Raw genomic sequence first — 56,310 nt, 5'->3', positions numbered from 1 at the left:
CGCCGACGTGCTGGCCGACCTCGCCAGGCTAGGCGGGGAGGCGGGCGGACCGGAGCCCGTGCGGCGCCAGCCAAGGCCGGAAACTCCGCCGGAACGCCGGCCGGCGCAGAGGCCGCCGGCTGAGGATGCCCCGTCGCTGGTGCGCATTCGGGCATCCGGTCTGGAGCGGCTGTTCACCACCGCCGCTGGGCTGCTGCCGGAAATCGAGAACCAGTCCGCGCTGGTCGAACAGCTGCACGAACTGCGCGGCGAATGGCGGGCGCTGGAGCGGAGTTGGCGGGCGGTGCGCCCCCGCGTCGGGCAGACCGACGAGACGGCGGCCCGCATGATGTCCTTCGAACGGCGCTTCCGCGCGCTGGGGGCGGCGCTGGACTCGGCGCACCGCGCGCACGACCGGCATCTGTGGTCGCTGCGCCGCTGGAGCGGCGGCCTTCAGGAGGAGGTGCGGCAGCTGCGCATGCTCCCGGCGGAGACCCAGTTCAGCGGGCTCGGCCGCATGATCCGCGAACTCAGCCGCACCCAGGGCAAGGAGGTCGAGGTCGATGTCCGCGGCCTGGAGACCGAGGCCGACCGCATCGTCCTGCAACGGCTGAAGGACCCCATCCTCCACATCGCCCGCAACGCGGTGAGCCACGGCGTCGAGACGCCGCGCGAGCGGGTGGTCGCCGGCAAGCGCGCGGCAGCGACCGTCCGGTTCGAAACGTCGGTGGTCGGCAGCCGCCTGATCCTGCGGCTGGAGGACGACGGGCGCGGCCTGAACGCCGAGGCCATCGCGCGGCGCGCCGTGGAGCGCGGCCTGCTGAGCGAGGAGGAGGCCGCCTCCGCCCCGCCCGACCGGTTGCTGAACCTGATCTTCGAGCCGGGCTTCTCCACCGCCGACACGACGACGGAGCTGGCCGGGCGCGGCATGGGGCTGGCCATCGCCCGCCAGGAGGTCGCCCGCCTGCAAGGCACGCTGACGGTGACCGAACGGCCGGGCGGCGGCACGGTGGTGACCATCGCGGTGCCGCTCAGCCTGCTCAGCCAGCGCCTCGTCTTCATCGCGGTCGAGGACGACATTCTGGCGCTGCCGAGCGCTGATGTGGCGCGCATGTTGCGGGTCCCGGCGGAGGAGCTGTTCACCGACCTCGCCACGCCGACCATTCGCCTGGACGAGGAGGACGTGCCCGTGGCGTCGCTGGCGGGCCTGCTGGGCTACGACCCGGCTCCGCCGGACGGGGCGCGGAAACTGGCGCTGGCCGTGGTCCGCGCGGGCGGGCGGCGGCTTGCCCTGCTGGTGGAGGATCTGCTGGGAACCCGCGACGGCGTGGTCGCGGCGGCGGACGAGGTCGGCATCGACCCGGCGCGCTTCCTCGGCACCGTGCTGTTGGACGACGGCTCGCCGGCCCTGGTCCTGAACGCCGCCGGGCTGACGCCGCAGGCCGGGCACGCGCTGCCACCGCTGGCCCGCGCCGAGGAGACGCCCAAGCGGCGCGCGCACATCCTGGTGGTCGATGATTCCATCACCACCCGCACGCTGGAAAAGAGTATCCTGGAAGCGCACGGATACCGGGTCACGCTCTGCGTGGACGGACGGGAGGCGGTGGAGCGTCTTGCCGAGGGTGGCGACGTGGATCTCATCATCAGCGACGTTGAAATGCCGAGGATGGACGGGTTCGCGCTGCTCCAGGCGGTGAAGGGCAACCCGCTGACGTCGGACCTGCCGGTGATCCTGGTCACCTCGCGCGCCAGCGACGAGGACCGGGAGCGCGGCCTGGATCTTGGCGCCGACGCCTACATCGTGAAGACGCGGTTCGACCAGAACGAGCTTCTGGCCGGAATCAGGCGGCTGCTATGACCGGCAAGCCCAGGAAGATCCGCGTGCTGGTCGTGGAGGACTCGCCGGTCGTCCAGCAGCTTCTGGCCCACGTCATCGGCGAGGATCCCCGGATGGAGGTCGCCGCCGTCGCCTCCTCCGGCGAGCAGGCCTTGCGGCTGGTGGCGTCGGCGAAGCCCGACGTGGTGTCGCTGGACATCCGTCTGCCGGGCATCGACGGTTTCGAGGTGACCAAGCGGCTGATGCGCGAGCATCCCGTGCCCATCGTGGTCGTCGCGTCCGACGTGCACGATCTGGACATTCCCATGCGGGCCTTGCAGGCCGGCGCGCTGGCCGTGGTGGAAAAGCCCGGCAGCATGGCGCGGGCCGACTATCAGACGGTCGCCAGCCATCTGTGCACCCAGCTCTACATCATGAGCCAGGTGAAGGTGATCCGGCAGCGCGGACGGCGCGTCGGCGAGCCGGCGGCAACGGCCCCGACAGCCCCAGCCGCCGCCTTCCCGGCCGCCCCGTTCCCAACCGCGCCGGCCGCGAACGCCCGCAAGTTCCGGGCGCTGGGCCTCGTTGCCTCCACCGGCGGGCCGGCGGCCCTGGTCAAAATCCTGAAGGACCTGCCGCCGAGCTTTCCCCTGCCGATCTTTGTGGTGCAGCACATCGGCGCGCCCTTCGTCGCCGGCTTCGCGTCCTGGCTGGAGTCGGTGGTTCCGATGCCGGTCAAGCTGGCCGAGCACAACGCGCCGCTCCGCCCCGGCACGGTCCATGTCGCGCCCGGCGAGGCGCATCTGGTCGCCGATCCCGGCGCCACGCGCCTCGTCCACGCCGAACCGGTCTGCGGGCAGCGCCCGTCCGGCGACGTGCTGTTCACCTCCATGGCCTCGGCCTTCGGGGCGACCGGCATCGGCGTGCTGCTGACCGGCATGGGCGAGGACGGCGCGCGCGGCCTCGTGGACATGCGCCGCGCGGGTGCCTACACCATCGCCGAACACGTCTCCACCGCCGTGATCCATGGCATGCCGGGAACCGCCATCAAGCTGGGCGGCGCGACGGCGGAGCTGCCCCTGGACAAGGTGGCAAGGCGGTTGCTGGAATTGGTTTCGAAGGGAGTTGAACCTTCATGAGCGGAGCTCGGGCACTGATCGTGGTCGCCTCGCAGACGCAGGGACTGCTGCTGAAGCTGCTGCTGGAAGAGCAGGGCATCGAGGCGGGCTGCGTCGATGGCGTCGAGGCAGCGGTCGCCGAACTGGCCAAGCACCCCGTCGATCTGCTGATGGTGGAGGGCGACGCCTCGGCACCCCGGACGGTGGCCGAACTGCGGCAGCACTGCCCGGCGCCGACCATCCTGCTGGGATCGGCGGAGCGGGCGGCGGTGGTCGCCCTTCCGGCCGACTCCCTGTGGGCCGACCCGGCGGACTCCCGCGCCGTCGTGCGCGAGGCGATGGCCGTGCTGGAGCGGCGCAACGCGCCCCCGACCGTGTCCGACATCCTGAAACGGGCGCGCATCCTGATCGTGGACGACAGCGCCACCTACCGCGAATTCCTGCGCGCCGAGCTGGAGGACGCCGGCTGCCACGTCGTCGCCGCGCGCAACGCGGACGAGGCGGTCGTGGCTTTGCAGGACGGCGGGCTCGACTGCGTGATCCTCGACCTCGTCATGCCGGAGACCAGCGGCACCCAGCTGTGCGAGCGGTTCGACCGCTTCCGACGGCGGCGGGGCCTGTTCTTCCAGATCGTCATTCTGACCAGCCAGGAGGGTGAGGACCGGCTGACGGCCAGCCTGACGGCGGGCGCCGACGACTTCGTCGGCAAGTCCCAGCCGATGGAAGTGCTGAAAATCCGGCTCATGGCCCTGCTGCGGCGCAAATACATGGTGGAGGACCATCTGCATCGGGTGTTGCACCCCGTGCCTTCCGCATAGGCGCATCTAGAGCTTTCGGGCGATTCCATCGTCTACACACGAAAGGCTAAGGTGCGCGACCCATATACCCGAGCGATTGAGTGATCAGAGCGTCAAGAGAGAGCAACGTGACGTTTCGACAGCCGGACCAAGTGACCGCCGACGCCGCCAGGGGCGAGGCCGAATGCGTCGCGAACGCGCGCCGCATTTGCCGCGCCTGCGCGGTTCCGGCCTTCGTCCTGGCGGGAACGCCCGATGCCGCGACGCTCCACGCCAACGACCTTCTGGCTGCTCTGCTGGGCAAGGGGCCGGCGGACGGTGTCTCCGCGAGCACTTTTCTGGCGGGTGACTGGCCCACGGTGGCCAAGGCCGTGGCGCCGCTGTTCGAGGCGGGGAGACAGGCGCCGCTTGCCGACAGCATCTCCATCGCGCTGGCGCCGGCCGCCTTCACGGGGGTTCCGCTGACCAGCGCCGGGCGGACGGTCGGCGTGCTGGCCGTGGCCGCGGAGGCGCCGGCAAATCAGTCGGCCACCGCCGAAGCGACCGCCGCCGCAACAGCCGCCGCGACCGCCGCGGCCACCGCCGATGTGGAGCGGGCCATGCGGGCCGAGATCGAACGGACGACCGCCGCCCGCTCGCGCTTTCTGGCCTCGGCCAGCCACGACCTGCGCCAGCCCTTCCAGGCCATGCGGCTGTTCCTGGACGCGCTGTGCTCGCAGATCGCCGACGAGAAGGCCCTGCACACGGCGGAGATGCTGGGCAACGCCATGACGGCGGGCGAGCGGCTGCTGAACGCGCTGCTGGACATCTCCACGCTGGATGCCGGAACCGTCAGCGCCGACGTGCAGACCTTCGCGCTCGACGAGATGCTGGGCCAACTGGTCGATGAATTCCGCCCGCAGTGCGAGGAGAAGGGGCTGCGCCTGCGCGCCCATCTGCGCCCCGGCACGGCGGTCACCGATCCAATCCTGCTCGGGCGCATCGTCCGCAACCTGCTGTCCAACGCCATCCGCTACACCCAGCGTGGCGGCCTGCTGCTGGCGATGCGCCAGCGGGGCAAGCAATGGCGGGTCGAGGTGTGGGACACCGGTTTCGGCATTCCTGAGGAGCAGCAAAGCGCTATCTTCGACGAGTTCCACCAGCTGGAAAACCCGAACCGCGATCCCACGCGGGGCCTCGGCCTGGGGCTCGCCATCGTGCGGCGCCTGTCGGAGCTGCTGCACACCCCGGTGGAGGTCCACTCGCGGGTCGGGCGCGGCACCATGTTCGCCGTCACCGTGGAAAGCGGCGCGCCGCAGGCGGAGCCCGAGCCGGCTCCCCCGGCCCAGACAGCGCCCGCCGGTGCCTCCCCCCTGGCCGGCATGAGCGTGCTGGCCGTGGACGACGATTCCATGGTGCTGACCGGGCTGACCATGATCCTGGAAAGCTGGGGCTGCAACGTCGCGGCGGCCGGCGACATGCGCGAGGTCTTCGCCGTGCTGGACGGCCTGCCCGAAGCGCCGGCCGTGATCCTGACCGATCTTCGTCTGCCCGGCACGGTGTCGGGCTTCGACGTCATCGACCGCGTCCGCCGCCTGTACGGCCACGACATCCCGGCTGTCGTCCTCAGCGGCGAAACGGCGCAGAGCGCGCTTCTGGAAGGCCAGCGGCGCGGCTGCTCCTTCCTTCACAAGCCGCTGCACCCCGGTGAGCTGCGGCAGGTTCTGGAACAGATCCGCCAGCGCTGACGGACCCAGCCGCCGAAGCAACCCGGCCGGTCCCCTCCCCATCGCGACGCGAACCAAATCCCGCATCCGCCAATATGCGCGGCGATTCGCTGCGCATAAAACCTACTTACCAGATTGACAAATTCCGTCATGAGTGTGTTTTAATGTCGCTAACGGAGAATTCAACTATGTTACATTGTTATTACTGGCAAGTGCCCGCCTTGGTGTGATGCCGGCAGCGCCGGCCCTGAGCGAGGAGAGGAGAAGCGCGCATGACGGCATTGGAACACACGGCAACGGACCCGCGCGGCGGCCCTCTGGTTGAGCCGCTGGACGACACGGCCGGGGATCGACTGGGTGAAACGGTGGCAACCAACATCCGGCGGCTGCGCCTGCAACAGGGCCTGTCGGTGGAACGCCTCGCCGCCCTGTCGGGCGTCGCCCGCGTCATCCTGTTGTCCATCGAGCAGGCCGGCGCTATCCCCACCATCGACGCGGTGTGGAAGGTCGCCAAGGTGCTGGGCGTTCCCTTTTCCAGCATCCTCAGCGAAAGCCAGAGCGCCGGGACCACCGTGCTGCGCCGCGCCGAGGCCACGCCGCTGACTTCTCCGGATGGGCGCTTCACCTCGCGTGCCCTGTTCCCCCTGCACGGCGAACGGCTGGTGGAGTTCTATGAACTGCGCCTCGCCCCTGGCACGGAGGAGGTCGCCGAAGCCCACGCCCCCGGCACCACCGAGAACATCGTCGTGGTCCGGGGCCGCGTCGAGATCGTCACCGCCGACGGCCCTCACGGGCTGGCGGAGGGCGACGCGATCCTGTTCGACGCCGACGCCCCCCACATCTACCGCAATCCGGGCGACGCGGACGCGGTCCTGCATCTGGTCATGGCTTACGTGGAGCCGGTGATCGCCTGAAGCACCGCCGCCTTGGCCTGGAACGTTGGGGCTTGGAACGCCGGGGGCCGGACCGCTGCGTCGGACCTCGGCGTTCTCCCTTTCGCCATGAGGGCGTCAGGCCGCCCGCACCTGCTGCAGGAAGCGGTCGACCTGCCGGGACAGGCGCGTCGTCTCCTCGGACACCATGCCGGCGGCGGACAGCACCTCCTGCGCTGACCCGCCGGTCTGGCCGGCGGCGTTGCGGACATGGCCGATGTTCTCCGACACCTGGGCGGTGCCGCCGGCGGCCTGCCGCATGTTGCGGGCGATCTCCGCCGTGGCGGCGCCCTGTTCCTCCACCGCCGCGGCGATGGTCGTGGAGATGCCGTTCAGCCGCGTGATGGTTGCCGCGATGCCGCGGATGGCCGACACCGCCTCGGCGGTCACCGTCTGCATCGCGCCGATCTGGTCGGCGATCTGCTCCGTCGCCCGCGCCGTCTGGCTGGCCAGCTGCTTGACCTCCTGCGCCACGACGGCGAAGCCCTTGCCGGCCTCACCGGCCCGCGCCGCCTCGATGGTCGCGTTCAGCGCCAGCAGGTTGGTCTGTCCGGCGATGTCGGTGATCAGGTTCAGCACCTCGCCGATCCTCGTGGCGGCGTCGCTCAGGCTGCTCATGGTGCTGTCGGTGCGCGTGGCGTCGGTGGCGGCCTGGGCGGCGATGGCGGCCGATTCCGTCGCCTGCCGGGCGATGTCGGTGACCGACTGGGCCAGCTGGTGCGCGGCGGCGGCGGCGCTGTCCACGTTATCGGAGGCCTGGGCCGCCGCCGTCGCGGCGCTGCCGGCCTGCTGCGAGGTGTCGTCGGCGGTCGCCACCATGCCGCTGGCGGTCTGGTGCATCTGGGTGGCCGCGGCGGAGACGGTCTCCACCACCATCTTGATGCTGCTCTCGAACTGGTCGGCGATGGCGAGCGTCGCCTGACGGCGCTCGGCGGCGGAGCGGGCGCGCTCGGCCTCGGCGCGGGCGCGGGCGGCCTCGACCTCGCGGGCGGTGTCTTGGAAGACGCGGAGCGTCGCGGCCATCTCGGTGATCTCGTCGCGCCCGGTCAGGCTGACGTCGGTGTCCAGCTTGCCCCCGGCGATGGCACGCATGCCGGTCTGCAGCCTCATCAGGCGTCCAACCACGCTGCGGCCGACGTAGAGCCAGACCACCAGGATGGAGACGATCACGCTGGCGACAGCAACCGCGATCTGCGTGACGGAGCTGGTGTCCAGCATGCGCATCGTCTCGCCGGTGGCGCTGGCAATGCCGGCCTTTTGGTCGCCGACCATCCGTTCGATGCCGGTGGCCATGCGCGCGGCCAGATCATGGTTGCTGTTCAGCAGGGTACGGGCGCGCTGTTCGGCAACCAGTTCCTGGCGCCGGGTCTCCAGCAGGCCGCCGTCGCCGAGCCCCAGTTCCCGCAGGACCCCGATCTGGGCGACGATGGGTTCGCCCAGCTTCTTGGGCAGTGCCGAAGCCGCATTTTCGATCATCGCGAAGGTCGTGGAAAGGCGCGTTTCCACGATGGTGATCCGGTCGTCGTCGCTGGTGGCGGCGCCTTGCAGAAGCATGTCGCGGGCCTTGGCCGTCTCCTCGATGACGGTGCGCAGCGGCCCGGTCTTCGCCAGCGCCTCGATGAGCGATGCGGCGGCGCGGCGCATCTCGTCCGGGGAAATGGTGGTGTCGGCCAGCGTCTCGTGGGCCTGGGCCTCCTCCGAGCCGAGCATGGTCTTCCAGGGAGCGGTCAGTTGCTGGATCTGGGCGTCGGCCTCAGTGATTTTGGGGAGGGTGTCCCGGCGGCGCGTGGCCTGGGCGATCCGCTCGGAGGTCACGGAGTCCAGTTCGGCGAGGTTGTCGAGCAGCTCCGTCGAAGCGCGCTCGATGGCGTCCAGCTGGCTGCCGCCGGCCCCGGTCGCCCGCAGGCGGTCGAGCCGGGCGGTGAACTCGCCCCGCGCCTGGCCGATGCGGGCGGAGACCGCCTCGCGCGCTTGCGAATCCTCGGCGGACGACAGCGCCGGGGCGAGGGCGACCAGCCGTTCGGCCTGCTGCGCGACGTTCATGCCCTCCGTCATGGCGGGCACCGCCCTGCCGACGATCACGTCGATGGTAGACCGGACGCTGGCGTACCCGCCCAGCGCTACGGCGGCGGCGATCAGCGTGCCCGACAGCACCACGCCGATGGCGCCGATCAGCTTGCCGCGCAGTCCCGCGTACCAGGGTGTGCCGCCCGGTGAGGACGGGGCGGTCGTGGTGTGAACAATGCTCGTCATAATCCCTACCCAGCGGCTTGAGAGCCGATCTTCTGCGTACTCGCAGCTTATTTGTTGTTACATTGCACCGCATCACCGGATGCCGGCCGACCTTTGGTGGTGGGGAAGGCCCGTGCGACATCCCGCGAGCCGTCCACCGACATGCGCCTGTCGTTCATTGGTGCACGAAGCGTATTTTGGCGTGCACCCGCGATCAAATGAATTAACGGGCCCGACCATTGCATTCAGGTCATGCCAACGCTGCAACGCAAGGGCAGGGGGCAAGGCCATGCCCCTTTCAGCGGGTTGTGTTATACCCGTTCCAGAAAGCCGGCGCGGTGCCGGGGATGCGGGGAATGACGACATGCGGAAGTTGGCGCGGTCCGCCGCCGTGGCGTTCGCCGTGCTTCTGACCGGAGCGACCATCCCTCGCCCCCTTCCGGCGGTCGTCATCCTGGACAGCACATGGCGCGAGGAGGGCGGGGCGCGCGGGCGCGAGGCGGACGGCTTTTCCGCGCACATCCGCCTCGCCAACCAGCCGCAGTTCCGCTCGCTCGTGGCCCTGGCCTACGAGGAGGACGGGGAGTGGGGCGCCGGCTCCGGCACATGGCTGGGCAACGATGACGCCCACGGCCACGCCTACGTGCTGACCTCGGCCCACAATTTCGACGAGGCCGAAGCGGGCGAGGTCTTGGTCCGCACCGACGGCGGCACCGTCCTGCGCGGCGACCGCGTCTGGATCCACCCCGGATACGACACGGAGGGCGACCACACCGGCGTCGATGTCGCCATCCTGCGGCTGAACGGCCCGATCACCGACGCCGGTCCGCCGCCGCTGCTCTACGCCGGCAACGCCGAGAAGGGGCAGACGATCACCTTCATGGGCTTCGGAACGCGCGGCATCGCCTCGGTCGGCGAGGATGAGCGCTACCACCGGGGAACCGACAAGGCCGCCGCCCAAGGCGTGGTGGACGAGGCGGTGCCGCTCCGCCGGGGCTCCGTCCGCATGGACGATCCCGGCAACTTCCTCAGCGTCTTTCTGCCGCGCGAGGACGGCGGCGTCGAAAACCCGATCAGCGGCGCCCGCCGCCCGGTGTCGCGTCTGGCGGGCCTGCTGGGGTCGGGGGACAGCGGCGGCTCGGCCTGGATGCAACGGGGCGACCGCTGGGTCGTGGTCGGCGTGAACACCTCGGGCGACGGCAAGGCGCAGTACGGCGACAGCTCATGGTTCGTTCGCGTCTCGGGCGTGCGGCCTTGGATCGCCTCCATCGTTCCCGGCGCCCGTTTCTCCGGCGACGATAACAGCCCGGCCGTCCCGTTGCCCGTGCCCGCTATCGTCGCGGCGCTGTCTCCATCGTCGGCAACGTCGGCCGGCTGTTCCGCGCGCCAGCGCTTCTTCGCCTTCTCCGACGGAGCATGGTATCCGGCGTCGGCGCTCGGTCCAGGCCGGCGGTCCGGTTCCTGTCTGGTCCACTACGACGATTACGCCGACGACCAGGACGAGGAGGTCGGGCCGAAGCACCTGATCCCCTGGACGCCCGGCGGTCCCGGCACCGCCCTGTCCGGCTGCGAGCCGCAGGCCGAGGTGCTCGCCGAGGAAGACGGCGTCTGGTACCCGGCGACGGTCGTGGGGGGAGGACGCCGGGGCTGCCGCGTCGGGTTCGAGGATTCCGACGACGAAACCCTGCCGCTCGACCGGCTGCGGACGCTGCGGTAAGGCCGCGCGCTTATCCAGGGAAGTTCCGCGCCCACACCGGGGCCAGCGTCGGCAACGCATCCACCTTGGCCGCGATGGCGGACAGCGTCGGGCAATGCTCGGCGAACCAGTCGCGGCGCGGCTGCCAGCGGGTCATGGCGCCGACATAGACGTCGAGGGCTGAAAAACGCTCGCCCAGCACCCAGGGGCCGGGGCCGAAAGGGTGGGAAGCGATGTCGGCCTCGAACTGCCGCCACAGGCGTTCGCGGTGGGCGTCGGTGCTTGTGCGCAGGCTGTCGGGGGCGTCGGTCCAGCGCTCGGGAAAGTCGCCGTAGGTGAAGGTCGGGTAGACGTTGGCGACCAGCCAGACGAGCCGGTGCAGGAAGGCGGGCCGGTCGGGGGCGTCGGGCGGCGGGGCGAGGCCGGCTTGTGGGTGCCGCTCCGACAGGTGCAGGGCGATGGCGGCGCTTTCGGTCAGGACGGCGCCGCTCGGCAGCCGCAGGGTGGGCAGCTGGGCCAGCGGATTCACCGCCAGCAGGCGGTCGCGCGCCGGGCCGGGCTGCTCAAAGCCGGTCACATCCTCGATCTGGATGGGCGCGCCGCACAAGGTCAGCATCGCTTCGGCCAGGACGGAGCCCCAGCCGGGAACCGCGTAGAGCACGTACGTGTCGGTCATGGTCCTTCCCCCGATTGCTCATCCTGTGCGGCGATGGTCCAGAACGCCTCCGCCGCCGGACTCTGGCGGGCGCGGGGGCGGAACAGGCGCACCTCCACCGCGATGTTCCAGCGCTCGTCCCCGGCCGGCATCAGGGTTCCCTGCGCGAGGTCATCGGCGACGAGACTTTCCGGCAACCATGCGACGCCGCGCCCGTCACGCGCCAAAGCGCGCAGCACGGCGGCAAGATGGGAGGTGAAGACGGTGTCGAGCGGCACCGGGGCGGGGAAGGTGGTGCTGGCGGCCGTGACGATGCGGCCCATGCCGGATTCCGGGCTGTAGGCGAGGTGGGGCAGGGGAGCGCCCGCCAACAGGGTTTCCGACGACAGGGCGTGCCCGCTTCCCGGCGCCGTCACCGGGACCAGCACGTCGCCACCGACGCGGGTGGAGCGGAAGGCGGCGCCCTCAAGCCGCGACGGGGCAGCGGGGTGATGGTGGCACAGCAGGAACTGCGCGTTCCCTTGCAGCATGACCTGCTCGCACGCCTGCATGCTGTCGGAGACGAGGTGGATGGCGCCCAGCCGCGCCCGCGCCTCCAGCGTGCGCAGCCAGTGGGGGAAGAAGGTCAGCGACAGCGCGTGCGTGGCGGCGAATCGCAGGGTGGAGGCGGCGGTCTCCCCGGCCATGCGCGCCTCGTCGCGGCCTTGCAGCAGGCGGCGCACCGTCTCATCGGCGAAGGGGCGGAAGCGGCGGCCGGCTTCGGTCAGGGCGACGGGCTGGGTCGCGCGGTCGAACAGCGGGGCGCCCACCCAATCCTCCAGCGCGCGGATGCGGCGGCTGAAGGCCGGCTGAGTCAGGTTGCGCCCTTCCGCCGCGCGGGAGAAGTTCCCGCAATCGACCAGGGCCAGAAAGTCTTCGAGCCAGTTCAGTTCCATCTCAATGCCAAACCCGCCCCAATGTCGAACCCGCATGACGCGATCCGAAACTGGCATTGGCCGCGCGCCGCCGTCCATCCCTATGTTCGCCCTCGCCAGTTCAGGGAGGAACCGCCATGCGCATCGTTGAAGTTCGCGAGAAGACCTTCGGGATCAAGTCCGACATCGCCAACGCCTACATCGACTTCAGCCAGATGACGTGCAGCGTCGTGGCGGTGGTCACCGACGTGGTGCGCGACGGCAAGCCGGTGATCGGCTACGGCTTCAACTCCAACGGGCGCTACGGCGCCGGCGGCCTGCTGCGCGAACGCTTCATCCCGCGCCTGATGTCCGCTCCCGCCGACAGCCTGATCGACGATGCGGGCACCAACCTGGATCCCGTCAAGATCTGGGCGCGCATGATGACCAACGAGAAGCCGGGCGGGCATGGCGAACGCTCGGTCGCCGTGGGCACCGTCGATATGGCGGTGTGGGACGCGGTCGCGAAGATCGAGGGCAAGCCGCTCTACCGCGTGCTGGCCGACCGCTATCGGGGCGGCGTCGCCGACGAATCGGTGTGGGTCTACGCGGCCGGCGGCTACTACTATCCCGGCAAGGACGTGAAGGCGCTTCAGGACGAGATGCGCAGCTACCGCGACCGTGGCTACAAGGTCGTGAAGATGAAGATCGGCGCCACCTCGCTGGACGACGATCTGCGCCGGATCGAAGCGGTGCTGGAGGTGGTCGGCGACGGCCAGAACCTCTGCGTGGACGCCAACGGCCGATTCGACCTGAAGACCGCCATCGCCTATGGCGAGGCGCTGAAGCAGTACAACCTCTTCTGGTACGAGGAGGCCGGCGATCCGCTCGACTACGCGCTCCAGGCCGACGTGGGGCGGCATTACGGCCTGCCCATGGCGACTGGCGAGAACCTGTTCAGCCACCAGGACGCCCGCAACCTGATCCGTCACGGCGGCATGAACCCGGAACGCGACTGGCTGCAATTCGACTGCGCGCTGAGCTATGGCCTCGTGGAGTACATGCGCACGCTCGACATGCTGGCCGAGCATGGCTGGTCGAGCCGCCGCGTCGTCCCGCACGGCGGGCACCAGATGTCGCTGAACATTGCCGCCGGCCTGCAACTGGGCGGCAACGAGTCCTACCCGGACGTCTTCAAGCCCTTCTGCGGTTTCGCCGACAGCATCGCCGTGGAGGACGGACGCGTGCGCCTGCCGACCCTGCCGGGTATCGGTTTCGAGGACAAGGCGGAACTGTTCTCGGTCATGCGCACCGTGGTCGAAACCGACGCGTAAGGTACTCGTGTGGTAGAGGGCGTTGAATGGAAGGTCCGGGCGCCCAACATCCATTCGGGTGTTCAACATTTCAGAAAGGAGGTGATCCAATGTCTCATGGAGCAAAGCCGGTTGCCGCACTGTTCGGTCTCGCCGCCCTCCTGACGGCGGGGATCGCCTACGCGGACTGCTCTCCCAACCACAGCGCGAGCGCCAGCACGCAGAAGCCGGCCAGCGACAGCGTCGCCACCGGCACCAAGGCGCCGAGCAGCACACGCGGTTAATCCCGGCTGCACCATGCCGGAACGGGCCGTCCCCATCGCGGGGGCGGCCCGTTTCCTTTTGGCGGATCGGAAACGGCGCGCCCCATTGATATCCCTTGTGCAGGTGGGGGAAAGCGGTTTAAATCGCAAATGAGAACAAGTCTCATTCCGGACCGCGTCCATGCCCCTGCTTCGCTGCTCCCGTGTTCTGATCGTCGCCGGCGTGATGAGCGCCACTCTGGTGGGGGCCGCGTCGGTGGCCATCTCCGCGCAGCGCGCCGGCGCGCCGGAGGCGTCCCCGTCCGATCCCGCTTTCTACGCGCGGCCGGCGACAGTACCTTTCCCGGCGGCGAACCCCTATTCGGCGGCCAAGGCGGCGCTCGGCGAGCGGCTGTTCCACGACACCGCCCTGTCCGGCGCCGGGGATCGGACCTGCGCCTCGTGCCATGAGCCGGGCAAGGGCTTTCAGGACGGCGTCGCGGCGGCGGCCGGCCTGGACGGCGCGCCGCTCGGCCGGCGCACGCCCTTCATCGGCGACGCGGCGTGGGGCGAGCGCTACTTCTGGGACGGCCGCGCCGCCAGCCTGGAGGAGCAGGCGCTCGGTCCCGTGCAGAACCCCCGCGAGATGAACCAGACGCTGGACGGCATGGTGGCGGCCCTGTCGGCCAAGCCGGATTACGCCCCGCTTTTCGCCGCCGCATTCCCGGAGGATCCGCGCGTCACCTCGGACAACGTCGCCAAGGCTCTCGCCACGTTCGAGCGCACCATCCTGTCGGGCGAAACCGCCTTCGACCGCTGGGTGGCCGGCGACCAGACCGCCGTGCCGGACAGCGCCAAGCGCGGGTTCGAGCTGTTCACCGGCAAGGCCGGCTGTGCCTCCTGCCATTCCGGCTGGGCCTTCACCGACCACGCCTTCCACGACGTCGGGCTGCCCGGCGACGACCGGGGCCGGGGCGCGGTGCTGGGCGAGGCGACGGTCGACCACGCCTTCAAGACGCCGGGCCTGCGCGACGTCGGCCGCCGCGCGCCCTACATGCACGACGGCTCCCTGACGACGCTGGAAGCGGTGCTTGATCACTACGCCGGCGACTATGTGGACCGGCCGACCCTGTCGCCCGACCTGCCGCGCCTGACCCTGACGGCGGAGGAGAAGGCCGATCTTCTGGCCTTCCTGCGCAGCCTGGACGCCACCGGCCCGGCCCCGGCCTTCAAGCCGGACGGGGCCGTCGCCGTCGCGGCGGTTGCTCCGGCCCCGGCTGCATTGCCGGCGGAGCCTCCTGTGGTTGGGCAGAAGGGCAAGCGCTTCAGCCTCGCCCAAGTGCGGCTGGGCGCCGGGCAGACTCTGACCATCCAGAACGACGACAACCGCGAGCACAACGTCCGCTACGAGCGCGACGGCAAGGAATTCAACAGCGGCATTCAGGACCCCGGCCAGAGCGCGCTGATCCCCTTCCCGGAGGCCGGCGTCTATCACGTCTTCTGCGGCATCCACCCGAAGATGAAGCTGAAGGTCGAGGTCCACTGATCGCCGCAAGGGCGGCGCGCACCGGAAAAATTCAATCTTGGCGCGCGGTATTCCTGCGAATGTCGCGCTGCGATCATTGGTCGCCTGTAAAACCATGGTTGTGTCGGGGACCATTCGACCGTCGTGTCTACAGTTTTTGACGGGGATCCCCATGCATATCGGAGGCGGCCACGCCCGCCATCATGACGCTCATCACAGCGGTGAAGGCTGCTGCCGGGGCGAGCACAACTCCCGCCGCTCCTTCCTGAAGATCGCCACGCTGGGTGCTGGCGCGGTGCTGCTGGCCCCGATGATGGGCGGCAAGGCGCGGGCCGCAGGCAACGTCGATGCGCTGCTGCTGTCCTGCATGGACTATCGGCTGGTGGACGACACGGCCCGCTACATGGACGGGCGCGGCCTGACCAACAACTATGACCACGTCATCCTGGCCGGCGCCTCGCTCGGTGCGCTGACCGACCAGAAGAAGGCGTGGGGCGAGGCCTTCTGGGACCATGTGGAGGTCGCCAAGCAACTGCACCGCATCAAGCGCGTCATCGTCATCGACCACCGCGACTGCGGCGCCTACCGGGTCTTCCTGGGCCAGGATCTGAAGGACGACAAGGCTAGGGAAACCGAGATTCACGGCGAGCAGTTGCGCAAGCTGGCTGCCCTGGTGAAGGAAAAGCACCCGGACTTGGAGGTCGAGTTGCTGCTGATGGCGCTGGATGGAACGGTGGAGCCCATCGCCGTCGCCGCCTGACCTGCCCGTCGATTCCGGGCCTTTTCATAATCATCCGATGATCGGGCCGGTCCGGCGGGAAACCGCCGGGCTGGGAGGACTATCCTTTTGAGTGCGACGGAGCGGGTTGAGAGGGGGCGACCCTTTTGCTAAATGGCAAAGGACGATGCAACCGGCGTTGAGGCGGGTATCCGTTGCCGCACGCGCGACGGCGGCATGCATCGGTCCCATGGCGGCCGGGGCGGGGGCGCCGCTCTCAGCGTGCGGACCTCATGAGCATCCTGACGCGGCTCATCCTGCTCGTTCTGATCGCTGCCCTGCCCGCCATCGGCATCCAGGCCTACAACGAATTCGCCCTGCGCACTGTCGGGGAACGGCGGGCGGCGGAAGAGGCGCGCCGGCTGCTGGTGCTGATCCAGGACGAACAGCAGCGCGTCGTCGAGGGTGTGCGCGAGGTGCTGACCACGATCGCCCAGGCCGCCCCCCTGATCGGCACGGACGGCGCGCGGTGCCAGCCCTTTCTCGACCGGTTGCGCGGCCGGCTGCCCCGTTCGGAAAGCGTCCTGCTGACCGACCGCGCGGGCGTCGTCCTCTGCGCCACGGCCCCCGCGCTGGTAGGCAACCGGATCGCCGACCGCACCCACGTCCAGATGGCATTATCGACCGGCGGCTTTGCGGTCGGCGACTACATCGTGCGGCGGTCCACCGGCCACGCGGTGCTGCCCTTCGCGCTTCCCTACGGCGACGACGCTGGGGAGATGGGCGGCGCCGCCGTGCTGGCGCTGGATGTCGGTTGGCTGAAGGACTATCTGGCGCGCAAGCCCCTGCCGCCCGACACGCTGCTGGTTCTGGCCGACCGCAACGGCGTGCTGCTCGCCCGCCATCCGGACGGCGGAGGCAAGGACGGGGGCGACGGGGTGGGCAAGCCGATGCCGGCGCCGATGATGGCGCTGCTCAACCGCGAGGCGGGCGGCGTGGCCGAGGTGACCGACCTGGACGGGACAGCGCGGCTGCTCGCCTACTCCCCCGTGCGCGACGCTCCGGACGACCTGTTCCTGGCTGTCGGCCTCAACCGGGACGTGGCGCTGGCCGATGTCGGCACGGCGACGCGGCGCGGCGCGCTGCTGGTCGCGTTGGAACTGCTGCTGATCCTGCTCGCCGCGTGGTTCGGAGGGCGCGTCTTCGTGCTGCGTCCCGTCGCGCAGCTGAACCGGGTCGTCAACCGCTGGCGCGCCGGTGACTACGGCGCGCGGATCGGCCTGCCGTCCAACGGGTCGGAGATTGAGCGGCTGGCCGGCGCCTTCGACACCATGGCGGAGGAGCTTCAGGCCCGCGAGCATGCCCGTCAGGCGGCCCGAGCGGCCGAGCGCCGCATGGCCGCCATCCTTGCCAGCTCGACCGACGCGCTGGTCGAACTGGACCGCGACGGCCGCATCACCTTCGCCAGCGAGCGCGCGGAGGCGCTGTTCGCGGGGAATGGCCCTTTGACCGGCCGGCGCTTCGCCGACGTGCTGCCCGGCCATGCCGCCGCCCTGTTCGCGGAACGCTTCGCCCGCGCCTTGGAGCGGCGGGAGCCGGAGGAGTTCGAGGCGTGGATCGGTGGCCCGCGTCCCTGGCACGCCGTGCGCCTCTTCCCCACGGGCGAGCGGCTGGCCGTCTACGTCCAGGACGTGACCCGGCGCAAGCAGGACGAGCGCGCCATCCACCTTGCCGAGGAGCGCTACCGTTCCGTCCTGGACACGGCCGCCGACGCGGTGATCCTGGTCGATTCGGACGGCACCATCCAGGCCTTCAACCGCGCCGCCGAGCGCATCTTCGGCTATCCGGCGGAGGAGGCGGTGGGCAGCAGCATCCGCGCCCTGATCCCCGCCGGTCTGGGGGCAATCGACGCCGGCAACGACGCCGTTCCCAGGGACGAGCCCCAGGTCATCGACACCGGACGGGAGGTGGAGGGCCGGCGCAAGGACGGGACGCACCTGCCGTTGGAAATGGCGCTGGCCGAATGGTGGGATGGCAGCGACCGTCTGTTCACCGCCAACCTGCGCGACATCACCGACCGCAAACGCTCGCAAACCGCCTTGCAGCAGGCCAAGGAGCTGGCCGAGCGCGCCAACCAGGCCAAGACGCGCTTCTTGGCGGCGGCCAGCCACGATCTGCGCCAGCCGGTGCAGTCGCTGTTCTTCTTCGCCACCGCCCTGTCCGACCAACTCCGCAACCATCCCGGTCGCGCCACGCTGGACGGCATACAGCACGCGCTGGAGGCGCTGAAGCGGCTGCTCGACGGGCTGCTCGACATTTCCAAGCTCGACGCCGGGGTGGTGCAGCCGGCCCCGGCCGTCTTCGCGCTGCGCCCGGTCCTGGACCGTCTCGCCACAGAATACCGCCCGCAGGTCATCCGCAAGGGGCTGGAACTGCGCGTCGTCCCGACCTCGCTCTATGTGCGCAGCGATCCGGTGCTGCTGGAGCGCATCCTGCGCAACCTGCTGGAAAACGCCCTGCGCTACACCCGCCAGGGCCGCATCCTGATCGGCGTGCGCCGGGCCGGCGGGCACGCGCGCGTCGTCGTGTGCGACAGCGGCATCGGCATTCCGGTGGACCGCCAGGAAGAGATTTTCGAGGAGTTCACCCAGATCGCCAACCCGGAGCGCGACCGCGAACGGGGCCTTGGGCTGGGGCTCGCCATCGTGCGGCGGCTTTGCTCGCTGCTCCTCCACCCGGTGCATGTGGTGTCCAAACCGGGGCGGGGGTCTTCCTTCATGGTCGAGGTCCCGCGCGCCGAACCGCCGCGCGTGGCGGCGACTCCGGCGGGGAGCGGGATGAACGCCGTCGCCGTTCCGGACCGCCAGCAACTCGTCCTGGTGATCGACGACGAGGTCATCATCCTGATGGGCCTGCGCGTGATGCTGGAGGGCTGGGGCTACGACGTCATCGCCGCCACCTCCGGCGAGGAGGCCATCAGGCTGCTGGAGAAGGAGCGCCGCTGCCCGGACGTGATCCTGGCCGATTACCGGCTGCGCCACGGCAAGACCGGCCCGGAGGCCCTGCGCGCCATCCACGCGCATTGCGAGTCGCCCATCCCCAGCATCATCCTGACCGGCGACACCGCCCCCGAACGCATCGTCGAGGCGCAGCGCAGCGGCTTCAGCATCCTGCACAAGCCCGTCTCCGCCCATCACCTGCGCAAGCTGGTCGGCGAGGCGGGGGGACGGTGAAGGTTGCGCGGCACGCGCGTCGATCGGCGCATGAGCGCTTCATGTCCGGCCGACCGTACACCCCGCCGGGAGAGGGGATCAAACCGCCGCCATGCTTTTCACCGTGGCCGCCGCCGGGACGATGCGGGGGAAACGCAGAGTGAAGCGGGTGCCGTCTCCGGGAATGCTGGACACGGCGATGGTCCCGCGCAGCTTTCCGGTCACCAGATTGTAGACGATGTGCAGGCCGAGGCCGCTGCCGCCGCTGCCCCGGCGCGTCGTGAAGAAAGGGTCGAAGACCTTCGGCAGGACGTCGGCCGGGATGCCGGCGCCGTCGTCGGCGACCTCCAGCTCCACGAGGTTGGCCGGCAGGGTGCGTGCGGAAATGATGATGCGGCCGGCGCGTCCGGGTGCGAAGGCATGGGTCAGCGCGTTGATGATCAGGTTGGTCAGGATCTGCGACAGGGCGCCGGGATAGCCGTCGACCTCCAGCCCGTCAGGACTTTCCACCTCGATCAGCAAGCCTTCCATGGACTTGTAGGCCGGGCGCAGGCTGCGCAGCAGTTCGCCGATGTAGTTCTTCAGGTCGAAGCGGCGGCGCTCGTCACTGGACTGGTCCACGGCGACCATCTTGAAGCTCTGCACCAGATTGGCGGCGCGGGTGCTGTTGGACAGGATCAGCTGCGCCAGCTCCCGCCCGTCCGCCAGGAAGCGCTGGAAGTCGGATTTCCGGATGGCGCCGGAATCGTGCTTGTGGGCCAGATCCTCGATGCTGGTCACCAGCTGCGAGGCGCCGGTCAGCGTGATGCCGATGGGCGTGTTCACCTCGTGCGCCACGCCGGCGACCAGCTGGCCGAGCGAGGCCATCTTCTCCGCCTGGATCAGGCTGGCCTGGGTCTCCTTCAGCTCGCGCAGCGCCTGTTCGGCGGCGTCGCGGGACCGGCGCAGGGCCGCCTCGGCCTCCACCTCGCGGGTCACGTCCACGACGACGGCCTGCACGGCGTAGTCGCCCATCCATTCGACGCGGCGCCCGGTCATCTCGATCCACCGCTCGGTCCCGCTGGCGTCGCGGGCGCGCATGCGCCGCCGGGGCTGCAGGCTCCCGGTCTCCAGCAGAACGCGGTTGTTGGACAGCATCTGCGGCCGCTCCTCCTCCGGCACGAAGGCGAGGATGCTTGGGATGCGCAGCACGTCCTCGACCGTCACCGTCTCCCCGATCATCTGGGCGAAGGAGTCGTTGGCGTAGAGCGGCCGGAAGTCGCGGTGGATGACGATGCCCTGGATGGAGCCTTCCACCAGATCGCGGAAATGCCGCTCCTTGTCGGCCAGATCGCGCTGGCGGCGGTCGATCTCGTCGATGAAGTAGCGGATGGAGGCGGCGATGTCGGTGATCTCATCGTCGCCCTCCACCGGCACCGCGGCCGGGGCGGGCGCGGCCGTCCCCGACAGGCGAGCCAGAACCGCGCCGTTCAGCCGCGTGACGCGCGAGGTCAGGAAGCGCCGGAAGAAGACGTAGACGCCGATGGCCAGCAGGACCGAAGCGGCGACGAAGACCAGCACGGCGCGCGAGCGTTCGTGGATCATCGCGGCGAGCGCGCCGGTGCGGCGGGTCGATTGTTCGTGCAGGGAGTCGAACAGCGCGCGGGTGGAGCGGTCCACCGCCTCCACCAGCACGCGGGACTGGCCGGACAGCGCCTGGGCGCGGTTGCGCGCCTGAAGCCGCGCCGCCGAACTGTCGAACAGGCCGTTGGGGGCGACCAGGATGCCGGCCAGCCGGTCGCGGACCTCGGTCATCGCGGTCATGGAGGGATCGGGGGCCATGGCGGCGATCCGCCCCAACTCGGCCAGGGTGCGTTCGGCGGTGCGCTGCTCGCCCTTCAGCCGGTTCAGGTGGTCGAGCTGGGCGGCCCCCGCCGCGCGGGCCATCAGGGCGCCGGCTTTCACCGCCCAGGCGCCGAGCAGGCCGCCCGTATCCGGGCCGGACAGCCGTTCCAGCGCATCGGCCATCTGGGCTAACGCGCGGATGGAATCGGCCTGCCGGTCGGCGGCCTCGATCTGGCGATCGACCTCCGTGTTCAGGTCGGCGACGGTGGCGGCCAGGATCAACAGGGTGGAGCGCACCTGCTCCAGAAGGCGGGTCTCGTCGCCTTCCCCGTCGTCGCCCTCATTCTCGCCGCCGCCGGTCTGAAGCAGCGCGTTCATGCGGGCGACCAGGGTTTGCAGAACCTCCAGTTCTCCGATCACCTCGTCATGGACCGTCCGGCGCTGCGGCGTGGAGGCCGCCCCGGCCAGCACCGGCAGGCGGGCGACCAGCTTTTGCAGCGACCCGCGCAGCTCCGCCGCCGTGATGACCTCTGGCAGGGTGGTGGCGGACAGCGACGAGACCTCGCCCCGGAACTGCTGGAAGGAGGAGAGCGACACGCCGCCGATCAGCACGACCAGCAGCGCCATCACCGACAGGCCCAGAGTGATGCGCAGGACGATGCCGCCCCGCCGCCTTGCGGGAGGGTGGGGGATCGGGGTGGTGCCGGGGGAGGACAGCGGCATGGCTGGCCGTTACCGCTGCACCGTCAGGCGACCGTCCAGGCGCGGCGCGAAGCTGCCGGCGCGGGCGATGTGGTCGGCGATCAGCTTGGACAAGAAGTCGGCGTCCCGCCCGTCCACCAGTCGTGGCGCCCCGGCCAGCGCGGCGTAGCCGTCGCCGCCGCCGCCGATGTAGCTGCCGACCGCCAGCCGGTAGCGCGCCGCCGGGTCCACCGGCTTGCCGCCCACGGTCAGTTCGGTCACGCGCTGGCCGGCGGGCCGGTTCAGGTCCACGACGACGCGGGCGTTCGACAGGTGCGGAAAACGGCCCTGCAACTGCTCCACGCCCGAATAGCCGGCCTCCAGCGCCTCGCGCAGGCGCTCGCCGGTGACCTCGACCAGCACGGGGGTGTCGTGGAAGGGGATTTCCGTCTGAATGTCACGCAGGGTCAGGGTGGTGCCGGGTTCGTACAGCCGGTCGCCCCGGATGATGCCGCCATTGATGAGGGCCACGTCGGCCTCCATCGCCGCGCGCAGCGCGTCGGCGACCGCGTTGGCAAAGGCGTTCTCGGCGCCGCGCACGGCCTCGCGCCGGGTGTCCATGGGCGTTTCCAGGCGGCCCAGCTGCATCCGCAGCAGCCCGTCCAGCCGGGCCATGTAGGTCTTCACCCGGACGGCCGTGTCGGGGTCGGGCGTCACCGTGGCGGTGTCGATGGCGCGCACGCCGGGCGACCAGACGACGCGACCCGCTCCGTCCCTGGTCTCGCGGTCGATGGTCACGTCGATGCCCAGCGCCCAGGCGGCCTGCGGGTCCACGGTGGCGGTCAGCGTCCTGCCGTCATACTCCACGCCGATGGCCCGGCCGCGATCCTGGTAGAGCACGATGTCGGCGATGCCGGCGGCCATGATGTCCTTGTGGGTGTTGCCGACGTTGCCGGTCATCGCCACGATCAGGTCCGCCCCCTCCGCGCGCAGGGTCTTGGCCGCCTCGCGCAGGGCCGGCACCGGGTCGCGGAACTCCGTCCGCTTGGCGACGGTGGTGTCGCGCGTCAGCACGGGGGTGGCCGCCAGCACGCCGACGCGGTAGGGGCCGGCGTTCAGCAGCACCGCGCGCTCCACCCCCTCCAGCGGCTTGCCGGTCGCCGTGTCGGCGGTGTTGGTGGTGACGAAGGGGAAGGCGGCCTCGAAGGCACGGGCGCTGACGGCGTCGTCGCCGTGCTGGAAATCCAGGTTGAGGACGGCCATCGCGTCGATCCCCACCCGATTCAGCAGATCGACCATGTGGGCACCCTGGTCGTAGAAGGACAGAGCCGAGGGCGCCAGCGTCTGCCCGCCGTGCAGCGCCAGCACGGGTCCGTTCCCTGCGCCGCCGCCCGCGCGCTCCCGCCGGATCAGCCCGGCCAGCCGGGACAGGCCGCCGCGCTCCTGGCCTTCGTCCAGCTCGCTGGTGCCGTGGGCGTAGAGGATCGTGAAGCGGAACGGCTCCGCGCTCGCCGGCCACGGCGGCAGGAACACCGCCAAGGCCAGAAGGAGGACAGCGCGGAGGCGGGACGACGGCATGCCGATCCTTGTCTTCTGGTGCGCGGCCTTCCGGTGCGCAATGAGGTTCGAAGGAGGCATTCCCGCTTCGCGCGAGGATTATGCGCGCACAGCCGCCGGAGTTGAAGTGCCGAGCGCTAGCCGAATGGTCGCGGGCGCCGTCAATGCATCGGCCTCAGTGCATCGGCTGGCGCAGGTCGGCGGTCCGCAGCGCCGGGAACCGCCATGCCCAGACGGCGGCCAGCGCCATGGCGCCGACGCCGCCCGCCACCACGGCCGGCACGGCCCCGAACCACGCCGCCGCCGTGCCCGATTCGAACTCCCCCAACTGGTTGGAGGCACCGAGGAACAGCGACGACACGGCACCCACGCGCCCACGCAGGTCGTCGGGGGTGGCCAGCTGGATCAGGGTCTGGCGGACGAAGACGTTGATCTGATCGGCCGCGCCCAGCACCACCAGCGCGGCGAAGGACAGGGCCGGTTCGGTGGACAGGCCGAAGACGACGGTCGCCGCGCCGAACAGCGCGATACCGCTCAGCAGGGCGACACCGGCCCTGCCGGCCACCATCCAGCGGGCGAGCGCCAGCGCCATGACCAGAGCCCCGATGGCCGGCGCGCTGCGCAGCAGGCCGAGACCCCAGGGGCCGACGTCCAGCACGTCGCGGGCGTAGACCGGCAGCAGCGCGGTGGCCCCGCCCAGCAGCACGGCGAACATGTCCAGCGACAAGGCACCCAGGATGGCCGGCCGGCTGCGGATGAAGGCCAGCCCGGCGAACAGCGAATCCCAGCTCATCGCGCGCCGGGCCAGCGCGACGGGGCGCGGGCGCAACGCCAGAACGAGGAGCGCCGCGAGGGCGTTCAGCGCCGTGGCCGTGCCGTACACCGCCGCCGGCCCGGCGATGTAGAGGATGCCGCCCAGCGCCGGGCCGCTGACCATCGCCACCTGCATGGCCGAGGAACTCCAGGCCACGGCGTTGGGCAGATCCTTCGGCTCCACGATGGCGGCGATGATCGCCTGGTAGGACGGTCCGGCGAAGGCGCGGGACACGCCGATGGCGAAAACGGCGGCGAAGATGGCGGCGGTGCTGGCCGCCCCGGACAGGGTCAGCGCGAACAGCGCGCCGACCGCCACGACCTCCACCGCCAGGGCGGCGGCCAGGATGCGCCGGCGGCAGTGGTTGTCCACGATGTGGCCGGCGACCAGGGCCAGCATCAGGGTCGGCAGGAACTGGAACAGCCCGACCAGCCCGAGGTCGAGCGGATCGCCAGTCAGGTCGTAGACGTGCCAGCCGACCGCCACCGCCTGCATCTGCCCGGCCAGCCACGCCGCCACCCGCGCGAACCAGTACAGACGGAAGGAGGAATGGCGCAGCGCGGCGCCGAAACTGTTTTCCGCCGGAACGGCGTGGGTGGCGGTGGACATGGGACTCCTCGGGCCGGGGGCACCTTGGCCAGGCCATGTCCTTGTTCGGGAAATAGGCTGCGTCCTGGGCGCGTAATGGGTGTTTCATCAAATTGAAACATGCTTGTGATATTTGGAAGTGCGCAAATTGTCCCGCAAAAGCTGTGCTCGATCGGTCAAGCCCCCGATGGAACGACTTGCCGACGGTTTGGGCGGAAACCACCTCTGGACTGTCCGGGACCAGAAACGCCGACACGCCGTGGGGGTGCTCCATGCCGCATCGCAGCCTTCCCCTGCACTACGCCACCCCGCCGGAACTGCGCGGGGAGACGGCCGGGCGCCGCCCGGTAGTCATCGTCGGCGGCGGGCCGGTGGGGCTGGCCGCCGCCATCGACTGCGGGCTGCACGGCATTCCCGTCCTGCTGCTGGACGAGGACGACGCGGTATCCACCGGCAGCCGGGCCATCTGCTGGTCCAAGCGCACGCTGGAGATCTTCGACCGGCTGGGCGTGGCCGGGCGGATGCTCGCCAAGGGGATCACATGGAAGGTCGGCAAGCTGTTCCACCGCGACCGGCTGGTCTACCAATTCGACCTGCTGCCGGAAGCCGGGCACAAGATGCCGGCCTTCATCAACCTTCAGCAGTATTTCGTCGAGGAGTATCTGATCGAGCGCGCGGCCGAGTTGCCCAGCGTCGAGATGCGCTGGAAAAGCCGCGTCGTCGGTCTGACGGCCGCTCCGGACGGCGTGACGCTGGAGGTCGAGACGCCCGAGGGCTGCTATGCGGTGGAGGCCGATTGGGTGTTGGCCTGCGACGGCGCGCGCAGTCCGTTGCGCAAGATGATGGGGCTGAGCTTCGAAGGGCAGGTGTTCAAGGATCGCTTTCTGATCGCCGATTTGCGGATGGCCGCCGATTTTCCGACCGAACGCTGGTTCTGGTTCGATCCGCCCTTCCACCCCGGCCAGAGCGCGCTGCTGCACCGGCAGGCCGACGACGTTTTCCGCATCGACCTGCAACTGGGCTGGGACGTGGATCCGGAGGAGGAAAAGAAGCCGGAGCGCGTGATCCCTCGGCTGCGCGCCATGCTGGGTGAGGCGGCGCGCTTCGACCTGGAATGGGTGTCGGTCTACACCTTCCAATGCCGGCGGCTGGAGCGGTTCCGGCACGGGCGCGTGCTGTTCGTCGGCGACAGCGCCCATCAGGTCAGCCCCTTCGGCGCGCGGGGCGGCAACGGCGGCATCCAGGACGCCGACAATCTGGTGTGGAAGCTGGCGCTGGTCTTGCGCGGGGCGGCGCCGGAAACGCTGCTGGACAGCTATGACGAGGAGCGCATCCGGGGTGCGGACGAGAATATCCGCAACTCCACCCGCTCCACCGACTTCATCACGCCCAAGGGGCCGGGGGCCACGCTGTTCCGCGACGCGGTGCTGGGCCTTGCCGACGACGCGCCCTTCGCGCGGCGGCTGGTCAACAGCGGGCGGCTGTCGCTGCCCTGTGCGCTGGACGGCTTGGCGTTGCAGACGCCGGACAGTGCTGAGTGGGAGGACGGCGCCGGCCCTGGCCTGCCGTGTCCCGACGCGCCGATCCGGGAGCCGAACGGGGCGCCGGGCTGGCTGCTGAACGAGTTGGGGCACGATTTCGTGCTGCTGGTCTTCGCCGACAGCCCCGCCGATCTGCCGGACTGCGCCGCGCTGAAGGCGTTGCAGCATCACCCGGCGGGCTTGCGGGAACTGGTGGTGGCGACCGACGCGGCTTCGTTCGATGGAGACTTCGCCGTGCTGACGGACGCGGAGGGGCTGGCGCGGCGGCGCTACGGCGGGCGTCCGGGATCGGTGCATCTGATCCGTCCCGACCAGCATGTGGCGGCGCGCTGGCCGGTTCTGGACGAGGGGGCGGTGTGGGCGGCGCTGGACCGCGCCACGGGGCGCGCGGCAACCCCGGCCAGCGCCGCCGCCTAAAAGAACAAAATCCCATAGAAATCACAGTAAGTTTACGGCGTATGCGTATGCCGCACCGCACCTATACGCGATTGGTAATACCACTGCTCGGCCAAAAACCCTATTCTCCGCCTGCCCATTCTCGGGGCGTTTCCTCCCTAGACTCAGGGCCGTGGACTTCCGCGGCCCTTTTTTCTTGCCCGCGCGGGGAGCCGAGTCAGGCGCGGTTGTCCCAGCGGTCGTGGAAAACCAGCTCTTCCAGCGGCAGGCGCTGGCGCCATCCGGCCTTCGCCAGTTCCGGCGATTCATGGAAATGGGAGACGTGGCCCAGGCATAGGTAGGCGATGGGCACGATCCGCTCCGGAATGCCCAGCGCCTCGCGCAGCTTGTCCTCGTGCAGGATGCTGACCCAGCCGACGCCCAACCCTTCAGACCGCGCGGCGAGCCACAGGTTCTGCACTGCGCAGACGCAGGAATAGAGGTCCATGGCCGGGATGTGCGTGCGGCCCAGCACCACCGGGCCGGACCGCTCGCGGTCGCAGGTGATGCAGAGATTGACCGGCGCCTCGCGGATGCCCTCCAGCTTCAGCCGTTGGTAGAGCGCCTGCCGTTCGCCGGTGAACAGCGAGGCCGCTTCCTCATTGGCCTGCGTGAAGTCGGCGTGGATGCGCGCCTTCACCCCCGGGTCGCGGACGACGATGAAATTCCAGGGCTGCATGAAGCCGACCGACGGCGCATGGTGCGCGGCGGTCAGGATGCGGGTCAGGACGGCGTCGTCCACCGGCTCGGCCGTGAACTGCCCGCGCACGTCGCGGCGGGAGAAGATGGCCTTGTAGAGCGCCTCGCGCTCCTCCGGCGTGAAGGCGTCGGTCATTCTGCGGTGTCCGTCGCGATGACGTGGAAGAAGGAGCCGCTGACCAGCCCGCGCCGCCCGCCCAACGGGCCGAGGTCCGATCCGTCCGCCGCCGTGGCCGCGAATAGCGGATCCTCCTCTCCGCGCGTGAGGACGGAGGCGTAGTGGAACTCGTGCCCGCGCAGCGCCGTGCCCATCCGGCCCAGGACCGTGTCGCCCAGCAGCACGGCGCGCCGGTAGCCCAGATGCAGCTTGCGCTTGGCGAAGGAGGTCCGCACACCGAGCAGCCCCAGCATGGCGTGCGTCGTGCCCTCGGCGTCCTCCAGCGTTTCGCCCAGCACCATGTAGCCGCCGCACTCCCCATAGACGGGGCGGGTTTCGGCGAAGCGGCGAAGGCCGTCGCGGAAGGTCGCGGCGGCGGCGAGGCGGCCGGCGTGCAGTTCCGGATAGCCGCCCGGCAGATAGACAGCGTCGCCGCCGGCCGGCGGCGCCTCGTCGGCGAGTGGCGAGAAGGTCACCACCTCCGCCCCCGCCGCGCGCCAGCTTTCCAGCAGATGCGGGTAGGTGAAGGTGAAGGCGGCGTCCCGCGCGATGGCGATGCGCTGTCCGAACGGCGGCAGGGCGGGGGCAAAGACGCCGGCCGGGGCCTTGGACGGCGTCGCCAACGCGGCCACGGCGTCCAGATCCACATGCTGCGCGATGAAGCGGCCCAGCGCCTCCAGCCGTTCGGCGAGGCCTTCCGTTTCCTCGGCCTGGATCAGCCCCAGGTGCCGTTCCGGCAGGATCACGTCGGGGGTGCGGGGCAGGGCGCCCAGCACGGGAATGCCCAACGCCTCGATGGCGCCGCCGGCCAGGGCTTTGTGCCGGGGGCTGCCGACATTGTTCAGGATGACGCCGCCGATGCGCACGCCCTCCTGGTAGGTGGCGAAGCCCTTCACCAGCGCGGCGGCGGACTGAGACTGCCCCTTGGCGTTGACCACCAGGATCACCGGCCAGCCGGTGCGGGCGGCCAGTTCCGAGGTGGCGCCGGTGCCCGTCGCGCCGACGCCCGCCACGCCGTCGAACAGGCCCATCAGAGCCTCGCAGACGATCAGGTCGGTGTCCTGCCCGGCGCGGTGGGCCAGCGAATCCAGCAGGTCCGGCCCCATCGCCCAGTTGTCGAGGTTGAAGCTCGGCCGCCCGGTGGCCGCCTGGTGGAAGGCCGGGTCGATGTAGTCCGGCCCCGCCTTGACCGCCCCGACGCGCAGCCCCCGCGCGCGCAGCGCCGCCAGCAGCCCCAGCGTCACCGTCGTCTTGCCGGTGCCGGACGCCGGCGCGCCGACGATCAGACCCCTAGACATCCACGACCTCCGTCGGCAGCCATTCCAGAACGGGGCGCAGCCGTACCACCTCGCCGATCACGATGATGGCCGGCGGCTCAAGGCCACTCTTGGCGAGGTCGTCCACGCAGGTGCCCAGCGCGGTGACCAGCACCTTCTGCCGCTCGGTCGTCGCGTCGGTGACGACGCCGACCGGCGTGTCGGCGGGCAGGCCGCCGGCCATCAGCTCGGCCGAGATTTCCGGTAGGCCCTTCCAGGCCATGTAGAGGATCAGCGGCACCTTGGCCGCCGCCAGCGCCCGCCAGTCCGGCCCGCCCGCGCAGGAATGGCCGGTCGCCAGCACCACCGCCTGGTTGGCCGTGCGGTGCGTCGCCGGGATGCCCGCATAGGCCGGCCCGGCGAGGCCCGAGGTGATGCCGGGAATGATGCGGAAGGGGATGCCCTGTTCGGCCAGCGCCTGCGCCTCTTCCCCGCCACGGCCGAAGACGAAGGGGTCGCCGCCCTTCAGGCGCAGTACGCGGTGCCCCTCGCGCGCCAGCTCGATCAGGCGGCTGGTGATGTCGTCCTGGTGGGCGGACGGGCGCCCGCCGCGCTTTCCCGCGAACTCCAGCCTTGCCGTGGGTGACGCCAGCCCCAGGATCCGTTCACTGACCAGCGCGTCATGGACGATCACGTCGGCTTGCCTTAGACCTTGCAGCGCCAGCAGGGTCAGCAATCCCGGATCGCCGGGGCCGGCGCCCGCCAGCCACACGCTGCCGGCGGCGAAGGGAACGAGGAGAGAGTCGGGCAACGGCTCTATGGTCATGGACGAGCACTCAGCGACGGAAAACGGTGTGGCGAACGGCGATGGCAAGACGTTGCGCCGGGGCTGGACGACGGGCACCTGCGCTACCGCCGCCGCGCGCGCGGCTTGCGAGGCGCTGTTCACCGGCCACTTTCCGGACCCGGTGACGGTGACCCTGCCCGGCGGCCAGATGCCGGCCTTCGCGCTGGCCTGGACCGACAAAGGTGACGGCCAGGAAGGACAATGGGCCGCGGCCGGCGTGGTGAAGGACGCGGGCGACGACCCGGACGTGACCCACGGCGCGCTGATCCGTGCCCGCGTCAGCCGCGCCGAGCCCGGCCAGGGCGTCGTCTTCCGCGCGGGAGAGGGCGTCGGCACCGTGACTCGCCCCGGCCTTCCCATTCCGGTCGGCGAGCCCGCCATCAACCCGGTCCCCCGCGCCATGATCCGTCAGGCGGTCGAAGAGGCGGCATCCCTCGCGGGTCAGGCCCCCGACATCGTCGTCGAGGTGTCCGTGGAGAACGGCGAGGTCCTCGCCCGCCGCACCATGAACGCGCGGCTCGGCATCATCGGCGGCCTGTCGATCCTGGGGACGACGGGCATCGTCGTGCCCTATTCCTGCGCGGCCTGGATCGCATCGATCCAGCGCGGCATCGATGTGGCGCGGGCCGGCGGGCTGACCCATGTCGCGGCCTGCACCGGCGACCTGTCGGAAAAGGCGGTCACCGCGCGCTATGGCTTTCCCGAACAGGCGCTGATCGACATGGGCGATTTCGCGGGTGGCACGCTGAAGTACCTGCGCGGCCATCCCGTTCCGCGCCTGACCTTGTGCGGCGGCTTCGCCAAGTTCGGCAAGCTGGCACGCGGCATTCTGGACCTGCATTCCAAGCGCGGCAGCGTCGATCTCGATTGGCTGGCCGACCGGATGGCGGACCTGGGCGCCACGCCCGAACTGGTGTCCGAGGCCCGCGCCGGCAACACCGCCGCCCATGTGCTGGGCATGGCGACGGACGCCGGCCTGCCGCTGGCCGACCGCGTGGCGGCGCTGGCCCGGGACGCCGCGCTCGGCGTGCTGGACGGCGCGCCGGTGGAGGTCGAGGTGCTGGTCACCGACCGCCAGGGCAACATCGTGGGCGAGGCCGGTTGGCGCGGGCCTGTTCACTCCCCCAACCCCCGGTAACGGCGGATGTGCGAGCCGTCGTACAGCGCGCTGTTGCGGAAATCATCGGTGCCCAGCGCCGGGCCGACGAGGATCAGCGCCGTGCGCTCCATCGGCGCTTCGGCCACCTTGGCGGCGATGTCGGCCAGAGTGCCGCGCAGCACGCGCTCGTCCGGCCAGGTGGCGCGGTAGACGACCGCCGCCGGGCAGGCGACGCCGTACAGGGGCGTCAACCGCTCCACGACGCGGTCGATGACGTGGACCGACAGGTGGATGGCGAGCGTCGCGCCCGACTGGCCCAGCACCTCCAGCGTTTCGTTCGCCGGCATGGCCGACGCGCGGCCCTCGGTGCGTGTCAAAATCAGCGTCTGGCTGACCTCGGGCAGGGTCAGTTCGCGGCCCAACGCCGCCGATGCGGCGGCAAACGCCGGCACGCCGGGCGTGATGGTGTAGGGGATGTGCAGCTCGCGCAGGGCCCGCGTCTGCTCACCCAGCGCGCTGTAGACCGACAGGTCGCCCGAATGAAGGCGCGCCACGTCCTGTCCCTGTTCGAAGGCCGCCTTGAACTCGGCCACGATCTGGTCGAGCGTCATGGGCGCCGTGTCCACCACACGCGCACCCGGCGGGGCGTAGGCGAGGATTTCCTTTGGCACCAGGGAACCGGCGTAGAGGCACACCGGGCAGGAGGCGATCAGGTCGCGCCCGCGCAGGGTCAGCAGGTCGGGCGCGCCCGGTCCGGCGCCGATGAAATGGACGGTCATGCCGAATCTCCCGAAATGGCGAGCGCGCAAGTAGCACGAGGGGTGGAGCGGCGCGGCAGCAGCAGGCGCGACCCCGGTCCGGCGGCGGCCAGCGCGGCGGCCTCGGCGACCGAGGCAATGCCCACGGCCGCCTCGACGCGCGCCGAACGGGTGAGCGTCCGGTCTTGCGCGGCAGCCATCGCCGCATCATCGATGAAGTGAAGCGGCAGGGCCAGCAGGCGCGCGGCCTCGTGCACGCCTTCTTCATGCCGCTTCCGCTCGGGCGCGGCCAGGACGGCGACGGTGCCATCCTGAATGGCCGCCTCATCGAAGGCGGCGCGGACCAGCGTGGCGATCTCGTCGCCCGCGCAGCCCGTCCGGCACCCGATCCCCGCCGCGATCATAGGGGCTTCTCCCCCAGCCAGAGGGTCACCGGCATCAGCGGACGCCAGCCGAGGAAACCGCCGATGGGCGCGGCCCGGCTGACCGCGATCTGCGACAGCTGCCCGCCCAGGCGCTTGTGCGTGGCGATCAGCATGGCTTCGCTTTCCAGAGTCACGGCGTTGACGACGATCCGCCCGCCGGGCTTCAGCGCGGACCAGCAGGCGTCGAGCACGCCGTCGTTGGTCAGGCCGCCGCCGATAAACACTGCGTCGGGGGCGGGCAGGCCGCTCAGTGCCTCCGGGGCCTTGCCGCGCACCAGTTCCAGCCCCGGCACACCGAAGGCGGCGGCGTTGGCAGGGATGCGCGCGGCGCGGTCCTCCTTGTGCTCAACGGCGATGGCGCGGTTGGTCGGGTCGGACAGCATCCATTCGATGCCGATGGAGCCCGAACCGGCGCCGATGTCCCACAGCAGTTCGCCACGTCGAGGCGCCAGCCAGGACAGGGTGACGGCGCGGACTTCGCGCTTGGTGATCTGGCCGTCGTGCTCGAACCAGTCGTCGGGCAAGCCCGGCGTGCGCGGCAGGCTGCGGGCGCCGGGGGCGGCGACGCACTCGACGGCCAGCGTGTTCAGGTCGGCAACGCGCTCCGCGTTCCAGCCGTCGGCGGTGGTGTCGACGCGGCGTTCGCGCGGGCCGCCCATAGCTTCCAGGGCGACGACGCGCGACGGGCCGAAGCCACGCGCCTTCAGCAGCGCGGCCAGTTTCGCGGGCGTCGTGCCGTCCCAACTGAGGATCAGCAGGCGGGCGCCGGGGTGCAGGTGCGGGATGACCAGTTCCAGCGGCCGGCCATGCACGGTCAGGCAAGTGGCGTCCTGCAACGGCCAACCCAGTCGCGCCGCCGCGAGGCTGAATGAGGACGGGGCCGGGACCACCAGCATCTCTTCGGCCGGAACGATGCGCGACAGGGTGGCGCCGATGCCGTACCAGGAAGGATCGCCGCTCGCCAGCACGCAGACCCGCCGCCCGCGCCGCGCCAGCAGAGCGGGGTAAGCGTCGGACAGCGGCGACGGCCACGCCATCCTCTCCTGCCCGGACATCTCCGGCACCAGCGACAGTTGTCGCGCGCCACCCACCACCAGTTCCGCGCTTTCGACCAGCGCGCGGGCGGCGGGGGACAGGCCGTCCCACCCGTCTTCACCGACGCCGACGATGCGGAGCCATCGCTTTTCGGCTGTGCTATTCATGCGGCCACCGACCAGCGGAGAGGGACAGGATGAAGGCGCTGATTCTCGGCGGCACGACGGAGGCCGCAGCGCTCGCGCGTCTGCTCAACGGACATGCGGTGATCGAGGCCACCGTCTCGCTGGCCGGGCGCACCAAGCAGCCGGTGCTGCCGCCCCTGCCGACGCGCATCGGCGGCTTCGGTGGCGTGGACGGCCTTGCCGCGCATCTTGTCGAGAACGGCATCCAAGCGGTGGTGGACGCCACGCATCCCTTCGCCGACCAGATCTCCGCCAACGCGGCGGCGGCCTGCCGCAAGACGGGCATTCCCCTGCTGGTGCTGACCCGCAAGCCCTGGCTGCCGGGTGAGGGTGACCGCTGGATCGGCGTGCCGGATATGGACGCCGCCGCCGAGGCCCTGCGTCCGCTGGGCGAGCACGTCTTTTTGACCATTGGCCGGCAGGAGGTGGCGGTGTTCGAAGCCACACCCGACAAGACCTACCTGATCCGCGCGGTCGATCCGCCGGAGCCCATGCCCAACCTGCCGCGCCACATGCTGATCCTCGACCGGGGTCCCTTCACGTTGGACGGCGAACTGGCCTTGCTGGCCGAACACCGCATCGACGTGATCGTCAGCAAGAACAGCGGCGGCACTGCCACCGAAGCCAAGCTGGAAGCGGCCCGCCGCCGGAGCATCCCCGTGGTGATGGTCGAACGCCCCCCCGGCAACGGCGTGGCCGAGGTGCATGATGCGGGCTCGGCGCTCCGCTGGCTGGAAGGGCTGGCCGGTCACGCCCGCACCCCGTAGCTGCGCGGGGTGTAGACCCAGGGCTGGGCGCCGTCGCGCGGGACAAGGCGAGTGTGCGAGGCGCCGATAATGACGCAGGTCCGCATGTCGGCCTGGGTGGCGTCCACGGCGCCGAGGCTCGTGACGATCAGGTTTTCGTCCGCGCGGCCGACCGCCTGCGCCAGGATCACCGGCGTTTCGGGCGACCGGATGTCGCGCAGCGCGTCGAAGGCGGCGCCCAACTGCCACGGGCGGGCGCGGGAGATGGGGTTGTAGAGCGCGATGACGAAGTCCGCCTCCGCGGCCAGACGCAAGCGCTTCAGCACCACGTCCCAGGGCTTCAGGTTGTCGGACAGGGAGATCGCGCAGAAATCATGCCCCAGCGGAGCCCCTGCCCGCGCGGCAGCGCCCTGCATGGCGGAAATGCCGGGATCGACGCTGAGCGCGACGCGGTGCCAAGCCTGGGGGGCGTTCGGGTCGTCCAGCGCCTCGAACACGGCTGCGGCCATGGCGAAGACGCCGGGGTCGCCGCCCGACACCACCGCGACCTTGCGCCCCTCGGACGCCAGTTGCAGGGCGTGGCGGGCACGGTCCAACTCCACCCGGTTGTCGGAGGGGTGGCGCACCTGCGAACCCGGCGGCACGCGGTCCACATAGGGCTGGTAGCCGATCAGGTCGGTCGCCTCGGCCAGATCGCGCCGGGCCTCGGGCGTCAGCCAGTCCTCGGTGCCCGGCCCCAGGCCGACGACCTTCAACCAGCCGCCACTCATCGCCGTTTCCCTTCACCCGGAATGACGATCTGCGAGAAGTAGGGGGCAACGTCCGGCGCCTCGTTGAAGGGCAGGACGCGCTGGTTTTCCATGCTCGCGCGCTCCACGTACCAGGCGCGGTCGGCGAGGCCGGCGGCGATCACGGCGCGGCGCACCTTGGGCAGGTTCTGGCCCAGCTTCATGATGACGGCGGCGTCGGTGCCGATCAGCGCGCGCAGCAGGGCGTCCTCGCTCAGCGTGCCGGGGATGACCGTCAGCAGGTCGTCGCGCAGCATCAGCGGGCGCGGCAGCAGGGAGGCGCTGCACATCATCGACGTGACGCCCGGCACCACCTCGGTCGGGAAGCGCTGCGACAGCCGCAGGAACAGATGCATGAAGGAGCCGTAGAAGAAGGCATCCCCCTCGTTCAGCGCGGCGACCGAACGCCCGGCGGCCAGATGTTCGGCCAGCCGTTCGGCGGACTCGTCGAAGAAATTCTCGATCTGCCGGCCGTAGTCCGGGTGGTCGGGCGGCAGTTCCACCGTCACCGGGTAGACCAGCGGCAGTTCGATGTGTTCCGCCGTGATGCAGTCCGACGCGATGCGCCGGGCGTGGCCGGAGGTGCCGCGCTTGCAGAAATAGGCCACGACCGGGCAGGAACGGATGGTGCGGATGGCGCGCACCGTCATCAGGTCCGGGTCGCCGGGGCCGACGCTGACGCCGTACAAGCGTCCAAGTGCTTGAGGTTCGGTGCTCATTCGACGTCGCTCGCCAGGGCGTTGACCGCCGCCGCCGCCATGGCGCTGCCGCCACGCCGGCCACGGATGGCCAAGAAGGGAATGCCGTAGGAATGCTCGGCCAGCGCGTCCTTGCTCTCGGCGGCACCCACGAAGCCCACGGGGAAGCCCAGGATCGCCGCCGGCTTGGGCGCGCCGTCGCGGATCATCTCCAGCAGCTTGAACAGCGCGGTCGGGGCGTTTCCGACGGCGACCACGGAGCCTTCCAGTTTGGGGCGCCACAGTTCCAGCGCGGCGGCGGAGCGGGTGTTGTCCACCTGTTTGGCGAGGTCCGGCACCGCCGGGTCGCGTAGCGTGCAGATGACGGCGTTGTCGGCCGGCAGGCGCGCCCGCGTGATGCCGTGCGCGACCATCTCGCTGTCGCAGAGGATCGGAGCGCCAGCGCGCAGAGCCTTGCGGGCGGCGGTGCCCACGTCGGGGGAGAACATCAGGTCTTTCGCCGCGTCCACCATGCCGCAGGCGTGGATGATGCGCACCGCGACCGGCTTCAGATCGTCGGGCAGGGCCGACAGGTCGGCCTCCGCCCGGATGGTGGCAAAGGACTGCCGGTAGATGGCCGCTCCATCGCGGATGTAGTCGTAAAGCGGCTCAGACACGGGACAACTCCTCAACAGAAAGACCGGCAACAGCGTCCACCGCCTCGTCCGGCGTCAGGCCGGACCGCCATGGCGCGGCACCGGGGGCGGCGTTCAGCGCGACATCGTAGACGCCCTCGCGCGCGGTCAGCGTGACATCCGCCGCGCCGGGATGCGCGCAGCCCTTGGCGCAGCCGGAGACATGCACCATCCGGACCCGTCGCAGCAACCCCGGCGCGCGCTCTGCGATGGCGAGGCCGTCGGCGTGGGTGTCGGTGGTGCCCACGTCGCAGCCGGTGACGCCGCTGCACGCGGTGACCTTCAGGCGCACGTCATCGCGGTCGAGGATGCCGCCGAGGGATTTGGCGGTTGCGGCCGCATCCTCTCCTGCGCCGGCCAGCAGCAGGGCGCGCCAGGGGGTGATGCGGATTTCATGGGTGAGATTGGCGAGCGCCTCCAGCCGGTCGCAGTCCAGCCGCCCGAAGGGGAAAGCGACGCCGAGCCACGATGCTTGCACGCCAAAAAACTCTCTCCCCTGCCTAGCGGGGGAGGGAAGGGAGCCATGCGAAGCATGGGAAGGGTGGGGGCAATGCGCACCGACCCGCTCCCGAATGGCTTCCACTCCCACCGTCTTCACCAACCCCGCCATCCGCCGGGGCGGCTCCACCAGCGTCTCGCGCAGGCCCAAAAACGCCCGCGCGACCGCCACCGCGACCTCGACCAGTTCCTCCGGCCGACAAGACCCCAGCACCGCCGCACCCTCCAGCGTCCCACCCAGCCCCACGCGGAAGCGCGGGCCGTCCTCCGTCATCACCGCGTCAAAGCGCACGTCCGTGCTGCTGTCGAACAGCGGAGCCCGCCCGCCGCCGTCCACCAGCCAGCCGAACTTGGGCGGCAGCTGATGCAACTCCCTGTCGCTCGCCAGCCGGGCGTCCAGTGCCAGCGCGTGCGGCCGCACGTCCAGCACGGCCTCGGCGTCCAGCCCCGCCGTGGGGGAGGTCATCACGTTGCGCACCGCCTCGCTCTCCGCGTCGGCGGAAATATAGCCGAGCGGGCGCAGCTCCTCGATCAGGGCGGCCATGTCCTCCGGCCGCACGCCGCGCAGTTGAAGGTTCCCCCGGTGGCTGAGGTCGATCAGGCCGTTGCCGTAGCGCCGCCCCAGCTCCGAGATCCGCTTGGCCGAAGCCGCCGGCAGCACCCCGGCCGGGACGCGCACGCGGACCAGCAGACCGTCGCCAACCTCCATGGGGGCTAGCACGCCGGGGCACATGCCGCGACGGCGCGGGGCGTTCCTGGTCACGGCTGCGGTGATGGTTTGGGTCGTCATGCGACCATCTCCTTGCGGCGGCGGATCTCGTCGCCGGTGGCGTTGCGGCGGGGGTGCCAGAGGCCGCGTTCCTGGGCTTCGGACAGGCGGTTCAGGATGTGCCGGGCGGCGGCTGGGTTGGATTGCACCAGGAAGTCCCACACCGCCGCGTCCTCGACATAGGCGTCGAACAGCTGGTCGAAGTGGTGCGGGCGCACCGCCGCCGTGGTGGCGGCGAAGGCGAACAGCGTGTCCACGCTGGCGGCCAGTTCGGCGGCACCGCGATAGCCGTGCCGCATCATGCCCGCGATCCAGCGCGGGTTGGCGGCCCGGCCGCGCAGCACGCGGGCGATTTCCTCCGACAGGGTGCGGACGGCCAGCCGGTCCGGTTCGGAACTGTCGAGGTGATAGAGCGACGGGTCGTTGTCGGCCAGCGCGGCGGCGGCGGAGAAGCCGCCCTCGTACTGCATGAAGCCGTCCGTGGAGAGCACGTCATGCTCCCGCTGGTCCTGGTGGTGGACGAGGGCGTCGGCATCGCCCACGCGGCGGCGGAACAGGGCGGGAAGGGGAATGCCCTCCAGATCCTTGCCGTAGGCGTGGCAGCTGCCCTCCAGATAGGCGGCGCCGAAGTCGGCGCGCGCCGTCCAGTCGCCGCGCGCCACCATGCCGGAAATGGCCGTGCCGTAGACGCCCGGCGCCGATCCGAAGACGCGGGCGCTGGCCCAGCGGCCGGCATCCTTCGCCGGGGTGCCGCCGGCTTCCAGCGCGGCGCGGTCGGCGCGGAAGGCGGCGGCGGGCGGGTTGGTGTCCTCCGGCTCGTCCTCGGCCATGACGGCGCGGACGGCTTGATCGAACAGGGCGATCTGCTGCGGGAACACGTCGCGGAACAGGCCGGAGATGCGCAGCGTCACGTCCACGCGCGGGCGGCCCAGCACGCCGGCCGGCATCACCTCGAACCCGGTGACGCGGCCCGAGCCGTTCTCCCACAGCGGGCGCACGCCCAGCAGGGCCATGGCCTGGGCCAGCTCGTCGCCGCCGGTGCGCATGGTCGGCGTGCCCCAGCAGTCCACGACCAGCCGCTTCGGCCAGTCGCCATGGTCTTGCAGATAGCGGGTGATGAGCGCGTCCGCCGCCTGCCAGCCCAGCGTCCAGGCGGTAGGCGTCGGCACCCCGCGCGGGTCGAGCGCGTAGAGGTTCCGCCCGGTCGGCAGCGTGTCCGCCCGCCCGCGCGCCGGGGAGCCGCCGGGGCCGGGCTTCACGAACCGGCCGTCCAGACCGGCCAGCAGTGCCGCCATCTCGGCCTCGCCGCAGGCGTCCAGCGTAGCGGACACCTCCTCGGCCCTGGCATGCCGGGCGACGGCGGCCAGCAGGCGGGCGCGGCGTTCCGGCTCCGGCGTGGTGCCGAAGACGTGCAGCCCGTCGCGGATCTGCATTTCCTTGATGTCGCAGAGATGCGCGTCGAGGCGCCCGAGAATCGTGTCCGGGTCGTCGTCCGGGCGCAGGTTGCAGTCGGCGGCCACGCCCGACCGCCACGCCAGATCGAGGATCGTCTCGCGCAGCGCGCCGAGCCGGCGCGGGTCCAGGCCGGTCGCTTGGCTGTACTCGTCGATGGCCTGTTCGAGGCCGGCGAGGTCGCCGTGCAGCCCGGCCTCGACCGGCGGCGGCGTCAGGTGGCCGATCAGCACGGCGCCAAGGCGGCGGCGGGCCTGCACGCCCTCGCCGGGGTTGTTGACGATGAAGGGGTAAAGGCAGGGCAGGGGACCGGCGACGATCTCCGGCCAGCAATCCCTGGACAGGGCCACCGCCTTGCCCGGCAGCCATTCCAGCGTGCCGTGCGCGCCCACCTGCACCAGCGCCTGGACGCCAGCGACCTGCCGCAGCCAGAGGTGGAAGGCGACATAGCCGTGGCTGGGCGGGGTTTCCGGATCGTGGTGCTGCGCGGTGGTCAGCGGGCCGTGCCCCCGGCTGGGCTGCACGGCGACGACCGCGTTGCCGCAGGTCAGAACGCGGAAGCGGAAAGCGCCGTCGCTGAACAGCGGGTCGGAGGCGTCCGCACCCCAGGTCGCGGCGATGCGCTCGCGGGCGTCGGCAGGGGCAAGCCTGCGGTAATCGTCCAGGCTCAGGCTGACAGTCGCCTTGCCAGCCAGGGCGGTCATCAGCGCGGCGGAATCGGCGGGGATGCCGTCCACGGCGTAGCCTTCGGCCCGCAGGCGATTCAGCACGCCGACGACGCTGGCGGGCGTGTCGAGGCCGACCGCGTGGCCGATCCCGCCGCCCGGCCCCGGATAGTCGGACAGCACCAGCGCCAACCGACGCTCGGCGCGCGGGGGGGCGCCCAGACGCACCCAGGCCGCCGCAAGGTCGGCGGCGAAGGCAACGCGGTCGGGGATCGGGCGGATCAGGGTGGGGGCGAATTCCAGATCCGGGTCGACGGCGCTCTCGGACTTGAAGGCGATGGCGCGGGTCAGGATGCGGCCGTCCATCTCCGGCAGCACCACGTTCATAGCAAGGTCGGACGGCCCGAGGCCGCGCGCCGAGGTCCGCCAGCCGTCCTCCGGCGTGGTGGACAGGATGACCTGCAACACCGGCGTGCCGTTGGCCTCCAGTGGCGAGCCGTCCTCGCGCGCCGCCGAAAAGCCGGTGGCGTTCAGCACCACGGCGGCGTTCCGCGCGGTCAGGGTGGCGCGCATCCACGTGGCGCAGTCCGGCTCCTTCAGGCTCGCGACGAACAGGGGCAGGGGAGACAGGCCGCGTTCGGCCAGCGCGTCGCACAAGGCGTGCACGGGGGCGAGATCGCCGGCCAGCAGGTGCGAGCGATAGAAGACCACCGGGGCGTTCGGCCCCTCGGCCGTGCCTTGCCAGCCCTCATAAACGCCGAAGCGTGGGACGGGGGCGGGTTCGCTCCACGGGCGCTCGTGCCCGGCCAGCGTCGCGGCGTAGGCCAGGAGGTTGCCCGTGTTGTCCGGGCCGCCCTCGGTGAAGTAGCGCCACAGACGTTGCGCGGCGTCAGAGGGGACGGTGCCGTAGCCGTCGAGGCTAGGGTTTGGCTGGGCGTCGCCCGGCAGCACCGCGAGTGCCACGCCGGATTCGCGGCAGGCAGCGGCCACATGGTCGAGGCCGTAGCGCCAATAGCTGGCACCGCCCAGCAGGCGCAGCACGACCAGCTTCGCCTTGCGCACCACCGCATCGACGTGGAGGTCCACCGACAGCGGGTGCCCCAGCCGCGCGAGGTTCGCCAACCGGAGGGAGGGCAGATGGTCGCGCTCCCGCGTCCAGGCGGAGGCCAGCGCCGTCAGATCGCTGTCGGAGAAGGACAGCACCACCATGTCCGCCGGCGACTGCCCCAAATCCACGGCCTGGGGGCCGGCGTCGAGATCTTCCTGGCGGGCGGCGAGCAGATGCATGGGAACGGAACTTTGTGTGTTGTTCCCTCTCCCCTCCGGGGAGAGGGTTAGGGTGAGGGGGAAACGTCGGCGCCGCCGAGCCTTTCCGGCCTGACGGCCGCCCCCTCATCCCAACCCTTCTCCCCAGAGGGCAGAAGGGATTTAGCCCAGCGCCGCCGTGACGGCGTCCCGGTCCAGGCCCGTCTCGCCGATCACCACGAGGCGGCTGCGGCGGGGCTCGTCGGGCTTCCACAGGCGGTCGAAGTGGGACTGCACGCGCACGCCCACCCCTTGCACCAACAGGCGCATCGGCTTGCCCGGCACGTCGATGAAGCCCTTCAGGCGCAGAACGCCGTGGGCCGCCGCGACCTGCTCCAGCCGCTTGACCAGCGCGGCGGGATCGGGCTGCGGGGCGAGGTCCACGACGAAGCTGGTGAAGTCGTCGTGGTCGTGGCCTTCTTCCTCGTCGTGGTGGGAGGGGCGGTTGGCGAGGTCGTCCTCGACCGCAGCGCCAATGCCCAGCAGCACCAGCGGATCCACATGGCCGTTGGAGGCCCGGAGGATCTTCGCGTCGCGGGACAGCGCGCCCCGGATGATGTCCTCGACCTTCGCCAATGCCGTCGCGTCCACCAGATCGGTCTTGTTGACGACGATCAGGTCGGCGCAGAGCAACTGGTCCTCGAACACCTCCTCGACGGGGGTTTCGTGATCCAGCTGACCGGCTTCGGCGGCCTGCGCGGCGAGTGCGGCCGGGTCGGGGGCGAAGCGGCCCTCGGATGCTGCCGCCGCGTCCACCACGGCGACGACGCCGTCCACGGTCACCCGCGTTTTGATCGCCGGCCAGTGAAAGGCCTGGACCAGCGGCTTCGGCAGGGCGAGGCCGCTCGTCTCGATGATGATGTGCTCAGGCGGCTGGGGCCTTGCCAGCAGCTTTTCGATGGCCGGGACGAAGTCGTCGGCGACCGTGCAGCACAGGCAGCCGTTCGCCAGTTCGATGACGTCGTCCTCGGCGCAGGTCGGATCGCCGCAGGCCCGCAGGATCTCGCCGTCGATCCCGACGTCGCCGAACTCGTTGATGATGAGCGCCAGCCGCCGCCCCGCGGCCTGCTCAAGCAGGCTGCGGATCAGCGTCGTCTTGCCGGCCCCGAGGAAGCCGGTGATGACGGTGGCTGGGGTTTTCGAAACAGTCGGGCCGGTCTTCATCGGCCGTCTCCTAACAAGAAAAGATTCAGCGGCGAGATTCAGCGGCGAGGCTCGACGACCCGCTGCATCAGGGCACCGCAGGCGCTGCCGAGTGCGGCCCAGAACAGGGCGGCCACACCGATGGACAGGGCGGCGAAGCGCGCGGCCAACTCCGGCGGGACGACGCCTTCCGGGCTTTCCGGATGCGGTGCGCCGATGACATGCGGCAGGGCCGCCAGCACGACGCCGGCCGCGACGACGAAGCGGTTCTTGGCGAAGGCCAGGGCCAGCAGCCCGCCCGCGGCACAGAGCGCCGCCGCGATCCACCACGCCTGACGCGCCTCCAGACCGGCACCGCCCATGCCCGGAAGCTCGGGCGGGAGGCCGGCGGCCGGGGCGAGCGCGAAGGCGACGAAGCCGCCGATGCCCCACACCAGTCCGCGACGCGCGTCCACCGGTGCGCCCACGAGCAGCATGACGCCGGCCAGCAGCAGCCCGTAGGCGACCCCGACCAAGATGTTGGTGACCACGGTCAAACCGACTCGCTGGAACGCCTCGTCATCCGCAGCGGCAGCCGGTGCGGCGTGCTGGTGCGCTGGGGCCGCCTGCCCGTGGGCATGAACCGACGCATCGCCGGACTCATAGGTCTCGGCGGCGAGAATCAGCGGAACGGTCGTGACCTGCTGAACGACGGACGCGGCCGTGCCGGAGAGCACGCCCGCGACCACAGCGGCTAGAAACAGCCGCCGGAACAGCGCCATGGAAATGGCTCAGTGGCAGGGGAAAGCGAAGGAATGACGGCCGTCGTGGGCGGCGTCGTGGATCGCCTGCGGCTGCGCGAAGGCCACGCCGAACAGGATGAAGGAGCCCAGCAGCATCGCGCCGAAGGCGGCGACAACAGTCTGGAGCGACGAGGCCGACGACGAACGGACGGCGTTGTTCAGCATGATAATGGTTCCCTTCTCCGCCACACCCGGCGGTCTGGAATTGCGTTTGTCCGACGGCAGGTTTCCTGGCTCGCGGGTCGCTGTTCCCTTGCCACCTTCCCGGCCCATTGGGAGCCAGTGGCGCTTTGGCAAGGAAACTCGCCGCATACAGTTGCGGGGGCAGCCGCGGCCTTGGACCCCATCCGGATCCGCACCGCATTCCCTATTATCCCCTGGCCTTTCGGCGGCGGGGCACCAATCGGACGCGCAGAATTGCAGGGTGCCCAGCTTTTGGCAAGCGGATATGCGTGCACGTCGGGTGTCGGGCGGGGTGTCGGGCGATGTGTCGGGGTGTCGTGACAGGCTGTCCGGAAACCTGACGCCCCCGGCGCTTGGCCGACGGTGATGCCGGGATGCCGAAAGTCAGGGAAACCAACACTGTTGGCGATCCGGCCCGACTTGGCACGCCGCGTGCTTGTGTATGCCGCAGCAACGTCCCGCACCCGGCTGTGGCCGGAGGACAAAAGGACGACAGGGAGGGTTGGAAGACAGCGATGAGCGAGGACATCATTCTCGAAGCGCGTGGACTCTCGAAGGAGTTCAAGGGCTTCATCGCGGTGAAGGAGGTGAACCTCCAGGTCCGCCGCGGCACCATCCACGCGCTGATCGGCCCGAACGGGGCCGGCAAGAGCACGGTGTTCAACCTGCTCACCAAGTTCCTGACGCCGACGCGCGGGCAGATCCTCTACAAGGGCCGCGACATCACCGGCATGAAGCCCGCCGACGTGGCCCTGCTCGGCATGGTGCGCTCGTTCCAGATCTCGGCCGTCTTCCCACACCTCAGCGTGCTGGAGAACGTCCGCGTGGCGCTGCAGCGGCCGCGCGGCACCAGCTTCCACTTCTGGAAGCCGGAGGCCAGCCTGTACGACCTGCACGACCGCGCCCTGGAGCTGATCGAGGCGGTCAACCTCACCCCCTGGGCCAACCACACCGCCGCCGAGCTGCCCTATGGGCGCAAGCGCGCGCTGGAGATCGCCACCACGCTGGCCCTCGACCCGGAGGTCATGCTGCTCGACGAGCCGCTGGCCGGCATGGGCCACGAGGACATCGAGGGCACCGCCGCGCTGATCAAGCGCGTCTCGGCCAACCGCACCATCCTGATGGTCGAGCACAACCTCTCGGTCGTCGCCCACCTGTCCGACACCATCACCGTGCTGCGCCGCGGCGAGATCCTGGCCGAGGGGCCATACGATGTCGTATCGCGCAACCCCCAGGTGATGGAAGCCTACATGGGTTCGACGACCGCCGGGGAGGTGGGGCATGCCTGATATCCAGAACAGCGGCGCTCCGATGCTGGAGATCAAAAACCTTCAGGCTTTCTACGGCGAGAGCCACGTGCTGCACGGCGTCAATCTGGAGGTGCGCCAGGGCGAGGTGGTGACGCTGCTGGGCCGCAACGGCGCCGGCAAGACCACGACGATGCGCTCGATCATGGGCATCGTCGGCAAGCGCACCGGCTCCATCACGTTCCAGGGCCGCGAGCTGATCGGCATGGCCCAGCACAAGATCCCGCGCCTGGGCATCGGCTATGTCCCGGAGGAGCGCGGCATCTTCTCCAGCCTCAGCGTCGATGAGAACCTCGTGCTGCCGCCGGTGGTGAAGGACGGCGGCATGACGGTGCCGCAGATCTACGAGCTGTTTCCGAACCTCCAGGGGCGCGGCACCACCCAGGGCACGCGGTTGTCCGGTGGCGAGCAGCAGATGCTGGCCATCGCCCGCATCCTGCGCACTGGGGCCACCCTGATCCTGCTCGACGAGCCGACCGAGGGTCTCGCCCCGGTCATCATCGAGCAGATCGGCGTGGCGGTGCGCAAGCTGAAGCAGCGCGGCTTCACCATCGTGCTCGTCGAACAAAATTTCCGCTTCGCCTCGACGATTGCCGACCGGCACTACGTCATGGAAGAGGGACACGTCGTGGACATGATCCACAACGACCAGCTCGCCCAGAACATGGACAAGCTGCACGCCTATCTCGGCGTCTGACCAATCAAGAACAGTCAAGTTCGATACGAGACAAAGATAAGGGAGTTAGAGATGCTCAAGACGTTGCTGTGCGGAACCGCTCTGCTCGCGCTCACCGCTGGTGCGGCGCACGCGCAGGTTTCCAACAACGTGATCAAGATCGGCGTGATGAACGACCGCTCCGGCATCTACGCCGACTTGGCGGGTGAAGGTTCGGCCATCGCCGCCCGCCTCGCGGCGGAGGAGTTCGGCAACAAGGTCGCCGGCACGCCGATCGAAATCGTCGTCGCCGACCACCAGAACAAGGCCGACATCGCCGCCAACACGGCGCGTCAGTGGGTGGACACCGAGAATGTGGACGTCGTCGCCGACGTGCCGAACTCGGCCGCAGCACTGGCCGTGCAGGGCATCACCAAGGAAAAGAAGCGCATCTTCCTGATGTCCGGTCCGGGCTCCACCGACCTGACGGGCAAGGCCTGCTCGCCGTACGGCTTCCACTGGACCTACGACAACTACGCCATGGCCGCCGGCACCGCCCGCGCGCTGGTCGAGCAGGGCAAGAAGAGCTGGTACTTCATCACCGCCGACTACGCCTTCGGCCATTCGCTGGAGGATGAGACGACCAAGATGGTCAAGCAGCTGGACGGCAAGGTGGCCGGCAGCGTCCGCCATCCGCTGGGCACCTCGGACTTCTCGTCCTTCCTGCTTCAGGCCCAGGCCTCCAAGGCCGACGTGATCGGCCTCGCCAACGCCGGCGGCGACGCCACCAACGCGGTCAAGCAGGCCGCCGAGTTCGGCATCACCCAGTCGGGCCAGAGCCTCGCCGGCCTGCTGCTGTTCATCTCCGACGTGCACGCGCTGGGTCTCCAGGCGGCGCAGGGGCTGATGCTGACCACCGGCTTCTACTGGGACATGGACGACCAGACCCGCGACTGGACCAAGAAGTTCGAGGCCAAGGCCGGCCGGAAGCCGACCATGGTGCAGGCCGGCGTCTACTCCGCCGTCCGCCACTATCTGAAGGCGGTCGAGGCCGTGGGCTCTGACGATCCGGACAAGGTGGCGGCGAAGATGCGCGAACTGCCGGTGAACGACATGTTCGCCAAGAACGGCAAGATCGCCGCCAACGGCCGCATGTTCCACGACATGTATCTGGCCCAGGTGAAGACCACGGCCGAGTCCAAGGCGCCGTGGGACTATTACAAGATCGTGAAGACGATCCCGGCCGAGCAGGCCTATCTGGACCCGGCGAAGAGCGGCTGTTCGCTGGTGAAGTAATAGCCCCTGCCGCGGGCCCCCACCCTAACCCTCCCCCACCTTCGGCGGGGGAGGGGACTTAAAGCTCCTTCCCCCGTGCGCAGCATGGGGGAAGGTTGGGATGGGGGCCCACCGGCCGGCGCCTCAACAAGAACACAAAGACACAGGGAGGATCGGACATGTTCGAATTGCTGGGGGTGCCGCCCCAGGTCCTGTTCGGGCAATTGCTGCTCGGCCTGATCAACGGCTCGTTCTACGCGCTGCTGAGCCTCGGGCTGGCGGTCATCTTCGGCATGCTGAACGTCATCAACTTCGCCCACGGCGCGCTCTACATGATCGGCGCCTTCGTCGCTTGGTTCCTGCTCAACAAGCTCGGGCTCGGCTACTGGTGGGCGCTGCTGCTGGCCCCGGCCACTGTCGGCCTCGTCGGCGTCATCGTCGAGAAGACGCTGCTCTCCAGGCTTTACAAGCTCGACCACCTCTACGGCCTGCTGCTCACCTTCGGGCTGGCGCTGATCTTCGAGGGCGCCTTCCGCCACCAGTTCGGCGTCTCCGGCCAGCCCTACCCGATCCCCGACGCCCTCAAGGGCGGCCAGAACCTCGGCTTCATGTTCCTGCCCAACTATCGCGGCTGGGTCGTCGCCGCCTCCATCGTCGTCTGCTTCGGCACCTGGTTCGCCATCGAGCGCACCCGGCTCGGCGCTTATCTCCGCGCCGCCACCGAGAACCCGGTGCTGGTCCAGGCCTTCGGCATCAACGTGCCGGTGATGATCACCCTGACCTACGGCTTCGGCGTGGCGCTGGCCGGGCTGGCCGGCGTGCTCGCCGCGCCGATCTACCAGGTGTCGCCGCTGATGGGCTCCAACCTGATCATCGTGGTGTTCGCCGTGGTGGTGATCGGCGGCATGGGCTCGATCCTCGGCGCCATCGTCACCGGGCTGGGGCTGGGGCTGCTGGAGGGCCTGACCAAGGTGTTCTACCCGGAGGCCTCCAACATCGTCGTGTTCGTCGTGATGGCGATCGTCCTTCTCATCAAGCCCGCGGGCCTCTTCGGACGGGAGCGCTGACCCATGACCGCCGAGACGCATAAGATGACCACCGTCGCCGTCCGCCAGACCTCCGAGGACACCACCCGGCGCACCCTGCTGCTCGCCGCCGGGCTGGCGGTCGGGCTGGCGGCGCCCTTCGTGCTGTACCCCGTCTTCGTGATGAAGGTGCTGTGCTTCGCGCTGTTCGCCTGCGCCTTCAACCTGCTGATCGGCTTCGCCGGCCTTTTGTCCTTCGGGCACGCCGCCTTCTTCGGCGGGGCGGCCTACATCACCGCCCACGCGGCCAAGGTGTGGGGGCTGCCGCCGGAGCTGAGCATCCTGCTGGGGGCGGGCTTCTCCGCCGTGCTCGGGCTGGCGTTTGGGGCGCTGGCGATCCGCCGCCAGGGCATCTACTTCGCGATGATCACGCTGGCGCTGGCCCAGATGGTGTTCTTCCTGGCCTTGCAGCTGAAGTTCACCGGCGGCGAGGACGGCATCCAGGGCGTGCCGCGCGGCCAGCTGTTCGGGCTGTTCGACCTGAACCAGCCGCTGGTCATGTACTACTTCGTGCTGGCGATCTTCCTGTTCGGCTTCGCGCTGATCTGGCGCACGGTGCACTCGCCGTTCGGGCAGGTGCTGAAGGCGATCCGCGAGAACGAGCCGCGGGCGATCTCGCTGGGCTACCGGACGGAGCGCTACAAGCTGCTGGCCTTCGTGCTGTCGGCGAGCCTGGCCGGTCTGGCCGGCGGGACCAAGGCGCTGGTCTTCCAGCTGGCCTCGCTGACCGACGTGCAGTGGCAGATGTCGGGCGAGGTGGTGCTGATGACGCTGCTGGGCGGCATGGGCACGCTGTTCGGCCCGGTGGTCGGGGCGGCGCTGGTGGTCACGCTGGAGAGCTATCTGGCCGGCACCAACCTGCCGGTCCCGGTGGTCATCGGCGCCATCTTCGTCGTCTGCGTCCTGCTCTTCCGCCGCGGCATCGTCGGCGAGTTGCAGGCGTTCCTGGCTCGCCGGAAATCCTGAACCCGGCAGCGGTGTTTATAGTCCGAGCGATTCCTCCCTGGAGGGGGTGTCAAAGCCCCCTTCCTTTTGGGACGCCAAAGAATAAAGAATTGGGAGAATGTCCATGGATCAGCCGCTGTGGAGCCCGTCGGAGGAGCACGTCGCCGCCTCCAACCTGACCGCCTTTCGCGAAGCCGCGAACGCCCGCTTCGGCCTGCGCCTGACCGATTACGCCGACCTGTACAACTGGTCCATCGCGGGGAAGGAGGATTTCTGGCGTTTTCTGTGGGACTGGGCCGGCCTGAAGGGTGATCTCGGCGCCACCGCCCTGGCGGACGGCGACAAGATGCCCGGCGCCCAATGGTTCCCCGACGCCAAGCTGAATTATGCCGAGAACCTGCTGGCCGGCGCCCCGGAAGGCGACGCGGTGGTCTTCTGGGCCGAGGACAAAGTCAAGCGCCGCTGGTCCGGCAGTGACCTGAAGGCCCAGGTGTCCCGCCTGCAACAGGCGCTGAAGGCCATGGGCGTCGGCAAGGGCGACCGCATCGCCGCCGTGATGCCGAACATGCCGGAGACGCTGGCGGCGATGATCGCGACGACCAGCCTCGGCGCCATCTGGTCCTCCTGCTCGCCCGACTTCGGCGTGCAGGGCATCGTCGACCGCTTCGGCCAGATCGAGCCGACCGTCCTCTTCGCCCCCGACGCCTACTGGTACAACGGCAAGTCCCACGACGTCCGCGCCAAGATCGCGGAGGTGTTGAAGGAGCTGCCGACCGTCAAGCGCACGGTCGTCGTGCCGTACGTGAACGAGGAGCCGGACGTCGGCGGCATCCGCGACGGCGTGCGCTACACCGACTTCATCGCGCCCCACGAGCCGGCGGAACTGACCTTCGAGCGGGTGCCCTTCAACCACCCGATGTTCATCCTCTATTCCAGCGGCACCACCGGGAAGCCGAAGTGCATTGTGCACGGCACCGGCGGCACGCTGATCCAGCACGTCAAGGAACACCGGCTGCACTGCGACCTGAACCGCGACGACCGCTTCTTCTACTTCACCACCTGCGGCTGGATGATGTGGAACTGGCTGGTGACGGGGCTGGCCAGCGGCACGACGCTGCTGCTCTACGACGGTTCGCCCTTCGCGCCGACCGGCAACATCCTGTTCGACTACGCCGACGCCGAGCGCATGACCCTGTTCGGCACCTCGGCCAAGTTCATCCAGCAGGTCGAGAAGTCGGGCCTGGAGCCGATCAAGACGCACACGCTCGACACGGTGCGCACGATCACCTCGACCGGTTCGCCGCTGATGCCGGAGAATTTCGAGTTCGTGTACCGCTCCATCAAGGCGGACGTGCATCTGGCCTCCATCTCCGGCGGCACCGACATCGTGTCCTGCTTCGTGCTGGGCAACCCCATCGCCCCGGTGTGGAAGGGCGAGTTGCAGACCGCCGGCCTCGGCATGGCGGTGGAGGCCTTCGACGACAACGGCCACGCGGTGCGCGGCGACAAGGGCGAACTGGTCTGCACGCGCCCGTTCCCGTCGATGCCCGTCGGCTTTTGGGCCGACCCGGACGGCAAGAAGTACCGCAGCGCCTATTTCGAGCGGTTCGAGAACATCTGGACCCACGGCGACTTCATCGAGCAGACCGAGCATGGCGGCTGGGTGATCTACGGCCGCTCCGACGCGGTGCTGAACCCCGGCGGCGTGCGCATCGGCACGGCGGAGATCTACCGGCAGGTCGAACAGCTGCCCGACATCATGGAGGCGGTCTGCATCGGCCAGGAATGGGATAACGACGTGCGCGTCATCCTGTTCGTGGTGCTGCGCGAGGGTTTGACGCTGGACAAGACGCTTGAGGACACCATCCGCAAGCGCATCAAGGACAACTGCTCGCCGCGCCACGTGCCGGCGAAGATCGTCCAGGTCAGCGACATTCCGCGCACGCGCTCGGGCAAGATCACCGAACTGGCGGTCCGCGACGCGGTGCACGGCCGCCCCATCAAGAACACCGAGGCGCTGGCGAACCCGCAGGCCCTCGACCAGTTCCGCGAACGCGGCGAACTGGCCTCGTCATAAGGAACGATGTCCATGAGTCTGAGGGGCATGAGTCTGAAGGGAAAAGTCGCCGTCGTCACCGGTTCCACCAGCGGGATCGGGCTCGGCATCGCGCGCTGCCTGGCCGAAGCCGGCGCGGACATCCTCCTGAACGGGTTCGGCGACGCGGACGAGATCGAGAACATCCGCGTCGGCATCGCGCGGGAGTTCGGCGTGCGCACCGCCTATCACGGAGCCGACCTGTCGAAGCCCGACAAGATCCGCGCCATGATCGCGGAGGCTGACGAGGCGTTCGGCCGGGTGGACGTTCTGGTCAACAACGCCGGCATCCAGCACGTCGCCCCGGTCGAGGAGTTTCCGGCCGAGCGCTGGGACGCGGTGATCGCCATCAACCTGTCGGCGGTTTTCCACGGCATCCACCACGCGCTGCCGGGCATGAAGCGGCGCGGCTGGGGGCGCATCATCAACATCGCCTCGGTGCACGGACAGGTCGCCTCGGTCAACAAGGCCGCCTATGTCGCCGCCAAGCACGGCGTCGTCGGGCTGACCAAGACCGTGGCGCTGGAGACGGCAGGCAGCGGCATCACCTGCAACGCCATCTGCCCCGGCTGGGTGCTGACCCCGCTGGTGCAGAAGCAGATCGACGCGCTGGCCGCCGACAAGGGGCTGACCGACGATCAGGCCCGCGCCGAACTGGTGGGCGCCAAGCAGCCGTCCGGCCAGTTCGTCACGCCGGATCAGCTTGGCGCGCTCGCGGTCTTCCTGTGCTCCGACGCGGCGGGGCAGATGACCGGTTCCAACCTCACCATGGACGGTGGATGGACCGCCCAGTGAGGTGAGGAAGGGAGCGTCGCCCGCCCGGCGCTCCCCTTCCGCCTATGACTTTCGCTTGAGGTTTTCGGAATAGATGTCGGAGCAGGCCCGGTAAATCCGGAGAATTCCTTAAGAAAAAGTGGCGTCCGTGCGCGGGATGCTCCTGCGCGCGGCGCATGTATGCGCGCCTTCCCCTTCCGTGTTGTGATGCTGTACCATCGGCGTCGGTAATAATACCGGCGTGTCTTGCTGCGCTGCAGCGGCAATGACGCGAACGATAAAAACAGTCGGGTCTATCGGGAGGAAGTCGTGGACGGTGATCTGGATTTCGAGGCGCTGAAAGAGCGCGCCGTGCAGTCGCTGTTCGGGCATCTGGAGGGCATGTGCGTCGGCACCGTGACGGTGGACCGCCACGTCCGCATCGCCTGGATGGACGACAAGTACAAGGCCCTTCTGGGCGTCGACGACGACCCCCGCGGCAAGCCGGTGGAAGAGGTCATCCCCAACAGCCAGCTGCGCCGCGCGGTAGAGACCGGCCAGCCCATGATGGTGGACATCATGGAATTCGGGGAACGGTCCTTCGTCGTCACGCGCCTGCCGCTGAAGGATGTGGACGGCGCGGTGATCGGCGCGGTGGGCTTCGTCCTGTTCGACCGGGCGGAGCACCTGCGCCCGCTGGTGTCCAAGTACCAGAAGCTTCAGGAGGAGCTGACCCAGGCGCAACGGGAGCTGGCGCACGAGCGGCGGGCCAAATACTCCTTCTCGCAGTTCCTCGGTGTCAGCGATTCGGTGCGCGAGATCAAGCGGCTCGGCCGGCGCGCGGCGCAGCTGGATTCGACCGTGCTGCTGCTGGGCGAGACGGGCACGGGCAAGGAGCTTCTGGCCCAGGCCATCCACGCCGCCAGCCCGCGCGCCGACCGCCCCTTCGTCGGCATCAACGTGGCGGCCATCCCGGAAAACCTGCTGGAGGCGGAGTTCTTCGGCGTCGCGCCGGGCGCCTACACCGGCGCCGACCGGCGGCTGCGCGAAGGCAAGTTCCAGCTGGCCAACGGCGGCACCCTGTTCCTGGACGAGATCGGCGACATGCCGCTGCCGCTTCAGGCCAAGCTGCTGCGCGTGCTGCAGGAGCGGGAGATCGAGCCGCTCGGGTCCAACAAGGTGGTGCGGGTGGACGTGCGCATCATCGCGGCGACCAGCCGCGATCTGGCGGCGCTGGTCCGGGACAAGCAGTTCCGGGCAGACCTTTATTACCGGCTGAACGTGGTCCCGATCACGCTGCCGCCCTTGCGCGAGCGGACCGAGGACATCGAGAGCATCGCCGACCGCATTCTGGAACAGCTTGCCATCCAACACGGCTGCCCGCCGCGCGAGTTGACCAACACGGCCATCAACGCTCTGCGTGCTCATGACTGGCCCGGCAACGTGCGGGAGCTTTACAACACGCTGGAACGGGCGGTCGCCATGAGCGACGCACCGGTCCTGACCGCCGAGCATGTGCGGGGTCTCGTCAACGCGGCCGAGCCCCCCGCCGGGGCGAGCGCGTCCCCGCCGCTGTCCCTGAACGGCCCCCTGTCGGAGGTGCTGAGCGCCGCCGAACGCTCGGCCATCGCGGCGGCGTTGGAGCAGACCGGCGGCGTCAAGGCACGGGCTGCCAAGCTCCTCGGCATTTCCCGCGCCTCGCTCTACGAACGCATGGTCTCGCTGGGGTTCGGGGCGAGTCCGTAAGCCGTATTTCCCTCTCCCCAGAGGGGAGAGGGAAACGAGAAGCCCTTACCCCTTCACGTTCGCCGCCGTCTGGCCGAAGAGGATCTTCTTGCCTTCTTCGGTCACGGCCGGCTGGGCGGCGACGGCCTTGCCCTTCTCATAGGCGCGGATCACCGCCGGGCGCTGCTGGATCGACTCGAACCAGCGCTTCAGGTCGGGGAACTGCGCGAGATCCTGCCGCTGGCGCTCGTGCGGCACGATCCAGGGATAGGCGGCCATGTCGGCGATGGTCAGCTCGTTGCCCGCGATGAAGGCGCGGCCCGCCAGACGCTTGTTCAGCACGCCGTAGAGACGGTTGGTTTCCTTCACGTAGCGGTCGATGGCGTAGGGAACCTGCTCCGGCGCGTACTGGACGAAGTGGTGGTTCTGCCCGGCCATGGGCCCGAGGCCGCCGACCTGCCAGAACAGCCACTCCGCCACGGTCTTGCGCCCGCGCACGTCGGAGGGCAGGAACTTGCCGGTCTTTTCCGCCAGATATTGCAGGATGGCGCCCGATTCGAAGATCGAAATGGGCTCGCCGCCGTCCGCCGGGGCCTTGTCCACGATGGCCGGCATGCGGTTGTTGGGGGAAATCGCCAGGAACTCCGGCTTGAACTGGTCGCCGGCCGAGATGTTCACGGGATGAATGGTGTAGGCGAGGCCGGCTTCCTCCAGGAAGATCGTGATCTTGTGCCCGTTCGGCGTCGGCCAGTAATACAAGTCGATCATGTCTTTCCTTCCCATCAGCGGTTGCAGGGAAGCTTAGCGGCCGGATGGCTGTGGGCAAGCCTTGTCGAACGCGCATCAGCTCTCCGTTCTGGACAGGGGAGGGGGCGTTCGGCATGGTCGTTCCCTCAAAACGGGCAAAGCAAGCCCTCGACAGGGAGGATGGGATATGAGCGGACGCATCGATGCGGTCCGTCAGGGCCGCGTGCTGGTCCTGACCATGGACGACCCGGCCACCAAGAACGCGCTGAGCGCCGAGATGATGGACGCCGGGCACGCGGCCTTCGAATCGGCAGCCACCGACCCGGAGGTCGGCGCCGTGGTGCTGACGGGTGCCGCCGGCACCTTCTGCTCCGGCGGGAACCTCGGCCAGCTGATGAGCAGCCGCAAGGCCGATCCGTCGGTCATCCGCGACATGATGGACCGCTTCCACGGCTGGATCCGTGCCATGCGGACGTGCCCCAAGCCGGTGATCGCCGCCGTCGAGGGCGCCGCCGCCGGGGCCGGCTTCTCCGTGGCGATGGGATGCGACCTGGTCGTGTCGGCGGAGGACGCCAGCTTCGTGCTGGCCTACGTCAAGGTTGGGCTGAACCCGGACGGCGGCGCCTCGGCCTTTCTCGGCCGGTCGGTGCCGCCGCAGCTGGCGGCCGAGATCATGTTCGAAGGCGGGCGGATCGGCGCCCAGCGGCTTGCCCAGCTGGGCATCGTCAATCGCGTCACCGTCCCTGGCGGCACGCTGGAGGAGGCGACCGCCTGGGCCACGCGGCTGGCTGAAGGGCCGACCGTCGCCATCGGCCGGGCCAAGCGCCTGATCGAAGCGGCCTACGGCCCGCCCGACGCACAGCTCGACCGCGAGGCCGACGCCTTCGTCGAGGCGCTGTACCACGCGGAAGCGGCCGAGGGCATCGCCGCCTTCTTCGAAAAGCGGCCGCCCGCCTTTCCGCGCGGTTGAGCGCGCAACGTCCCGGCCGTTCGGGTTGTTGATCCGGGGGAACGCCAACCCCTGATTCAACAACCCGTGAGAGAGACGTCATGCCCGAAGATCGGAACCGGACGAATCAGCAGGACAGCAAAATCGACCAGAGCCAGCAGGGCACCACGAAGCCCGACCAGGGCGGCGAGGCCGAACTGACCGAGAAGGAAGAGCGCAAGCGCGGCGGCCAGAACAAGCAGACGCCGGGCCAGATCTACGACGTGTAAATATTTACGACGTGTAAGTGGCGTGTCCGCGTCGGTCGGCCCCCTCCCGCCCCGCAGAAACCGGGTTCTGAGAGGGCCGACCGAAACCCACCCGCAACGTCGCTGTTGACCGGCCATCCCCAACGACGAAGGAGCCGGTCATGGCAGACCTCCCCAAATTGCTCGGCACGATGCTCGCGACCGGTCTGGCCGGGCGAAGCCATCGCGGGCCGGGCTTCGCGTCCGCGATGGGGGCATCGCGCGGCGGCAGCTTCAAGAACACGGCCGGGCTCGCGGCGCTTGGCTATCTTGCCTACAAGGCCTATCAGGACCGTCAGGCCAATCAGGCGCAGCAGACGCCGCCCACCACTCGGACAGCGAGCGGCGGGCCGTCGCTGGGCGAGCGGCTGTCATCCATATTCAGCCCGCAAGCGCCCCAGCCGGCGCCGGGTTCGGGCTTTCCGGAACTGGCGATGGAGGACCGCAAGGCGCTGCTGCTGATCCGCGCCATGATCGCGGCGGCCAACGCCGACGGCGTGATCACGCCGGACGAGCGGCGCGTCATCGTCAGCAAAATGGACGAAGCCGGCGCCGGTCCCGACGAGCATCGCGTGCTCGAACAGGAACTCGCCAACCCGCTGTCGATGGACGCCCTGCTGCGCGAGGTCCGGGACGAGGAGACGGCGGAGCAGGTCTACATGGCCTCGACCATCGCCATCGAGGCGGACACGCCTGCCGAGCAGTCCTATCTGCAATACCTCGCCGCCCGCCTGAACCTGCCGCCTGAGCGCATCCAGGCCATGCGCGGCATCGCCTGACCGCGCAAAAAGCCCCTCTTCCAACGGAAGAGGGGCTTTTTCGTCGGCGGGATCAGCGGATCCACAACTCCTTCGGCGGCAGGGGCTGCGGGTTCAGCCCTTGCAGAACGCCAGGATTGAGCTTTCCGGACAGCGAACCGCCGAGCGGCGGGCAGCTGAGGCATTGCGGCGGAACGGGCGGCTTGGGCTTCTGGACCAGCAGAAGGTTCGTGTAATTGCGCTGCACGGACGGCACGGTGTCGGCGAGCACCGGGCCCGTCGTTAACGCGACGGCGGCCAGGGCGAGGAATGCGAGCGGCTTCGGCATGGCGGACCTCCACGGGGGACGAGGGAACGCGTCCACTCTGCCCGGAAGAAGCCGTCCCGCCTGTGAACCGGCCCACAGCTTCACGCCGATGGCATCACGACACCAGGGCCAGGGTCGGGTCGGGCGGTTCGGGAACGGCCGCTTCCAGCGCCTGGGCGACCTCGTCCATGGGGGCGGCGACGACCAGGGGTTCGGCCCGGCCCGCCAGATGAAGCTCGGTCCGGTCCCCTTCCGTGGTGCGCAGGAACAGCACGCCGGCGGGGTTGACCATCACCGCGGCCCCCGCCCGGTCGGTGAACTCGACAAACCTCATGCGCGGCTCTCCAACGTGGTTGCACCTCGTCCAGAACGGCATAAACACGCTTTGATCGCGTCGGTTTCTCCTAACCTGAAGGATCTACACCTTCGGCCCCTTGATTGATGCAGTGCATCGACAAACATGGCCGGTTCGGGTTAGGGAGGCGATCAGGTCTCCCAAATGTGCTGCCAGGGAAGGAACACGAGCCTTGAAGCTGCTCGTCGTCGAGGACGATCCGTTGATCGGGCCGGCCGTCAAGGCCGTCCTGGAGAACGCCGGCTATACCGTGGTCGGCCCGCTGCGCGACGCCGCCAAGGCGGCGCGGCTGGGCGCGCGCGAGCAGCCCGACCTCGCGCTCGTGGACGTCTATCTGGCGGGCGGCGAGAACGGCCTGACGCTGGCCCGCAAGCTGTGGGAGGAGTATGGCGTGCCCTCCCTGCTCATCACCGGGTACGACCACCGGGCCGAGGAGGCGCGCGACTTCGCGCTGGGCCTTCTGCGCAAGCCGGTCATGCCCGACGCGCTGATCGACGCGGTCGGCGTCATCGGCGAGATCCTGGGGGGCCTGCGCCCGTCCTCCATCCCGCCGGCCCTGGAGCTGTTCGGCCGTCCCGCAACCCGCCCGCCGGCCGTGGCGGCGCGGCGCGATTAGAGCGGATTTTGAT

At 69.8% G+C, this 56,310-nt stretch carries 49 protein-coding genes and 1 riboswitch (1 of these 50 cut by a window edge); of the genes, 26 read left to right on the top strand and 23 right to left on the bottom strand.

Annotation, left to right across the window (positions count from 1 at the left end):
• The 5 genes from J2852_RS12185 to J2852_RS12165 form a co-directional block, all read left to right on the top strand.
• Positions 1–1,837 carry the 3' portion of a hybrid sensor histidine kinase/response regulator gene (locus tag J2852_RS12185; RefSeq protein WP_209875704.1) on the top strand. The gene continues 341 nt to the left of window position 1, outside the view, so the window shows 1,837 of its 2,178 coding nt (coding positions 342–2,178); its start codon lies beyond the left edge, outside the window; its stop codon occupies positions 1,835–1,837.
• The gene (gene cheB / locus J2852_RS12180) at positions 1,834–2,934 is read left to right on the top strand and encodes a chemotaxis-specific protein-glutamate methyltransferase CheB (protein ID WP_209875703.1); all 1,101 of its coding nucleotides are present in this window, start codon (positions 1,834–1,836) and stop codon (positions 2,932–2,934) included. The genes J2852_RS12185 and cheB overlap by 4 nt, the downstream gene beginning before the upstream one ends.
• Positions 2,931–3,731, top strand: coding sequence for a response regulator transcription factor (locus J2852_RS12175; protein WP_209875700.1), 801 nt, complete (start codon positions 2,931–2,933; stop codon positions 3,729–3,731). The genes cheB and J2852_RS12175 overlap by 4 nt, the downstream gene beginning before the upstream one ends.
• Positions 3,732–3,838: 107 nt before the next feature.
• Complete coding sequence (locus J2852_RS12170; protein ID WP_209875698.1) at positions 3,839–5,437, top strand: ATP-binding response regulator; 1,599 nt, start codon at positions 3,839–3,841, stop codon at positions 5,435–5,437.
• Positions 5,438–5,688: 251 nt separating this feature from the next.
• On the top strand, positions 5,689–6,330 hold the full coding sequence (locus J2852_RS12165; RefSeq protein ID WP_209875696.1) for a helix-turn-helix domain-containing protein: 642 nt from the start codon (positions 5,689–5,691) through the stop codon (positions 6,328–6,330).
• A 96-nt stretch (positions 6,331–6,426) separates the two neighbouring features.
• Here the strand turns inward: J2852_RS12165 and J2852_RS12160 are convergent, their stop codons facing one another.
• A complete protein-coding gene (locus J2852_RS12160) occupies positions 6,427–8,601 on the bottom strand; it encodes a methyl-accepting chemotaxis protein (RefSeq protein WP_209875694.1) in 2,175 nt (724 codons plus the stop codon).
• Between the two features lie 343 nt (positions 8,602–8,944).
• Between J2852_RS12160 and J2852_RS12155 the strand changes: the two genes are divergently transcribed.
• Positions 8,945–10,297 carry a S1 family peptidase gene (locus tag J2852_RS12155; protein ID WP_209875692.1) on the top strand — a complete coding sequence of 451 codons (1,353 nt, stop codon included), beginning with the start codon at positions 8,945–8,947 and terminating at the stop codon, positions 10,295–10,297.
• Between the two features lie 10 nt (positions 10,298–10,307).
• Here J2852_RS12155 and J2852_RS12150 read toward each other — a convergent pair whose 3' ends face one another.
• Both J2852_RS12150 and J2852_RS12145 read right to left on the bottom strand, forming a co-directional pair.
• Complete coding sequence (locus J2852_RS12150; protein ID WP_209875690.1) at positions 10,308–10,952, bottom strand: glutathione S-transferase family protein; 645 nt, start codon at positions 10,950–10,952, stop codon at positions 10,308–10,310.
• Entirely contained in the window at positions 10,949–11,902 is a 954-nt protein-coding gene (locus tag J2852_RS12145; protein WP_246499531.1) for a LysR family transcriptional regulator, read from the bottom strand. Before J2852_RS12145 ends, J2852_RS12150 begins: the two co-directional genes overlap by 4 nt.
• An 80-nt stretch (positions 11,903–11,982) precedes the next feature.
• Between J2852_RS12145 and J2852_RS12140 the strand changes: the two genes are divergently transcribed.
• From J2852_RS12140 to J2852_RS12120, 5 genes are all read left to right on the top strand, one after another.
• Positions 11,983–13,158 carry a mandelate racemase/muconate lactonizing enzyme family protein gene (locus J2852_RS12140; protein WP_209875688.1) on the top strand — a complete coding sequence of 392 codons (1,176 nt, stop codon included), beginning with the start codon at positions 11,983–11,985 and terminating at the stop codon, positions 13,156–13,158.
• Between the two features lie 89 nt (positions 13,159–13,247).
• Positions 13,248–13,421: a hypothetical protein gene (locus J2852_RS12135; protein ID WP_209875670.1), complete on the top strand. Its 174-nt coding sequence runs from the start codon at positions 13,248–13,250 to the stop codon at positions 13,419–13,421.
• 160 nt (positions 13,422–13,581) lie between these two features.
• The gene (locus J2852_RS12130) at positions 13,582–14,925 is read left to right on the top strand and encodes a cytochrome c peroxidase (protein WP_209875668.1); all 1,344 of its coding nucleotides are present in this window, start codon (positions 13,582–13,584) and stop codon (positions 14,923–14,925) included.
• Positions 14,926–15,076: 151 nt separating this feature from the next.
• Positions 15,077–15,664 carry a carbonic anhydrase gene (locus tag J2852_RS12125; protein ID WP_209875666.1) on the top strand — a complete coding sequence of 196 codons (588 nt, stop codon included), beginning with the start codon at positions 15,077–15,079 and terminating at the stop codon, positions 15,662–15,664.
• 251 nt (positions 15,665–15,915) lie between these two features.
• Positions 15,916–18,855, top strand: a complete 2,940-nt coding sequence (locus J2852_RS12120; RefSeq protein WP_209875664.1) for a PAS domain S-box protein — start codon at positions 15,916–15,918, stop codon at positions 18,853–18,855.
• A 78-nt stretch (positions 18,856–18,933) separates the two neighbouring features.
• On the opposite strand, the gene J2852_RS12115 is transcribed toward J2852_RS12120, so the two are convergent.
• The 3 genes from J2852_RS12115 to J2852_RS12105 form a co-directional block, all read right to left on the bottom strand.
• Positions 18,934–21,381 (bottom strand): sensor histidine kinase, encoded by a 2,448-nt coding sequence (locus J2852_RS12115; protein WP_209875662.1) that lies wholly within the window; start codon positions 21,379–21,381, stop codon positions 18,934–18,936.
• A 9-nt stretch (positions 21,382–21,390) separates the two neighbouring features.
• A complete protein-coding gene (locus J2852_RS12110; RefSeq protein ID WP_209875660.1) occupies positions 21,391–22,917 on the bottom strand; it encodes a bifunctional metallophosphatase/5'-nucleotidase in 1,527 nt (508 codons plus the stop codon).
• A gap of 154 nt (positions 22,918–23,071) precedes the next feature.
• Positions 23,072–24,319: an MFS transporter gene (locus J2852_RS12105; protein WP_209875658.1), complete on the bottom strand. Its 1,248-nt coding sequence runs from the start codon at positions 24,317–24,319 to the stop codon at positions 23,072–23,074.
• Positions 24,320–24,570: 251 nt separating this feature from the next.
• Here J2852_RS12105 and J2852_RS12100 point away from each other — a divergent pair, with 251 nt between their 5' ends.
• Positions 24,571–26,256 (top strand): FAD-dependent oxidoreductase, encoded by a 1,686-nt coding sequence (locus tag J2852_RS12100; protein ID WP_209875656.1) that lies wholly within the window; start codon positions 24,571–24,573, stop codon positions 26,254–26,256.
• Positions 26,257–26,452: 196 nt separating this feature from the next.
• Here the strand turns inward: J2852_RS12100 and bluB are convergent, their stop codons facing one another.
• Genes bluB through cobA form a run of 3 tightly spaced genes read right to left on the bottom strand, consistent with a single transcriptional unit; the run spans position 26,453 to position 29,212 of the window.
• Positions 26,453–27,109: a 5,6-dimethylbenzimidazole synthase gene (bluB, locus tag J2852_RS12095; protein WP_209875655.1), complete on the bottom strand. Its 657-nt coding sequence runs from the start codon at positions 27,107–27,109 to the stop codon at positions 26,453–26,455.
• Positions 27,106–28,428, bottom strand: a complete 1,323-nt coding sequence (locus J2852_RS12090; protein WP_209875652.1) for a cobyrinic acid a,c-diamide synthase CobB — start codon at positions 28,426–28,428, stop codon at positions 27,106–27,108. Before J2852_RS12090 ends, bluB begins: the two co-directional genes overlap by 4 nt.
• Positions 28,421–29,212 (bottom strand): uroporphyrinogen-III C-methyltransferase, encoded by a 792-nt coding sequence (gene cobA, locus J2852_RS12085; RefSeq protein ID WP_209875650.1) that lies wholly within the window; start codon positions 29,210–29,212, stop codon positions 28,421–28,423. Before cobA ends, J2852_RS12090 begins: the two co-directional genes overlap by 8 nt.
• Between cobA and J2852_RS12080 the strand changes: the two genes are divergently transcribed.
• Positions 29,211–30,371 carry a cobalt-precorrin-5B (C(1))-methyltransferase gene (locus J2852_RS12080; RefSeq protein ID WP_209875648.1) on the top strand — a complete coding sequence of 387 codons (1,161 nt, stop codon included), beginning with the start codon at positions 29,211–29,213 and terminating at the stop codon, positions 30,369–30,371. The genes cobA and J2852_RS12080 overlap by 2 nt on opposite strands.
• Here J2852_RS12080 and cobM read toward each other — a convergent pair.
• The 3 genes from cobM to cbiE are packed head-to-tail and all read right to left on the bottom strand — an operon-like array spanning position 30,350 to position 32,717.
• A complete protein-coding gene (gene cobM / locus J2852_RS12075; RefSeq protein WP_209875646.1) occupies positions 30,350–31,111 on the bottom strand; it encodes a precorrin-4 C(11)-methyltransferase in 762 nt (253 codons plus the stop codon). The genes J2852_RS12080 and cobM overlap by 22 nt on opposite strands.
• Positions 31,108–31,494, bottom strand: a complete 387-nt coding sequence (locus tag J2852_RS12070) for a cobalamin biosynthesis protein (RefSeq protein ID WP_209875644.1) — start codon at positions 31,492–31,494, stop codon at positions 31,108–31,110. Before J2852_RS12070 ends, cobM begins: the two co-directional genes overlap by 4 nt.
• A complete protein-coding gene (gene cbiE, locus J2852_RS12065; protein WP_209875642.1) occupies positions 31,491–32,717 on the bottom strand; it encodes a precorrin-6y C5,15-methyltransferase (decarboxylating) subunit CbiE in 1,227 nt (408 codons plus the stop codon). Before cbiE ends, J2852_RS12070 begins: the two co-directional genes overlap by 4 nt.
• Before the next feature lie 29 nt (positions 32,718–32,746).
• Between cbiE and J2852_RS12060 the strand changes: the two genes are divergently transcribed.
• Positions 32,747–33,502 (top strand): cobalt-precorrin-6A reductase, encoded by a 756-nt coding sequence (locus J2852_RS12060; RefSeq protein WP_209875640.1) that lies wholly within the window; start codon positions 32,747–32,749, stop codon positions 33,500–33,502.
• Here J2852_RS12060 and cobJ read toward each other — a convergent pair.
• The 8 genes from cobJ to J2852_RS12020 form a co-directional block, all read right to left on the bottom strand.
• The gene (gene cobJ / locus J2852_RS12055) at positions 33,484–34,251 is read right to left on the bottom strand and encodes a precorrin-3B C(17)-methyltransferase (protein WP_209875638.1); all 768 of its coding nucleotides are present in this window, start codon (positions 34,249–34,251) and stop codon (positions 33,484–33,486) included. The genes J2852_RS12060 and cobJ overlap by 19 nt on opposite strands.
• Positions 34,248–34,988, bottom strand: a complete 741-nt coding sequence (locus J2852_RS12050; RefSeq protein ID WP_209875636.1) for a precorrin-2 C(20)-methyltransferase — start codon at positions 34,986–34,988, stop codon at positions 34,248–34,250. The genes cobJ and J2852_RS12050 overlap by 4 nt, the downstream gene beginning before the upstream one ends.
• Entirely contained in the window at positions 34,985–35,623 is a 639-nt protein-coding gene (locus J2852_RS12045) for a precorrin-8X methylmutase (RefSeq protein WP_209875634.1), read from the bottom strand. The genes J2852_RS12050 and J2852_RS12045 overlap by 4 nt, the downstream gene beginning before the upstream one ends.
• Positions 35,616–36,929: a precorrin-3B synthase gene (gene cobG / locus J2852_RS12040; protein ID WP_209875632.1), complete on the bottom strand. Its 1,314-nt coding sequence runs from the start codon at positions 36,927–36,929 to the stop codon at positions 35,616–35,618. Before cobG ends, J2852_RS12045 begins: the two co-directional genes overlap by 8 nt.
• Positions 36,926–40,312, bottom strand: a complete 3,387-nt coding sequence (gene cobN / locus J2852_RS12035; RefSeq protein WP_209875630.1) for a cobaltochelatase subunit CobN — start codon at positions 40,310–40,312, stop codon at positions 36,926–36,928. Before cobN ends, cobG begins: the two co-directional genes overlap by 4 nt.
• A 141-nt stretch (positions 40,313–40,453) precedes the next feature.
• Positions 40,454–41,494 carry a cobalamin biosynthesis protein CobW gene (gene cobW, locus J2852_RS12030; protein WP_209875628.1) on the bottom strand — a complete coding sequence of 347 codons (1,041 nt, stop codon included), beginning with the start codon at positions 41,492–41,494 and terminating at the stop codon, positions 40,454–40,456.
• A 38-nt stretch (positions 41,495–41,532) separates the two neighbouring features.
• Entirely contained in the window at positions 41,533–42,234 is a 702-nt protein-coding gene (locus J2852_RS12025) for a CbtA family protein (protein ID WP_209875626.1), read from the bottom strand.
• 9 nt (positions 42,235–42,243) lie between these two features.
• Positions 42,244–42,420, bottom strand: a complete 177-nt coding sequence (locus J2852_RS12020; protein ID WP_209875625.1) for a CbtB domain-containing protein — start codon at positions 42,418–42,420, stop codon at positions 42,244–42,246.
• A 38-nt stretch (positions 42,421–42,458) separates the two neighbouring features.
• Positions 42,459–42,675, bottom strand: a riboswitch (cobalamin riboswitch).
• Between the two features lie 278 nt (positions 42,676–42,953).
• Here J2852_RS12020 and J2852_RS12015 point away from each other — a divergent pair.
• From J2852_RS12015 to J2852_RS11980, 8 genes are all read left to right on the top strand, one after another.
• Positions 42,954–43,727, top strand: a complete 774-nt coding sequence (locus tag J2852_RS12015) for an ABC transporter ATP-binding protein (RefSeq protein ID WP_209875623.1) — start codon at positions 42,954–42,956, stop codon at positions 43,725–43,727.
• Positions 43,720–44,442, top strand: a complete 723-nt coding sequence (locus J2852_RS12010) for an ABC transporter ATP-binding protein (RefSeq protein ID WP_246499529.1) — start codon at positions 43,720–43,722, stop codon at positions 44,440–44,442. The genes J2852_RS12015 and J2852_RS12010 overlap by 8 nt, the downstream gene beginning before the upstream one ends.
• Positions 44,443–44,493: 51 nt before the next feature.
• On the top strand, positions 44,494–45,696 hold the full coding sequence (locus J2852_RS12005) for an ABC transporter substrate-binding protein (RefSeq protein WP_209875622.1): 1,203 nt from the start codon (positions 44,494–44,496) through the stop codon (positions 45,694–45,696).
• A gap of 158 nt (positions 45,697–45,854) precedes the next feature.
• The gene (locus tag J2852_RS12000; RefSeq protein WP_209875621.1) at positions 45,855–46,742 is read left to right on the top strand and encodes a branched-chain amino acid ABC transporter permease; all 888 of its coding nucleotides are present in this window, start codon (positions 45,855–45,857) and stop codon (positions 46,740–46,742) included.
• 24 nt (positions 46,743–46,766) lie between these two features.
• Positions 46,767–47,726 carry a branched-chain amino acid ABC transporter permease gene (locus J2852_RS11995; RefSeq protein WP_425514372.1) on the top strand — a complete coding sequence of 320 codons (960 nt, stop codon included), beginning with the start codon at positions 46,767–46,769 and terminating at the stop codon, positions 47,724–47,726.
• 103 nt (positions 47,727–47,829) lie between these two features.
• A complete protein-coding gene (locus J2852_RS11990) occupies positions 47,830–49,782 on the top strand; it encodes an acetoacetate--CoA ligase (RefSeq protein ID WP_209875619.1) in 1,953 nt (650 codons plus the stop codon).
• 27 nt (positions 49,783–49,809) lie between these two features.
• Positions 49,810–50,595, top strand: a complete 786-nt coding sequence (locus tag J2852_RS11985) for a 3-hydroxybutyrate dehydrogenase (protein ID WP_209875618.1) — start codon at positions 49,810–49,812, stop codon at positions 50,593–50,595.
• Positions 50,596–50,883: 288 nt separating this feature from the next.
• Positions 50,884–52,299 carry a sigma-54 interaction domain-containing protein gene (locus J2852_RS11980; RefSeq protein WP_343206726.1) on the top strand — a complete coding sequence of 472 codons (1,416 nt, stop codon included), beginning with the start codon at positions 50,884–50,886 and terminating at the stop codon, positions 52,297–52,299.
• Positions 52,300–52,344: 45 nt separating this feature from the next.
• Here J2852_RS11980 and J2852_RS11975 read toward each other — a convergent pair whose 3' ends face one another.
• Positions 52,345–53,046 (bottom strand): glutathione binding-like protein, encoded by a 702-nt coding sequence (locus J2852_RS11975; protein ID WP_209875617.1) that lies wholly within the window; start codon positions 53,044–53,046, stop codon positions 52,345–52,347.
• A gap of 166 nt (positions 53,047–53,212) precedes the next feature.
• On the opposite strand from J2852_RS11975, the gene J2852_RS11970 reads away from it, so the two are divergent.
• The 3 genes from J2852_RS11970 to J2852_RS11960 all read left to right on the top strand — a co-directional run bounded on the left by J2852_RS11970 (position 53,213) and on the right by J2852_RS11960 (position 55,040).
• Positions 53,213–53,995 (top strand): oxepin-CoA hydrolase, alternative type, encoded by a 783-nt coding sequence (locus J2852_RS11970; protein ID WP_209875616.1) that lies wholly within the window; start codon positions 53,213–53,215, stop codon positions 53,993–53,995.
• An 80-nt stretch (positions 53,996–54,075) separates the two neighbouring features.
• Positions 54,076–54,243, top strand: a complete 168-nt coding sequence (locus J2852_RS11965) for a hypothetical protein (RefSeq protein ID WP_209875615.1) — start codon at positions 54,076–54,078, stop codon at positions 54,241–54,243.
• A 140-nt stretch (positions 54,244–54,383) separates the two neighbouring features.
• Entirely contained in the window at positions 54,384–55,040 is a 657-nt protein-coding gene (locus J2852_RS11960; RefSeq protein WP_209875614.1) for a tellurite resistance TerB family protein, read from the top strand.
• A gap of 52 nt (positions 55,041–55,092) precedes the next feature.
• Here the strand turns inward: J2852_RS11960 and J2852_RS11955 are convergent, their stop codons facing one another.
• Together J2852_RS11955 and J2852_RS11950 are read right to left on the bottom strand one after the other, a co-directional pair.
• On the bottom strand, positions 55,093–55,347 hold the full coding sequence (locus tag J2852_RS11955; protein ID WP_209875613.1) for a hypothetical protein: 255 nt from the start codon (positions 55,345–55,347) through the stop codon (positions 55,093–55,095).
• 94 nt (positions 55,348–55,441) lie between these two features.
• Complete coding sequence (locus tag J2852_RS11950; protein WP_209875612.1) at positions 55,442–55,660, bottom strand: hypothetical protein; 219 nt, start codon at positions 55,658–55,660, stop codon at positions 55,442–55,444.
• A gap of 193 nt (positions 55,661–55,853) precedes the next feature.
• Here J2852_RS11950 and J2852_RS11945 point away from each other — a divergent pair, with 193 nt between their 5' ends.
• Positions 55,854–56,297 (top strand): response regulator, encoded by a 444-nt coding sequence (locus J2852_RS11945; protein ID WP_209875610.1) that lies wholly within the window; start codon positions 55,854–55,856, stop codon positions 56,295–56,297.
• Positions 56,298–56,310: the final 13 nt, after the last annotated feature.

Source organism: Azospirillum soli (genome assembly GCF_017876165.1).
In the GTDB taxonomy this organism is placed as follows: Bacteria; Pseudomonadota; Alphaproteobacteria; order Azospirillales; family Azospirillaceae; genus Azospirillum; species Azospirillum soli.
This window is presented reverse-complemented; position numbering and strand designations above follow the sequence as displayed.

What these genes read in the sequence shown, in the direction of transcription:
- J2852_RS12115 (WP_209875662.1), bottom strand. Translation starts at nt 21,381, where the DNA reads ATGCCGCTGTCCTCCCCCGGCACCACCCCGATCCCCCACCCTCCCGCA.
- J2852_RS12105 (WP_209875658.1), bottom strand. Translation starts at nt 24,319, where the DNA reads ATGTCCACCGCCACCCACGCCGTTCCGGCGGAAAACAGTTTCGGCGCC.
- J2852_RS11960 (WP_209875614.1), top strand. Translation starts at nt 54,384, where the DNA reads ATGGCAGACCTCCCCAAATTGCTCGGCACGATGCTCGCGACCGGTCTG.
- J2852_RS12130 (WP_209875668.1), top strand. Translation starts at nt 13,582, where the DNA reads ATGCCCCTGCTTCGCTGCTCCCGTGTTCTGATCGTCGCCGGCGTGATG.
- cobA (WP_209875650.1), bottom strand. Translation starts at nt 29,212, where the DNA reads ATGACCATAGAGCCGTTGCCCGACTCTCTCCTCGTTCCCTTCGCCGCC.
- J2852_RS12120 (WP_209875664.1), top strand. Translation starts at nt 15,916, where the DNA reads ATGAGCATCCTGACGCGGCTCATCCTGCTCGTTCTGATCGCTGCCCTG.
- cobG (WP_209875632.1), bottom strand. Translation starts at nt 36,929, where the DNA reads ATGACGACCCAAACCATCACCGCAGCCGTGACCAGGAACGCCCCGCGC.
- J2852_RS12090 (WP_209875652.1), bottom strand. Translation starts at nt 28,428, where the DNA reads ATGTCTAGGGGTCTGATCGTCGGCGCGCCGGCGTCCGGCACCGGCAAG.
- cbiE (WP_209875642.1), bottom strand. Translation starts at nt 32,717, where the DNA reads ATGAATAGCACAGCCGAAAAGCGATGGCTCCGCATCGTCGGCGTCGGT.
- J2852_RS11965 (WP_209875615.1), top strand. Translation starts at nt 54,076, where the DNA reads ATGCCCGAAGATCGGAACCGGACGAATCAGCAGGACAGCAAAATCGAC.
- J2852_RS12110 (WP_209875660.1), bottom strand. Translation starts at nt 22,917, where the DNA reads ATGCCGTCGTCCCGCCTCCGCGCTGTCCTCCTTCTGGCCTTGGCGGTG.
- cheB (WP_209875703.1), top strand. Translation starts at nt 1,834, where the DNA reads ATGACCGGCAAGCCCAGGAAGATCCGCGTGCTGGTCGTGGAGGACTCG.
- J2852_RS12015 (WP_209875623.1), top strand. Translation starts at nt 42,954, where the DNA reads ATGAGCGAGGACATCATTCTCGAAGCGCGTGGACTCTCGAAGGAGTTC.
- J2852_RS12125 (WP_209875666.1), top strand. Translation starts at nt 15,077, where the DNA reads ATGCATATCGGAGGCGGCCACGCCCGCCATCATGACGCTCATCACAGC.
- J2852_RS12050 (WP_209875636.1), bottom strand. Translation starts at nt 34,988, where the DNA reads ATGAGCACCGAACCTCAAGCACTTGGACGCTTGTACGGCGTCAGCGTC.
- J2852_RS11955 (WP_209875613.1), bottom strand. Translation starts at nt 55,347, where the DNA reads ATGCCGAAGCCGCTCGCATTCCTCGCCCTGGCCGCCGTCGCGTTAACG.
- J2852_RS12140 (WP_209875688.1), top strand. Translation starts at nt 11,983, where the DNA reads ATGCGCATCGTTGAAGTTCGCGAGAAGACCTTCGGGATCAAGTCCGAC.
- J2852_RS11985 (WP_209875618.1), top strand. Translation starts at nt 49,810, where the DNA reads ATGAGTCTGAAGGGAAAAGTCGCCGTCGTCACCGGTTCCACCAGCGGG.
- cobW (WP_209875628.1), bottom strand. Translation starts at nt 41,494, where the DNA reads ATGAAGACCGGCCCGACTGTTTCGAAAACCCCAGCCACCGTCATCACC.
- J2852_RS12025 (WP_209875626.1), bottom strand. Translation starts at nt 42,234, where the DNA reads ATGGCGCTGTTCCGGCGGCTGTTTCTAGCCGCTGTGGTCGCGGGCGTG.
- J2852_RS12150 (WP_209875690.1), bottom strand. Translation starts at nt 10,952, where the DNA reads ATGACCGACACGTACGTGCTCTACGCGGTTCCCGGCTGGGGCTCCGTC.
- J2852_RS12080 (WP_209875648.1), top strand. Translation starts at nt 29,211, where the DNA reads ATGGACGAGCACTCAGCGACGGAAAACGGTGTGGCGAACGGCGATGGC.
- J2852_RS12175 (WP_209875700.1), top strand. Translation starts at nt 2,931, where the DNA reads ATGAGCGGAGCTCGGGCACTGATCGTGGTCGCCTCGCAGACGCAGGGA.
- bluB (WP_209875655.1), bottom strand. Translation starts at nt 27,109, where the DNA reads ATGACCGACGCCTTCACGCCGGAGGAGCGCGAGGCGCTCTACAAGGCC.
- J2852_RS11975 (WP_209875617.1), bottom strand. Translation starts at nt 53,046, where the DNA reads ATGATCGACTTGTATTACTGGCCGACGCCGAACGGGCACAAGATCACG.
- J2852_RS12060 (WP_209875640.1), top strand. Translation starts at nt 32,747, where the DNA reads ATGAAGGCGCTGATTCTCGGCGGCACGACGGAGGCCGCAGCGCTCGCG.
- J2852_RS12100 (WP_209875656.1), top strand. Translation starts at nt 24,571, where the DNA reads ATGCCGCATCGCAGCCTTCCCCTGCACTACGCCACCCCGCCGGAACTG.
- J2852_RS11970 (WP_209875616.1), top strand. Translation starts at nt 53,213, where the DNA reads ATGAGCGGACGCATCGATGCGGTCCGTCAGGGCCGCGTGCTGGTCCTG.
- J2852_RS11990 (WP_209875619.1), top strand. Translation starts at nt 47,830, where the DNA reads ATGGATCAGCCGCTGTGGAGCCCGTCGGAGGAGCACGTCGCCGCCTCC.
- J2852_RS12010 (WP_246499529.1), top strand. Translation starts at nt 43,720, where the DNA reads ATGCCTGATATCCAGAACAGCGGCGCTCCGATGCTGGAGATCAAAAAC.
- cobN (WP_209875630.1), bottom strand. Translation starts at nt 40,312, where the DNA reads ATGCATCTGCTCGCCGCCCGCCAGGAAGATCTCGACGCCGGCCCCCAG.
- cobJ (WP_209875638.1), bottom strand. Translation starts at nt 34,251, where the DNA reads ATGAGTGGCGGCTGGTTGAAGGTCGTCGGCCTGGGGCCGGGCACCGAG.
- J2852_RS12160 (WP_209875694.1), bottom strand. Translation starts at nt 8,601, where the DNA reads ATGACGAGCATTGTTCACACCACGACCGCCCCGTCCTCACCGGGCGGC.
- J2852_RS12005 (WP_209875622.1), top strand. Translation starts at nt 44,494, where the DNA reads ATGCTCAAGACGTTGCTGTGCGGAACCGCTCTGCTCGCGCTCACCGCT.
- J2852_RS11950 (WP_209875612.1), bottom strand. Translation starts at nt 55,660, where the DNA reads ATGAGGTTTGTCGAGTTCACCGACCGGGCGGGGGCCGCGGTGATGGTC.
- J2852_RS12155 (WP_209875692.1), top strand. Translation starts at nt 8,945, where the DNA reads ATGCGGAAGTTGGCGCGGTCCGCCGCCGTGGCGTTCGCCGTGCTTCTG.
- J2852_RS12020 (WP_209875625.1), bottom strand. Translation starts at nt 42,420, where the DNA reads ATGCTGAACAACGCCGTCCGTTCGTCGTCGGCCTCGTCGCTCCAGACT.
- J2852_RS11995 (WP_425514372.1), top strand. Translation starts at nt 46,767, where the DNA reads ATGACCACCGTCGCCGTCCGCCAGACCTCCGAGGACACCACCCGGCGC.
- J2852_RS12165 (WP_209875696.1), top strand. Translation starts at nt 5,689, where the DNA reads ATGACGGCATTGGAACACACGGCAACGGACCCGCGCGGCGGCCCTCTG.
- J2852_RS12135 (WP_209875670.1), top strand. Translation starts at nt 13,248, where the DNA reads ATGTCTCATGGAGCAAAGCCGGTTGCCGCACTGTTCGGTCTCGCCGCC.
- J2852_RS12145 (WP_246499531.1), bottom strand. Translation starts at nt 11,902, where the DNA reads ATGCGGGTTCGACATTGGGGCGGGTTTGGCATTGAGATGGAACTGAAC.
- cobM (WP_209875646.1), bottom strand. Translation starts at nt 31,111, where the DNA reads ATGACCGTCCATTTCATCGGCGCCGGACCGGGCGCGCCCGACCTGCTG.
- J2852_RS12070 (WP_209875644.1), bottom strand. Translation starts at nt 31,494, where the DNA reads ATGATCGCGGCGGGGATCGGGTGCCGGACGGGCTGCGCGGGCGACGAG.
- J2852_RS12000 (WP_209875621.1), top strand. Translation starts at nt 45,855, where the DNA reads ATGTTCGAATTGCTGGGGGTGCCGCCCCAGGTCCTGTTCGGGCAATTG.